This window comes from Rothia sp. P7181 (assembly GCF_048513015.1).
In the GTDB taxonomy this organism is placed as follows: domain Bacteria; phylum Actinomycetota; class Actinomycetes; order Actinomycetales; family Micrococcaceae; genus Rothia.
Genome location: NZ_JBLXXZ010000013.1, coordinates 1 through 57,671 on the forward strand (window position 1 = coordinate 1; position 57,671 = coordinate 57,671).

The following is a 57,671-nucleotide window of genomic DNA, read 5'->3' on the forward strand; positions in this document are numbered from 1 at the left end:
GGAAGATTTTACAGAGCGTCGTGGTGCGTTGAGAGCAGAGTTAGCACACTGTTCTAAACCCACCTCGTATTAGGCTCATGGCTGAAGCGATACGCCCAAGCTACGCCAAGGCTAGCCGTTATTAATCTTGGTGTTTATCGTTCATATAACGGTAAATGAACGCTGCCATAGCATCGCGCTGTGTTGGCTGGTAGGGGCGGAAAGTCCCGTCATCCCACCCTCTAGTGATGCCTTGTTCAGCGAACCACGCAATCTCACGGGCAAAAATTACCGAAGAATCAATGTCTTTGAACATCGATGGCACCGGCGCCGTATATTCAGGAGAGCCAGCAAAACGGTAGAAGAACACTGCAATAGCGTCACGTTGTGCCGGCGCATGGGGACGGAATGTTCCGTCTTCCCACCCTCTAGTGATGCCTTGTTCTGCTAACCATGAGATTTCTTTATAGAAAACATGGTCAGTCGGTACGTCTTTGAACGGTGAGACCGCTGGTGCCGTATATTCTGGTGAGCCTGCCATACGATAGAAAAATGCGGCTACAGCAGCACGGTCAAGCTGTGCTAATGGCCGATAGGTTTTATCAGGCCAACCACGAGAGATACCGCTTTCTCCCATCCAGTTGATTTCGGTATAGAACAGGTCTCCAGGGTTAACATCACGAAAATATGGTGTTGTCACCTCTGGTTCTTTGCTTGGCTCTGGTGTTGCAGGCTCTTCAACTACCGTTTGATGTACGGGGAGTTGATCTCCAACGAATTCAACCTGAGCGGTTTTTTGTGTTTCTGTGGAGGTGACTTCAAAAGTGGCTTTTGGTTGGAAGTAGCCTCGTTCTAGGTCTTCCTCGGTGATGCGGTGAGATGCAGTATGGCATTGGTAGGTTGCGTCAGCTTTCAGGTTGAGCCACCGGCAGTTTGGTGCGTTGGGTGGGAGGAATCCGTCCTCAAAGTTTCCGGCAATGGGGACGGAGTGAACAGTGCCTTCTGAGGTGTTATGCACAGTGAAGCGGTAGTTGATAACATCGCCGACTTCATAGCTGTCTTTGGTATCACCAGCAACAGTTCCAGAGATGTCTAGAGCCGGTTCTAGATTGATCGCACGAACGTAAACGGGTTCGCCACGGTACGTGCTTTCGCCTGTTTTAGAGCGGTCTGCTGTTGAGACAGCGTTAAAAGTTATTTCAGGGATAAAGTATCCGCGGTCAAGGTCTTCTTGAGTGACCGTGTGTCCCGCTGTTTTACAAACATAGGTTGCGTCAGCGCCGAGGTTGCGCCAACGGCAGTTTGGCGCGTTGGGTGGAAGGAAGCCGTGGTCGAGATTTCCTCCGGTGGGTACGGCATCAACAGTTTCTCCGCTGGTGTTCGTAACACGGAAGGTATAGGGTACGACATCTCCTACGTGATAGGGGTTTTCTGAGATGTCACGGTCAGCTGCTTGTCCTTCGCTCAAGACCACTTGGAAAGGTGTTTCACTGGTGCGGTTTACTTGTGCAGAGAAGGTATAACGTGATTGTTTTCCTTGCGCCTCAGTAAAGACAACATCGAGTGAACCGCTGCGTGCTTGAGCGGTTGCAGTGAGCGGAATATTGACGACGGTACTAGCGCCAGCGTCAAGGGTAGGAACGTTTACGTCTGTTGCGGTGAATCCGCGGTTGTCATGGACGGTAACGCTACCACTTACGGGGTGTTCTTCTTGGTTGGTAATTGTCACGGGAATAGTCGTAACGCTATTTTCATCGACGGCGATGTCTTCTGCGCTAAGTGGTGCGCAGACAACGTTGAGCCAGTCTTCGTCGAAAACACCAAAGCGCATGTCATTTTGATAGCTTGCTTCGTAGAGGACGCCAAATCCTCCGCTTGATAACGCGGTTCCAGTGGAATATGCTCCGAATCCGTCTTTAAATTGTCGGATGCCTGGCCATGTTTGTCCGTCATCACAGGAGACTCGTGCGGTGAGGTTTTCGCGGGAGTTTCCGTTGTTGTTATTGGAGTTGGTGAAGATGAGTTTTTGGGCGTCTTTGCTGCCTTCTGGAGCTTCGGGGAACATCCTAAAGATTGAGGCGTTATTTTTGGGGTCGGGTAGTTGTTTGTCGAGGGTGACTTCAGAGTAGCTGTGCCCGCCGTCTTCAGAGATGGCTACTTTTCGGTATCCGGAGAAGACGAAATCACGGGAGTTGAGCATGACTCGCCCGTCAGAGAGTTCGACGACTTTGTTTTCGTCCATTTCGATACCGACGTATTCGCCACGTTTCCATGTCTTTCCGTGGTCGTCGGAGTAGACGGAGTACGCTTGGGTTTTTTCTCCACCGGCAGCTTGTTTGACGGTTCCTGTGAACTGTTGGATGAGTCTGCCTTTGTAGGTTCCGTAGCGTAGTTGGATGCCTTCACCGCTGGTGGCGAAGATAGCTCGGGCGTCTCCGGGTTGGGGGTTGTTTTTGTCTGCGCCTTGTTTGACGATGGGTGTGATGTCTCGAGGTTCGCTCCAGGTGAGTCCTCCGTCAGTGGATTCAGTGACGACTGCGCCCATAACATCAGGGTCGCTCATATCGTTTCCGTAGGCACTACCCCAGAATCCTTGGTTGTGCGATTTGACGAAGAAGGCGAAGACGCTTCCGGTTTCTCGGTCTACGACGAAGGAGGGGTCTGAGTAACCGTATTTTTGGGTTCCGTCATTGCCGAGGTGTCCTTTGGCGATATAGCTGATGTCGCTCCATGTTTTTCCGCCGTCTGTTGATCGGCGCATCACAATAGAGTTGGGGTTTGGTGCGTCTGCTGCGTTGTAGGGGCGCCCGTCCCATGCGGCAAGGACGACATTATTTCCGAGGTCAGCTAGTGCTGGAATGCGGTAGGTTGCGGAATCTCCGATGAGTTTTTCACCGAGGTTTTGTTCTTGGTAGGTGCCCGGTCCAGAGGTTGCTGGTAGGACCGGTTGTGGTGTTGCGTAAGCGGGAATGATTCCTGTGCTTGTGGTCGCTGCGATGAGCGAGAGTGCGAAAAGGCTCTTAGTGTGTTGTTTCATCGTTGAAATGCTCCATCGACATAGATGTTTAAATATGTGCTACAGCGCACATCTAAGATAAGCACCACACTAACACCAAAAGCTCAATATCTGGAACTCACGTGCAAAAAGTTTTGTTTAAGTATCTTCTCGAGTAGCTCTTTGCCATGCCGTTAGACGCCCTCGAATGCCAGCAAAATGGGCAGCCATAAGCTCTGTTCCAGCCACTGCATCGCCTTTTTTCACAGCATTAAGGATGTCTCGGTGAGCAGCAACTAAAGACTCACCTTGCTTCTGACTAGCAGGAACAACGGCATCTAGTTCTACGGAAATCACGTTATAGACAATCCAGAACACTTCCAAAAGTTCTGAAAGTAAATCATTCTTCAATGGTTCATAAAGCGATGCGTGAAACTCCCTGTCCCAGCATGACCAATCTTTACCTTCTTTAACAGCCTGTTCCATCTGAGTTACGGCATACTCAATTTTTGCTATTTGTTCATCGCTCATCAACGGTATTGCAAGAGCGATTAACCCTGTCTCTAAGGCTTGACGAACATCTGTGAGTTCTCGTGCTTCTTTACCGCCACGATGCAAGGAGGTTAATCCGCGGAATGTTAGCCCGCGAGTCATGGCTTCTAGAACACGTCCTCCAACGAATGTTCCAAACCCGTGACGGACTTCAATAATCCCTAACCCTTCTAAGACTTTGAGTGCTTCTCGCAGGGAGTTACGCCCAACTTCTAACTCTTCAATCAGTTGTTGTTCAGTAGGAAGGGGGTCTCCCGGTACGAGTTTTTCACGCAGGATTATTTCGATAATCTCGTTTTGGAGTTGATATTGACGATTTTTTGCACGTGAAGCATGAGGGACACTATTAACTTCATAAATTTTTTTAACCGCCCCCACTTGCGGTTTTGTGTTTTTTACCACGGCTCCTCTTCTCAAATCCAGAATCTTATTTTAGACGAAACTAATATTTTTTATAGAAAGTAACATCCCCTTTGATGTTGCACATCTGGGAGATGGCTACTATTCTATAATACAGGTAGGACATCCTACGTCAGGGTGTTCTTTCAATAAAACAACCGTCCACAAAGGAGTGCGACTATGCCTCACCTTAAAGACATCACCGAGCACAGCTCGACTCGCCGCAGCTTCTTCAAGCTAGCAGGCTCAGTTTCAGCAGCCACCGCTTTTGCTGCATCTATCGCAGCATGCGGCTCAGGCTCTAAAGGCTCTTCTGACGCTAAAGCAGATGGAGCAAAAGCTGGCGAGATTAACAAAGATGGCACCATTACCGCTGGTATCGCATACGATATCTCCACCACCTTCGCACCATCACAGGCATCCGGTGCTGGCCCTCTCGCAGCGAACATACACATCTTTGAAGGTCTTTATGGTCTAGACCCTGCAAGCCGCAAGCGTTACAACGCTCTAGCAACTGCAGACCCTGAAAAGATTGACGACACCACCTACCGCGTCACCTTGCGCGAAGGTGCAAAATTCCACAACGGCGACCCTGTCAAGGCATCCGACGTTGTTTACACCTACGGTAAGTTCACTGACAAGAGCTCCCTCTTTGCACAGTTCCTCTACTTCATCGACTCTGTCAACGCTGTTGATGACTCCACCGTAGAGTTCAAGTTCAACCAGCCATTCTCGCTCTTCGCTGACCGCATCTCCTTGATGCAGATTATGCCTGAAAGCGCAGAAAAAGACTTTGAAGCATTCGGTGCACACCCCATCGGTTCCGGCCCTTACAAGTTCGTTTCCGCAACCAAGGGCGACCACATCGAATTCGCGCGCTTCGACGAGTACAACGGCCCTCGCCCAGCACTCGCAAAGGCTATGAACTGGTCCATCCTCTCAGACGCAGCAGCACGCGTTACCGCTATCCAGTCCAAGCGTGTTCAGGCGGTAGAGTCTGTACCTTACGACAACATCGCAGTCTTGGAGAACACCTCCGGTCTTAGCGTCGAATCCGTACAGTCCTTCGGCTTGCTCTTCATGATGTTCAACTGCGAAAAAGAGCCCTTCAACAAGGTTGAAGTACGTCAAGCACTGTTCTACGCACTCGACATGGACAAAGTCATCAAGACTGCACTGCTTGGCAACGCAGAACCTGCAACCTCCTTCTTGCAGAAGAGCCACCCAGATTACGTTGAAGCTTCTACTGTCTACACCCACGATGCAGACAAGGCAAAGAAGCTCCTCAAAGACGCTGGCGTTGAAGACCTCACCCTCACCGTGCGTTCAACCGACCACGACTGGGTTGTTTCCTGTGTTCAGCTCATCCAAGAATCACTCAAGGAAGCTGGCATCAAGGCGACTATCGAGCCTACACCATCGTCCTCACTGTACTCCGACTACGTAGACACCGGAAACTTCGATGTTCTCATCGCACCCGGCGACCCCTCCGTATTCGGTAACGACGTAGACTTGCTCCTCTCCTGGTGGTACCGTGGCGACACCTGGCCCACCAACCGTTTCCGCTGGTCAGGAACTGAACAGTACAAGCAGCTTCAGGAATACATGAACGCTGCAACTACCTCATCAGATCCCAAAGCAGAGTGGAAGAAAGCATTCGATTTGCTCTCTGACAACGTTCCGTTGTACCCACTATTCCACCGCAAACTACCTACTGCGTGGGATTCGGAAACACTCGTTGATTTCAAGCCGCTTCCAACAACCGGCATCTCCATGCTTGGTGTAGGAACGACTAAGTAATCTCCGCTATTCCACACAGCGGTTTGTGAAGGTTTTTCCCTTTTTCCTTCACATCATGATCGGCGGTGGCTTCCGGGCATTGGTACGGATTGCTTCATTTCCGTACCACGGGAGTCACCGTCGAACCTTTTTCACACGCATTCTCTATGCGGGAGTTTCTCTTGGCTAATTTTCTTCGACTACTTGGAAGAAGACTACTTGCACTACCCATCATGCTCTTGGGTGTGACAATCCTCGTCTTCGTTATCTTGCAATTCACCCCCGGTGACCCAGCAACTATCGCCCTCGGTGAAGGCGCTTCACAAGAAGCAAAAGAAGCATATCGCGTTGAACACGGTTTAGATAAACCTCTCATCGTGCAATACTTCGCCTTCCTCTGGCGTCTGCTCCACTTTGACCTCGGCATGACCACCGCACCGGCTCAGCCCGTCATCGACCAAATCACAGCAGCATTTCCTGTCACCATTCAGCTCACATTCTTCGGTGTTCTCATCGCAGCAGTCGTCTCCCTCGTGCTCGGCGTCATCGCCGCACTCTACCGCGACCGCTGGCCAGACCAGATCATCCGCGTACTCTCCATGGCATCTATCGCGACGCCTTCCTTCTGGCTCGGTATTTTGCTCATCCAATACTTCGCACTTGACCTAGGAATTTTCCCATCCGGAGGCACCCCACCAGAAGGCGGAGGATTTGGAACATGGCTATCCTATATGACACTGCCAGCAGTAGCTCTCGCAGTACCCGTATGCGCTTCCTTAATCCGCACCGTACGCACCTCAATGGTTGAAGAGCTCGATAAAGACTACGTTCGTACCGCTATCGGCAACGGTGTTCCTTACCGTGAAGTCGTTACAAAGAACGTTCTCAAAAACGCCCTCATTACTCCCGTAACCGTTCTTGGTTTGCGTATTGGCTACCTCCTCGGTGGTGCTGTCGTGATCGAAATGATTTTCTCTCTCAACGGCATGGGCAACCTCATCTTTACCGGTATCACAGGTAACGATGTCAACCTCGTACAAGGCGTAGTACTCACCATCGCGGTGACCTTCGTCCTCGTCAACATTGTGGTTGACCTCCTTTACCTACTCATCAACCCACGAATTAGGACGGTGTAACTGTGCGCAGAGGACTCGCCGAACGACTCTCCGCCCCTGGCGTTCGCTTCAAAGCGTTGCCACTTGGTTCTAAAATCGCCCTGGGGTTCTTAGTATTTATCATCTTCATCTCCTTCGCGGCTCCCTGGCTTGCCCCACATAATCCGCTAGCTTCAACGGGAATGCCCATTGACCCGCCAAGCGCCGAATACTGGTTTGGTACAGACCGTCAAGGCCGCGATATCTTCTCACGCCTGATGTACGGTGGACAATCTTCCTTGATGGTTGGTCTTGGTTCCGTTGCCGTCGCACTTGTTGCCGGTGGCATCCTCGGAGCTATCGCAGCAACCAGCGGCAAATGGGCTTCTGAAACCATTATGCGCATCATGGATATCTTCATGGCATTCCCCGGTATCGCACTTGCCGCAGTGCTCTTGGCATCACTAGGGAACTCCATCCCCACTATCATCATTGCTATCGCGGTGGTGTACACTCCACAGCTAGCTCGTGTGGTCCGCGCACAGGTACTTGCTGCTTGGGACGAAGACTACGTCCGCGCAGAACGCGTTATGGGTGCAGCTCGCCCCTACATTCTGACAAAACATATCGTCCGTAACACCATCGCACCAGTTCTCGTATTCGCAACGGTCATGGTCGCAGACGCTATCATCCTCGAAGCGTCCTTGTCCTTCCTCTCCGCCGGTGTGCGCCCACCGAACCCTTCATGGGGTAACGTCATCTCTGACGGTCGTGCGCTCATCCTCTCTGGCGGTTGGTGGGCAACAACCTTCGCCGGTATCATCATCCTCTTAACCGTTCTTGCGTTGAACGTCCTTTCCGAAGGCATGACAGACGCAATGGTCAACCCCAAGCTACGCCGCAAAGTCGTTATCGAAGATACCGACCCAGTAGCTGGCGCTAACGGCATCACTGCTGAAGAGGAACTTGCAGAAGCAAAACTTGCAGAAATTCGCAAGCACCGCGACCTTCAAGCACAACGCGAACTAGATAACGTTCTTGTCAAACTTCGTGAGGCAGAAAACCGTCGTACCGACCGTTTCGTTGTAGATAAGAACGCTCCTGCAATCCTTGAAGTCAAAGACCTCAGCATCTACTTCCCAGAACGTTTCGGCGACACCCCAGTCGTTGATAAAGTGTCCTTCACCGTGTACGAAGGACAGACCATGGGACTCGTTGGTGAATCTGGTTCTGGTAAGTCCATTACTTCTTTGGCAATTATCGGTCTGCTCGATAAGAAAGCAAAGATTACTGGTTCTGCTGTCTTTGAAGGACAAGAACTTGTTGGAGCCCCTGAATCTGTCTTTGAAAAACTACGCGGTTCTATCATCTCCATGGTGTATCAAGACGCTCTTAGCTCGTTGAACCCCTCCATGCTCATCAAAGATCAGATGGAACAGCTCACCAGCCGTGGCGGACGTAAGTCACCTGAAGAGCTTCTACGCTTGGTGAAGCTTGACCCCATCCGAACCCTCAACTCGTACCCGCACGAGCTTTCTGGTGGTCAGCGTCAGCGCGTACTCATCGCTATGGCACTATCTCGTTCACCCAAACTCGTTATTGCAGATGAGCCAACGACTGCTCTGGACGTTACTGTTCAAGCTGAGGTCATTGATTTGCTCAATGAGCTCCGTGAACAGCTAGGATTCGCGATGATTTTCGTGAGCCACGACCTCGCACTTGTTGCACAGGTAGCGCACCGTATCTCTGTCCTCTACGCAGGTCAGGTCGTAGAAGCTGGCGCAACCGTACAGCTTCTGAAGAACCCTATGCACGAGTACACTCGTGGACTTCTAGGATCGGTCCTCTCTATCGAATCCGGTTCTGAACGTCTCTACCAGATTCCTGGTACAGTCCCCTCCCCTGGCGACTTCGCTGTTGGTGACCGTTTTGCACCTCGTTCATTACGTGAAGATGCAGATCCTCATCAGAAGCTTGTCTTCGTTCCAGTCCCTGGAGAAGACGACCACTTCTGGGCTTCTCACCTACCAGAAGACGCACAAGCACAACAAGGAGCACAGTCATGAGCAACGAAAACAGCAACAACGCTGACGCTCACCCAGAACTGCTCAACACTGTTGGGCGTAAGGCAGTAGCCCGTCTAGGTGAGACCATCATCGAGCTCAAAGATGTCAAAGTTCACCACCGTTCCCGTACTGGTGGTATCTTCAAACCAAATATCGTCAAAGCTGTTGATGGTGTTTCTCTGAAAGTTCGCCGCGGCGAAACAATCGGTCTCGTCGGCGAGTCTGGATGCGGTAAGTCTACTTTGGCGTCAGTTATCGTGGGTCTTCAAAAACCAACGGACGGAGATGTTCTCTTCAAGGGCAAGAGTGCTCTCAAACGAAACGCTGCACTACGACATGATTTCGGTTCGGATATCTCGATTGTCTTCCAGGATCCAGCTACCGCGTTGAACCCTCGCATGACAATCCAAGATATTCTCCGAGACCCGCTGGATGTGCACGGCATCGGTGATAAAAGTGGACGAGACCGTCGAGTACGTGAACTTCTACATTTAGTCGGTCTACCGGTGTCAGCTTCTGAAGCTTTGCCCTCTCAAATTTCTGGTGGTCAGCGCCAGCGTGTAGCTATCGCTCGTGCGTTAGCTCTTGAACCCAAAGTGATTGTGGCAGATGAACCTACCAGCGCGTTGGACGTTTCTGTTCGCGCGCAGGTACTTAACCTTTTGAGCGACCTCAAGCGTGAACTTTATCTGGGAATGGTTTTCATCTCCCACGATATTCAGACCGTTCGATACGTCTCTGACCGTATCTGCGTTATGAATAAGGGACGCATCGTTGAAGAAGGTAGCGCGGAACAAGTCTTTGACCGTCCTTCGCAGGACTACACACGCACTCTTTTGGGTGCGGCACCGACCTTGCTTCACGTCTAAAAAGAACACGTTATTTTAGTCAATAATTTTTTCTAAGGATTATTTATCATGACCTTTTCAGGAGTCATTCCTCCTTTGCTCACCGCTCGCACTGCAGAAGGTGACATCGACACCGATTCCATCTCACGTCTTGTTGAGCACCTTATCTCCGGTGGTGTCAGCGGTATCTTCGCTCTCGGTTCTTCTTCTGAAGTTCCTTATATGACTAACGCTGAGCGTGAACTTGTCTTACGTACTTGCGTTGAAGCTATCGATGGACGAGTCCCCCTCATCATTGGTACCAATGAGCAGACCACTGCTCGCGTTATCGACGAAGCTCAGCGTCTTTTGGCTATCGGTGGCGACGCTATCGTTGTCACAAGCCAGTATTACGCTATTGATAATCTTCATGAAGAAGAGCGTCATTTCCGTGCGATTGCAGCAGCAGTAGACGTTCCTGTTTTTGCCTACGACGTTCCTGTACGTACTAAGCAGAAGCTACCTGTTGGTCTGCTTGCGAAGCTTGCTCGTGAAGGCGTGATTACTGGTGTGAAGGATTCTTCTAACGATGATATTTCCTTCCGCCTACTAGCTCTCGAGACTGCAGATCTTGAAGATTTCAGCCTCTTCACTGGACACGAAGTGGTCTGTGATGGTGCAATGCTCTCTGGTGCTGCAGGTATGGTACCTGGTTTGGGCAACGTTGATCCTGCTGGATATGTTCGCCTTTACGAGGCAGCTCGTGCCGGTGACTGGGCACAAGCTAAGGCGGAACAAGACCGTCTGGCTCAGCTTTTCAGGATTGTCAATGTCACAACCCCCAGTGTTTCTGGTGGTGCAGCTGGCCTTGGAGCGTTCAAAACTGCTCTTGAGTTAATGGGCGTTATCTCTTCACGTCGTATGAGCACCCCGATGGAGTCTCTCAACGATACTGAAGCTGAACGTATTCGTGGCATTCTCGTTGAAGCTGGGTTGCTTTAGGCTCTAGCTTTTAGATACAGAATATAAACCAACACACACATTGCAAGGTAAAGGAATCATCGTGGAAAACAGCACCGTCGTCGCAATTTCGGTTGATTTAGGTGGCACAAAAACCGCCCTCGGAATTGTTGATCAGCGCGGTGCTGTTTTGCATCGTGCGGAGATTCCTACCCTTGCTCAGCTTGGCGGTGTGGCTCTTGCCGAGCACACCGCTGAGGCTGTGTTGGAACACATTTCTTATGCTCGTTCTCATGGTTGGGATGTTGCCGGTGTCGGTATCGGCTCAGCTGGTGTTATTGATGAGAACGGCACTGTTGTTACCGCCGCCAACGTCATTAAAGACTGGACGGGCGTTCAGTTTGCGTCCATCGTTGAGTCAATGACCTCTTTACCGACACGTGCTGTCAATGATGTTCATGCCCATGCGTTAGGCGAAGCGTGGCTTGGTGCTGCGGCTCAAGCGCCCTCATCGCTCATGATGGCGTTCGGTACTGGTGTGGGTGGAAGCTACATTGAAAATGGCAAGCTCATGCGCGGTGCTCATTCTCTTGCCGGTCATACCGGACATTTTTCTTCTCCTCTAGCTGTTGGCTTGGATTGCCCGTGCGGTGGTCGTGGGCATGTTGAAGCTGTTGCAGCTGGGCCTGCGGTTCTTCGTAAATATCTTGCGCTAGGTGGTGCTCCGGCACCGGATACGAAAGAAGTTTCTGTGCGTGCTCAACAAGGGGATGAGCTAGCTCAAGAAGCTATTATTTTCGCTGGTCAAGCTGCTGGAATTGCGTTGGGCGACCTTGCTACTATTTTTGATCCTCATCTGATTGTTGTCTCTGGCGGTGTTGTGAATTTAGGTGACCGCTGGTGGACAGCTCTTCTTGATTCTTATGCTCAAGCTGCTTTAGGTCAGGCGAAGAGCACTCCTATCGTTTTGGCAGAGCTTGGTTCTGATGCTCCTCTCATTGGCGCAGCTTCACTTATTCATCGTTCTTCATTAGCGTAGTTATCGCCATATTTTTCGATAAGGAGTTTTCATGTTTACTGCTTCTGAACTGGTTGAGTCTCTTAAAGGTCAGCTCATTGTTTCTTGTCAGGCATATCCTGGGGAGCCCATGCGTCAGCCTCAAACGACAGCTCAAGTTGCCGCTTCTGCTGTTCTTGGAGGGGCGGCAGCTGTACGTGTTCAGGGTATCGCTGATATTCAGTTCACTCGTAATTCCGTTGAAGTTCCGGTGATTGGGCTGTGGAAAGACGGACATGAAGGTATTTTTATTACGCCGACGCTTAACCATGCGTTGAGTGTGGCTCATGCTGGGGCTCATATTGTTGCTCTCGATGGAACAACTCGTGAACGTCCTGATGGGTTATCTTTAGCAGAGACTATTCGTGGTGTTCATGAACGTTCTCATGCCTTAGTTATGGCTGATTGCGATAGCTTTGAAGCAGCTAAGGCAGCTGTTGAGGCTGGTGCTGATTTTATTGGTACTACTCTTGCGGGTTATACCGATGCTCGCGCAAAAACTGATGGCCCTGATTTTGAGCTGCTACGTTCGATTGCAGAAGCAGGTTTTGACGTCCCGCTAATTGCTGAGGGCCGTATTCATACTCCGGCGCAGGCGCGTGAAGCGCTTGATGCAGGTGCTCATGCGGTGGTGGTAGGTACAGCGATTACTCACCCAATTTCTATCACGGGGTGGTTTAAAAACGCTTTGAGCCATTAGTCTCTCTGTTGGTTCTTGGAATGAACCGTTGTGGAGATTGTAAAGGGGGGGCGTGCCCAGAACTTTTGTTCTGGGCACACCCCCCTTTTTTGGAGCGTTAGTTGTTTTGACGTTTATGCGTTAGGAGTGTTTACGTCTGCTTCTTCTTCACGACCGGGGGTTCGTAGATTCCATTTACGGATAACGAAACGGAAGGTGAAGTAGTAGATAACGGCGTAGCACAAACCGATAGGGATAATCCAGATGGAGTTTTGCGAAATACCGAAGTTGAGGAGGTAGTCGATGGCTCCTGCAGAGAATCCGAATCCGGCGTGGATACCTAATGCGTTGGTCAGCATCATGGCCGTTCCGGTAAAGACTGCGTGGATAACGTAGAGTGGCCAAGCAACGAACATGAAGGAGAATTCAAGAGGTTCGGTAATACCGGTGAGGAGTGCGGTGATACCGGTGGAGAGCATAACGCCTCCGATGAGTTTCTTCTGTGATGGTTTTGCTTCTTGCCAGATGGCTAGTGCTGCTGCTGGTAGTGCGAACATCATGATGGGGAAGAATCCTGTCATGAAGACACCAGCAGTGGGGTCACCAGCGAAGAATCGGTTAAGGTCGCCTTGTACACCGTTGTAATCGCCGATGAGGAACCAGACGATGGAGTTAAGGATGTGGTGGAGACCAACGGGAATGAGCATACGGTTCAGGAAGCCGTAAATACCAGAGCCGATAATCGCGTTTGCGTAAACGGCTTCACCGACGCTCTTAAGAACTGCGTCAAAAGCAGGGTATAGGAGGCTCATAAGCACACCAAGGACGATGGCTGCGAAGGAGGTGAGGATTGGGACAAGTCGACGTCCGCCAAAGAATCCGAGCCAGTCGGGGAGTTTGGTGCGGTGGAATTTTTGCCAGAGTAGTGCTGCGGTAATACCAATAACGATACCGCCAAGAACACCGTAGTTAATTTTTTCTTGTTCGGCGCCTTCAGCTGCTGCTCCAAGCATGATAGGAGACATTGCGGTGAAGACGTTGTTAAGGACGACGTATCCGACAGCTGCTGCTAGCGCTGTAGATCCGTCACCTTTTTTCGCAAACCCGAAGCTAATGCCAATAGCAAAGAGGAGAGGCAAATTTTCGAAGAGTGCTCCACCTGCAGCGCCGATGACGCTTGCTACATCTTGCATACCAGGAAGTGCACCGAGAAGGTCTTTTTGTCCGAGGCGTAGAAGAAGGGCAGCTGCTGGAAGCGCTGCGATGGGAAGCATAAGAGAACGCCCAAAACGCTGTAAGACTTTCATGGATTTTCCGTCTTTCAGACTTTTTCGTTCCGTTGTCGCCGGGGTCGACATGGGTCCTCCTTGATAGGGGGTAGGGAGTTATTGATGTGTGTATGACCTCTGGTACTGTTTATAACCAGTGATATAAGATACTATAGTTCATGATGAAGAACCTGCCAAGAGAATATCGAGGATAAAGTTCTTAGATCACCCATAACCACTCCAACCTCAGTTAGGAAAACATCATGTTTGATGCAGAGAAAATTCTAGAAGCACTCGGCGGAGCAGATAACGTCGAAGAAATTGAAGGTTGTATCACCCGCCTTCGCGTAGAAGTTGACGACGCCGAAGCCGTAAACCAAGACGCCCTCAAAGCAATGGGAGTTCACGGAGTCGTCGTTCTTGGATCAGCAGTTCAGGTTGTTGTAGGACCAGTAGCCGACACCTTGGCAGAAGACATTCAAGACCTTCTCTAAACCCCATATACATAAACCTCCAGAAGAAGGAGACTTACCATGACACAGCTCCTCGACGTCTATGCGCCATGCGCTGGCGAACTCAAAAGCCTCTCAGACGTACCAGATGAGGTATTTTCCCAAAAAATTGTTGGCGAAGGCATCGCCATCGAACCGACAATTGAAGACGACGAAACTTTCGAGGTTAAGGCCCCGTTTGACGGCGCGATTCTCAAACTCATGCCTCACGCATTTGTCATCGCAGCTTCAACAGGGGAAGCGTTACTCGTTCACGTCGGTATTGACACCGTAGAGTTTGCAGGTGAAGGTTTTGAACACTTTGTTCAAGAAAAAGACAGCGTTACACGCGGGCAAAAACTTATGAAGGTTGATGCCAGCGCCCTCAAAGAAGCAAAATCTTTGATGTGCCCAGTCGTCGCGCTTAAACCTACACAATGCACGCTGGTTCCAGTAGAAAACTCTACGCTCTCTACAGAAACCGTCGTTTTACAGTTGTCTTCCTAGAACTATTCTTCGAGAATACTCTTATGTTGAAACATGAACGCGTCCGTGCGCAGTTAGAAGAGCTCATACACTCCAACTATCGTTCTGGAGATTGCCTCCCCGGAGAGCGTTTTCTCGAGCAAAAGTTTGGGGTCTCTCGAATTACCGTTCGACGTGCTATCTCTGAACTTGTCCAAGCTGGGCTATTAGTAAGAGTTCACGGTAAAGGCACTTTTGTCTCGCACGGACGCGTTCAATCACATCTACACCTCGCATCTTTCCACGAGGACATACGCAACGCAGGGATGACACCTGGCACCAAAGTCATTGACGCGTATTGGGAAGAACCACCAGAGAATCTTCAAAAATTCTTCCCACAAACACAACGCTTGCTCCACCTTAAACGTCTTCGCTTAGGAAATGGGCTTCCTGTCTCTGTTGATCAAAGTTGGATTCCAGAAGATATTGCTCAACCCTTTGTTCATAGCGACCTTACGTCTTCTCTCTATGAGCTCTTCTCGAGTTCTGGTACCCCAGTAGTTGGAGCGCAACAAACGGTTGAAGCAGGCAAACCGTCAGAAGATTTAGCTCACCTTTTAGAGATATCACCTCGCGAACCGGTACTCATCTTTCACCGGTATTCCTATACGCTCATTGATGACATAAAGTTTCCGATAGAACATACTGTATCTACATATCGTGCAGACCGATACCGTCTATCCATGCATGTAGAGAGCTCTTCCTCGACCTGCTCTGCACGCTAAAGTTATCACCGATATATACTTCAGAACTTATCCAAACGACAGGGAAATCACAGCTACGACAGCCCCAAGAGTCCTCACGCGCCAGTATGATGTAAAAAGACTGAAATATTAAGAAGTGCAACGCGTCTTTTCGTAGTCACATTTCTACTGTTAACTTCATGTACCACTTCTACCGATTGAGAACTATGTCCAAAAAATTTATTACCTGTGCAGCTCTCACAGGACTTCTTGCCCTCAGCGCTTGCGGCGCTCAAAATAGCACGGCTTCCTCTGCGGCCTCTAGCTCGACTCCTAGCAGCACGCCCAGCGCGACCCCATCAGCTACGGCAACCCCAACACCATCAGCAACACCTTCGGTGACCCCCACACCTAGTGAAAAGCCAACACCAACCCCTACCGTAGTTGAAGAAAAGCCAGCCGAGCCTGAGACAACAGAACCTGCTCAAGAAGAAACACCTGAAGGGCCAACCCCTGAAGAGCTAGCTTACGAACAGGCTAAAAAAGATGCAGAAGCTGCAGGTTTCCAAGCGATTAACGCCATCATCGAAGATATGTATTCGCAAGGTCTTGCCGGCTCTGCAGCCGCAAAGAAAAACCTTGCAGATAAAGTCTCCACAGCGTTATCTAATGACATCAAGTCTCGCGCTAACGCCAAAACACCTTACCGTGAGCTACTAGAACACACTCCTGAAGAGAAACTTATCCCCATCCTTGAGGATGTTAAGAACACTGCCCCCTACGCATCTCGTGTAGACACCACCGGCATGAATACCGCTGACCAGCTTGCACTTTTCATGCTTTTGGCAGATGTGAGCAACGGCGTCAACGACAGCAACTACCGCTACTATGATTTCCAAGCTGCAGATAACACCGAAGTAGACTTCAACGGCGATAACAAAGTCACGCTCAGCAACATCACCAGCAAGGCTAACGACGTTAACGCACGCTTTGTCGATATGTCTAACCCCGAAGAGAACTATAATTTCTCGCTGATTAGAACGGATCAGGGCTGGCAGCTCGAAGGACCAGTCATGCTGGACTATTTCACCGAGCAAATTCACCGCTAAAATATATTTTTATATTACGAAAGCACTCATACCCGACGTTTTCCCTTCTCATTAGGGAGAATACTACTCGGGTGTGAGTGCTTTAGTATTTCTCATAACGTGGGGTCCAATTGTCCTATCAATAGGCTAAAATGATACTCGGCTCACATATTTATTTACGTACACTCAAGGAGTGCTCACCCCAATGGCCCGTATTGTCGTCGACGTTATGCTCAAACCAGAAATCCTTGACCCTCAAGGTAAAGCCATCGCCAACGAACTACCCCGTATCGGACTCACCCAATTCACAGATGTCCGACAAGGGAAACGCTTTGAACTATCCGTCTCCGGCGAAGTTACTGAAGAACTCCTCCAACAGGCTCAACAAGCTGCTCAGGAGCTACTTTCAAACCCCGTCATCGAAGATGTTGTCAACGTTTCGGTAGTGGAGGACTAAACAAACATGGTTGAGTCTCTTAGCGCACACGAAACACCCCTCATCGGAGATTTCACAACACCTGCACCAGAAGAACAACTCAAAGACGTTCGCGTAGGCGTTATCACATTTCCTGGAACACTTGACGACAGAGACGCTATGCGAGCAGTAACACTCGCCGGTGGAACACCCGTACCGCTGTGGCACGATGAAGCCAACCTACATCAGGTTGACGCAGTCATCGTTCCCGGCGGTTTTTCATATGGAGACTACCTGCGCGCTGGCGCCATCGCAGCGAAAGCCGCCGTCATGGAAAAAGTTATCGACGCCGCACAATCCACACAGGCACTACCCGTGCTAGGTATCTGCAACGGCTTCCAGATTCTCACCGAATCACACCTACTACCAGGGTCCATGATTAAAAATGATCATCGAAAGTTTATCTGCCGAGACCAAACACTACGAATCGAAAATAACACCACCCCATGGACACGGCATTATGAGGCCGGTCAAGAAATAGTGGTCCCACTCAAAAACCAAGATGGTCAATACGTTGCAGACCCTAAAACTCTTGAAGAACTAGAAAACCAAGGACGTATCGTCTTCCGCTATGTTGACGTAAACCCCAACGGTTCACGTAACAACATCGCTGGTATCTGCAACGAACGAGGTAACGTCGTTGGACTCATGCCACACCCCGAACACGCTGTAGAACCAGGTTTTGGGCCCTCCTCCTCCGGTGATGGAAGCCGCACCCTACGTGGTGGCGCTGACGGGCTAGGGGTCTTCTCCTCCGTTTTGAGCACACTCGTTACACACCCTTAGTTCAGTTTCTTACCCATCGCAGAGAAGTCTTCTTCGATGGTTTACCACAAGGATCTACCTACTCATGAGCGATAAGCAATTCAACCTAGACACCGTAGAAAATGCTGCGGCAACCCCCAATACACAACTGCCGTGGGCTGAACTTGGTCTCAAAGAAAACGAGTTCAACGACATCGTCGCACTCCTTGGACGACGCCCCACCGCAGCAGAATTAGCCATGTATTCTGTTATGTGGTCTGAACATTGTTCCTATAAATCTTCCAAGATTCACCTTAAACAATTCGGACAAAAAGTCACCGAAGAAATGACCCAAGACCTCATGGTTGGTATGGGAGAAAACGCCGGTGTGACAAACATCGGCAATGGTTGGGCAGTCACCTTCAAAATTGAGTCGCATAATCATCCTTCCTATGTCGAACCATATCAAGGTGCAGCAACCGGTATTGGCGGTATTGTCCGTGACATTATTTCAATGGGTGCCCGACCTGTAGCTGTTATGGATCCACTACGTTTTGGCGCTATTGACCACCCCGACACTCAACGAGTTCTACCAGGTGTTGTCTCAGGTATCGGCGGATACGGCAACTCTTTGGGGCTACCTAATATCGGTGGCGAAGTAGAATTCGACTCCTGTTACCAAGCAAACCCCCTAGTCAACGCTCTTGCTGTTGGCATTATGCGCCATGAAGATATCCGCCTCGCTAATGCTTCTGGTGTAGGCAATAAAGTGATTCTCTTCGGCGCACGCACCGGTGGTGACGGTATTGGTGGGGCATCGGTACTCGCCTCAGAATCTTTTGACGACACTAAACCCTCAAAACGACCAGCAGTTCAGGTAGGAGACCCTTTCGCCGAGAAAGTACTCATCGAATGTTGCCTAGAACTTTTCAAAGGCTCTGTCGTTGAAGGTATTCAAGACCTTGGCGCAGCCGGTATTTCTTGTGCAACAAGCGAACTCGCATCCAATGGTGAAGGTGGCATGCACGTAGACCTCACAAAAGTTCTATTACGTGATCCGACCCTCACCCCAGGAGAGATTCTCATGTCAGAATCTCAAGAACGCATGATGGCCGTTGTCACCCCAGAAAATCTAGAACGTTTTGAGCAGATTATGCACAAATGGGACGTTGAGTACTCAATTCTAGGTGAGGTAACCGACACTGGTCGCCTCATCATTGAATGGGACGGCGAAATCATTGTCGATGTAGACCCTAAAACTGTTGCCCATGATGGGCCTACCTATGAACGCCCCTATGCCCGCCCTGATTGGCAAGACGAAGTACAGTCCCAACACTTTACAGGCTCTGCGGAGGACGCTCAACGCCCCACCCAAGAGAACCTTGCCGAAGCCATTATTGACTTCATGGCAAGCCCTAATATGTGTTCAAAGAGTTGGATTACAAACCAATACGACCGGTATGTTCAGGGTAATACAGCGTTATCGCAACCTGATGATTCTGGTGTCATTCGTGTTGATGAGCAGACCGGTGCAGGTGTTGCCCTAGCAACAGATTCTTCTCCACGATTTAGCTATCTTGACCCTTATACAGGCTCACAAATCGCTCTAGCAGAAGCATATCGTAACGTATGCACTGTAGGCGCTCGCCCTGTTGCTGTTTCAGATTGCCTCAACTTCGGATCCCCAGAAGACCCCGATATTATGTGGCAGTTCGTAGAATCAGTCCGCGGACTGGCCGATGGTTGTCAAGAGCTAGGCGTCCCCGTGACCGGAGGAAACGTCTCCCTCTACAACCAGACTTCTGGGCAAGCTATCAAACCAACCCCCGTCGTTGCCATGATGGGCGTCATGGACGACGTAACCCGTCGTGTGCCTTCTGGGTGGCAACAAGAACATGATGGGCAAGCAATCTATCTTCTTGGCACCACCCGTGATGAATTAGATGGTTCTGAGTGGGCGCGGTATTGCGGACACCTTGGTGGCATGCCTCCTCAAGTTAATCTAGCTCAAGAAAAACTTTTAGGTGACATGCTGGTGAACATGTCTCGTGACGGCATGATTGACGCTGCCCACGATGTCTCCTCTGGTGGTATTGCTGCTGCTGTAGCTGAAGCCTGCCTACGTTTTAATGTTGGCGCTCGTATTGGTCTTAGTGAAGTTGCTGAACGGGATGGCGTCGATTTGTTTACGATGCTGTTCTCGGAATCTACCGGACGTGTTATTGTGTCTGTTCCGCGCTCCGAAGAAGTACGTTTCAAAGATATGTGCACGGCACGAAATTATCCCTTTGCACGTATCGGCGTCGTTGATGTGGCTTCTGAAAATCTTGATTTTCAGCAGGTTGTTGTTCCACTCAATCAGCTACGTGAACGTTGGGAAAATACCATGCCACAGTATTTTGGCGAGGTAGCTCAAGGCTAGATACTAGCTACCTAAAAAATATAGGATGAGGGGTGCTCACGTCTTTTGAGGTGAGCACCCCTCATCCTATGTCGGGCTCTTCGCTAAAACATTAGAACATCAGGTGTTCTAATCCTTTCCCATAAAAACGTAGCGGAGATTGTGCCAATAACTCGCGATCTTCAACATTCCACGCATGAGAGGTGGCATCGCCACTACGCATTTGCAAGAAATTAAACCTATCGGAAGAGTAAATCACTCCCCCATCTTGATGCACAGACGATAAGAACCCCGTATCTTCACCCCGATTTCCGGCAGGAAATGGGTGTTCAAGAAATACTTCGCGAGCGCCTGTAATGGTTGGCCCCATCACGAAGTTCGTGTATTTATGCTCGCGTTCTGGGTTGCGTAGCAACGTCGCGTTATGCGCCTGAAGATGCATATAGTGTGCCTGTTTACCGACGATGTCTGCACCAGAATAAGCAAGAGCAAAAAGCATATCTTGAAGATAGTGTTCACCGTAGAGGTCGTCATCATCGACTTTTGTGATAATTTTTCCATCTGCGCTGCGCACTAGTTGGTTTAAACATTCTCCCAGAGAGAGCGTTGAGTCTGCTCGTAGTATTTGCAGTTCTATTCCGTAGTCGCGTGCTTTAGCTTGAAGCTGTGGTGTTGGTACGTCGAACCCGTGAGTGAGTAGGTTAAGTTGTACTGGAACTGGCGAAAAGCTATCAACAGTTTTAAATACGTGGTCGATATGTCCGGGTCTGTTCGTTGAAACAATAACGGTTGTTTCAGGTAGTTGGTGTGGGTGTTGTTGAGGTGTTTTCCCAGCAGCTTGCAATACTTGCATCGCACGGTGGGTGTAGGTGTGTGCAGACCATATTTTTCGTTGTGCAAGGTGCACGGTACGGTCGTTGAGCTCTGGTGAGTTTACCAGTGCTTTGAGCATATATTCTGCTTGTTTTTGGGTAGTCGCGATAGGTACTTCTTCATCGGTAAAGAAGCGCGGTATAGCCTCTGAATGAGTCGTTAGTACGGGCGTTCCAGAAGCTGTAATTTCAAAGACTCGACGAGCGCACATACTTGGTGAGTCAGTAACAGAGTTGACGTTTAAAAAGACTTTGTACGCTTTGTACGCGGTTAGCATTTTTGCGTAGGGAAGAGAACCGACAACGTGCTGGTTCAAGGGTTCTGGAAATTGATAATTTGGGTCGTCTCCAAGGAATCGTGAGAAAATTTCTAGCCCATGTTCCATGCTCGGTGTAACAGTGTGTGCTGCGCCGAGGAGCATGTCCATTTGTTCACGACGTTCTGGGTATTTATGAGCAAAATACATTCCGGCGAAGGCAATATCTCGTTCGTGGAATCCGTGTGGAGGTCGGGCAGGGTTATGGATCGCTTTTTGTGCGGCAAAGGCGAGCGCAGAGATGTTACGGTGCCCTAGCCGTTTTTGATATTCAGGAATTTTCCGTTCATCTGAGGTGAATACATAATCAAATAATCGTGCGGTAGGAAGAAAATCTTCAAAGTGTGGGGGGTCTTCTTTATTCCAAAAGATGGTGGGAATATGATGCGCCTTGCAATAGTTGATGATGTCTTTTAACGCTGTTGAGGGAGCATTTTTTCCGGTCAGTTGGTATTGCCAGGCGCCGTTATTACCTGCCCATGCTGATTCGACAAAAAGTAAATCTATTCCCGTGTTAAGTTGTTCTTCCCATGTGCTGGGGTCTAGCGCAACGGTGTTAAATTCGTAGCCCCATGCTGCAGCTGAAAAATCATCGAGGATGACGGCTACACGATATTCGTTGAAGGTGGGAGTGCGTTCTATAGGACTGGAAAACTCTGGAAAGTCGAGTCTTAGGTGTTGATTCTTCCCTGAAAAGAGTGTTTTCAGCGGGGAGGAGCGAGTAATATGGGGTCGAGCGTCAGCACCTTTAACAACGTGTTGTCTGGTGGTGAAAGCTCGAAGCTGTTTGCGCCCGCCAGTGCGTAAATGCCAGGCAGCTCGTCTAACGTAATTAATCGCTTCAATAAGGTGGGAAGAGGACGACATTGGTTTTCTCTTAGTGACGGTTCTACACTTTATAACAATCTGCTACTAATGTAGCTTGTACTAGTTTTTCATAGAAGTTAGGGAACAAGACGCTGAACAGTACACCGATTCGCACTTTTATCTATGGTTCTTGCGTTTCGCGGGATACCTTTGAACTGGTGCCTGCTCAAGATTATAAGATTCTCAATTATGTTGCTCGTCAATCTGTTATTGCGATGAGTCGAGATGCTAGTGAGCTTTTCCCTTCTGGTGTGTCGTTCTCGTCTAAGTTTCAACAACGCATGGTTGAAGGCGATTGGCAAGGTAACGCTTGGCAAGAGATCACCAGCAATAAGGATAATATTGACCTGCTCATCTGGGATATTTTTGATGAGCGCCATGGCGCATATCGTTTTGATAATGGTGCAACGGTGACGCGTTCCAGTGACTTGTTAGGTTCAGAATTGACAGAGCATGTGTCGCAAGCTTTCCTCTTTGTTTTTGGTACAGACCGGCACTTTAATTTCTGGAAGTATTGTGTCGGTTACTTCGTCAAAAGCCTTAAGAATGCCCGCCTTTTCGACAAGACCGTTGTCATTAAAGTTCCTTGGGCTGAATATTTTGATTCTGGAGAGTCAACGCCATCAAGTATGGGAACTTCAGCTAAAGAAGCAAATAACCTATACGCCCGTTACTATGATTTCTTAGAGTCGTTAGGGTTCCATATGGTTGATTTGAGCGATTATCCTGTGCGCGCAGAGCCCCTCCACCAATGGGGTAAGGCACCATTTCATTACACTTTGGATGTTTATCAGGAAATCATCCGTCAGCTTCAAGAACTAGGGTTCTTGCCTCATCCTGAGAAGAGGAGCCAAGAGTGAACGCCCCTAAAACACGGCGCAGTTTTTCGTCTTGGTTATGGGGCTCTTTCCAAGATACTGACGAGCATGAGTACCAATCAGAACGTGGCTTTCCGGTACCTTATGTACCGTTAGGGCGTCTAGTTCATCGTTCCAACGAAGAAAACATTAAACGTGATTCTGATTCTTTAACTCAGATGATTTTTGGACAGAATCTTCGTCATGCTCCCGAGTGGTGGAAAGGTGCTACTGCTGTCGGTATTGTCAGTAGAGAATTACAAGAAACCTTTTCTGAAGAGTTAGTGAGCTTGTCTCCAGGGTGGTCTTATGGGGTGTTGAACGCTCTTTCTCCTAGTTTTTTTGTGATTGAAACTCGTGCCTTTGAAACAGGCCTATGGGCTTGTGCATTATCGCCTGGGAGTGAGCATCTTTTTGATGAAATATCTACGTTGACGAACCTCTCTCAGCGCAAACTTATTACCGTTATCCTCATTGATAATGCAGAGCTTGATGTTCGGCCAGCGCGCTCTTTTACATTAGCTAGTTCTTTGTCACGGTTACGTAGAGCAACCCCTGGTTCATTAGATTCTTTGGCCAATAACGATCCTTATGCGATACCTTTATCTGGGTTTTTATCTCGCCTTGACCAGTATCTTACGCAGGAGGTGTAGTGTGCTATGGATATTCTAATTGTCTTAGGAAACACTTCTGCACAGAAGACGATGACACAGATGTCTCGTGATCTTGCCGCAGCTTTAGAACGGCATCATATTTCTTATAAGATTCAGCGTTATGAAGGAAGCACTCAAGGTATTGGGCAGTGGATTCGACAGCATAGTATCCAGGAGCAAGCTCAGGCTGTTATTTGTGTTGGGTATACGTTGTGTTTTTACGCAGCACAAGATGCTTCTCTTGATGTGCCTCTAATGTGTGCGCTGCCTGATATACCTGGCACAGCAAATGCTCTTTTCGATGATGCTACTGATAAGTTAGAGACTATCGCCTCCGTTTCGGACCTTCTCTTCGTTGCAGACGAGACGTCACGCTCTCTTTTGGAATATGTTGTTCCAGGCGTTTCTGGTCGGGTACGTTTATGTTCAGATGTGCGCACTATTCGTTCGTTGCTCAAGGAAACTCGTACTTCTCAGAGCAACCACCGCATTTTAGTCAGTAGTCATGATTTTCGTTTTATTTCTGATGCGGTCTATATGCTTCAGCGTATTCCAGGTGTGGAAGTACGTCGGCAACAGTGGCAGTTGAGTTCGGAGACTCCTCCCGTTGATGATAGGAGCGCAGATTCTTTAGAATGGGCAGATACTATTCTGTGTGAGTGGGCAGGACGTAACGCGGTCTGGTATTCGCATCATAAACGTCAAGGACAACGACTCTTTGTTCGTCTCCATGGTTTTGAAAGTCGTTCTGAATGGATAGAGCAGTTAAATCTTTCTGCAGTAGATAAAGTATTTACAGTATCTGAGTTTTATCGTGAATCTCTTATTAATGAGTTAGGATGGTTGCCTTCTCAGGTTGCTGTTATTAATAACAGCATTAGCTACCATTCTTTTGACCGTGTTAAAGATCCTCATGCTGAGTTCCATCTTGGAATGTTAGGGTACACCCCATTGTTGAAACGCCCTCATCTTGCCGTCCGTATTTTACGTCAGCTTCTTGAATGGGATTCTCGTTTTATTCTGCATTTTCGAGGGGAGTCTCCGTGGAATAAGTCATGGATTTGGCAAAATAGCCCGCAAGAAGCCGATGGCTATCGTCAGCTATATCGTCTGATTGGGGATGATCCATTACTTAGAGAGCACATTGTTTTTGAGCCTTCTGGTGCTAACGTTGAATCGTGGTTTACGAAAATTGGTTGGATTTTGTCCCTCAGTGAACGTGAGACGTTCCATCTTGCCGCGGCTGAGGGCATGGCTTCGGGTGCGGTACCTCTCTTTTTACAGCGTACCGGTGTAACCGAAATTTTTGGTGCCCATTGGGTCTTTGAGAAGCCTGAAGATATTGCGTCTTTCATCTATCACACAGTTCAAGCTGGAACATGGCAAGAGCAAAGTGATAAAGCCTCATCATATGCTGCACGGTTCGACTATGTTCAGTCCAATCACCTATGGCGTAAGGTGCTTCTTGGTGAGTAATCCGCTCTTTGACGTCATCATTCCAGCTTCTCACGCCCATGAGACTCTTTCTCGTGCAGTAGATTCGGCATTAGCCAGTGACCTCGTCGGGCAGGTACTGATTGTGGTTGATGGCGGTGAACAAACTGCACAGGTTGCTTGTCGTCTTGGAGTAGAGCAAGATCGTGTCCAAGTGTTGTATACGGGAGAAGACTATAGCCCAGCCTGTCGTGGGGTAAGTGTTGCTCGCAATATTGGGTTAGAGCACGCTCGTTCTGAATGGGTGACTTTTCTTGACGCCGATGATGCATACGATAGTAACTATTTTGAAGCAATCAAAGATTTTCTCGATTATAGTAGTCATCCGCCATCTATCATTCATACTCGCCCGTTAAGGGTGCTTAACCAGCAGGTAGAGGATACACATCCCTTGCGGTATCGTTTTGCTTCTGGTGATTGTTTGGTTTCTTTAGAAGACGATCCTCACATGATTGGTCTTTCAGCAGTGTGCGCTGTTTTCCCTCTACAAGGTCTTAGGGATTATAGTATGCAGTTCAACCCTGAGCTTAGGTTTTCTGAAGACGCCGATTTTATTGTTCGGTATCTTCTACAAGCACAAGGGCTAGTAGGTTTTAGTTCCCACGCCCGATACCTCTATTCGGTCGGTTCTTCAGGTTCTCTCAGCACTCGTGCTTGGAGTATGCCTGAGAAGTATCATCTTCCGTTTATTCACGCCTATTACCAGTGGATTAAGCAATGCTCAGGTCAGTTACCTATTTGGCTTCAGAACGTCCTCATCTATGAGCTAAGTTGGTATATTCAAGCTGACAGAGAGGTTTTTCACCCTTCATTAGAGCTTACCTCGACAGTACGTCAGAGCTGTGCTAAGCATATTCGACAGGTCGCTCGTTATCTTTCTGCTCAAACCATAGAAAATTATGCTCTAACACCGCTAAGCCTAGACCGAAGAATGATGTTGTTAGCATGTTCTGAGTCCGTTCAAACTGGCAACATACTTAATGGTTATGTCATTCGTTATCAGCAACGCCCATGGCAGAAGAGTCGCAAATATACGTATTTTTTTGTGGGCAGTCTGAGACAGGAAGAATTTTTGACGTCCGATGGATTCCGACTCTTTTCCGAACACAGTACATGGGTTAGTCACACGCTATACGATACGGAGTTTGTACGAGAACGTATCCTTTGGTTTTCTGATTTGGTGTCTCAAGCGCTAGTTCATCATGAAGTCTATGAGGTATCTCCCTATAGGGGATTACCGCAGTTGCCTCGATTAGCTCAAAAGCAAGAGACAGCACCAGCTGTTATAGATGCTAAAACGGATTCTCAGAAGGTGTCGCTTCGTAGAACTCTTTATAAGTTGCGTCAGAAGTTTTGGCATCTGAGAAAATCTATTACTCATCAGGGTTCTGTTCTTGAAGATACCACCCAGATACCGTTGTGGCTTTATATGGATAGGGCGCATCGCGCTGGAGATAATGCAGAAGTTTTCTACCAATATGCTCAGCATCATGCACCGCAGGTTCAGCACGTCTTTGTGTTGAGTTCTTCTTCCCCTGATTGGGCGCGTTTGGAGGAACTAGGGTATCACCTTGTTGCGGTAGAAAGTGAAGAGTATGTTCGGTATGTGCGACAAGCACAATTCTTATTTCTAAGTGATATTAGCGATGGGCAAGTTGTATCTGCCATTCAAAAGTTAGGTCAGCACCAGTGTTTAGTGTTCTTGCAGCATGGTGTTATTCGACATCAGATTTGGCGTTGGCTTAATCCTCGTCGTATTGATTTGATGGTAACCAGCACGATTGAAGAAAATGAGCTTCTGCTGGCAGAAGGTTCTCATTACACCATTAGCGCTCCTGAAGTCATCGCTTCTGGGTTACCTCGTTTTGATAGGTTAAATCATCTTATTCAGCAGCAAACTCACCGGAATATTGTGCTAATTTCCCCTACATGGGATAGCAGTTTATGTGCTCATGGTAGTGGGCAAGATCTTCAAGATTGGGTTAATCACTGGACAGCAGATTGGTTGCCACAAAAATTTTATGACGAGCGCGGTGTGGAGCTTCATCCTGTATTTTTTGTGCATCCAAATATGGAGTCTGCCATCAATAAGTATCATATCGATTTTCCGGTAGAGACTTGTTATGGTCATCAATTTCATGAGTTTCTTGCTCGTTCTTGTGCTGTCATAACAGATCGCTCCTCCATTGCTGAAGACAGTTGGTTTGCGGGTGTTCCTGTTATTCGAGTACTAGAACCTACCGAAGCAGCGCTACCCCATCGTCGGTTGAAGAACGTTCCTCAAGAGCAGGGCCCTGTTGTTGATGGGCTAAGAGAAGTTCCAAGGTTATTGCTTTCAATACATCAGTTATATCGGGGACCACATAATAATTTGGAGAGACATTCATGCAAAGTTTTATTGAGAACTATTCTTAATAACTATGCTCAATTTTCAATTCCTTCATAAAATCAATTCTTCAGAACTGTAAGGAAGGTAGGATATTCCTTTTTTATCACTTAGACTGGTGTTTACGCATAAACATTTCCCCATATACGTTTCTACGAGGTATCCATGCCGGCAGGCGCCAATCTTCTTACCGTTATTGTCGAATCTCCCAATGGTTTAGATAAAGAATCTGAACTATATCGACGGCTTGTTTCAGCACACCTATTTTGGGAAGACAGATATTCGATAGAAATTGTTGAGGACCTCCTCAACACTACAACCATTAAGGCTCTCTGCTCAAGAATCAACAGCAAATACATAGTGTTCATGAAAGACACACACCGTATTTCTCTTGAATACATGCCAACCTTGTTAGAGACCCTCGACGAGAAAACCGAATACCTCGTCGAACCAAAAATTTACATGGGAGAAGTGCCGGCGCTCACCTCACGCACCAAAATAGACAACAACTATTTCTATAACCGAGATACCGACGTCTTTGGTATTGCCTACAACACAAAACGCCTTGCCGAATTATTAGAAATAGTCTCCGATTTAGACCGTTCCAGCCTATACATCACCTATCGCCTATACTGGTCCATTAATTCAGCACCACGCATCGATACCGGATATTCCGTATCTTCTGTGACAAAAGTAGCTATCGGAATCGTCCCCGAACAAACCATTGACAGAATGGTTCCACTAATTTCTACTACCTGCCAAGAACTACGTCTTTATATTCTGCGGCTACTCATTCTTTCTCTTCGTGGGCTTCGCGGATCCAAGAAGAGCACCTTATCTATCGGACATATCCGCGAACTCATACGCTTCTTTGGGCTTGAAGAACTCTCAAGTTTCGCAGAGGCGTTAAACCCCTTTGAACTAGGAATGTTCAACTGGTTTGCAGATCCGAATAACTCTCGCTACCTCTTCAAACAGCTCACTGAACGAGACGCTTATTTAGAGTTCCCTTCAGAGGAAGAACGAGATGAATCGTACTATCATTTGTACTCCATCGAGTTCCCAGAACAGACTGTAGAAATTGGGCGTTCTTACCTTTCCAAAGAGTTGCGTGTTGGACGTGAACGCCCCGGATCTTATGACTTCTACTCACGCCCTATTCGTCCTAACTCGACCATCATTTTCTATGACCGCCCCATGCAAGCGGACGATAACGCCGAACACCTCTACGATTATTTCACCAAGAATTATCCAGAATATAACAACGTATATTTTGCGCTGAATAAAAAGTCTCCGGATTGGGAGCGTCTCGAAGAAAAAGGATTCAAGCTTATCCCCTTCTTCAGTGATGAGTTCTATGAGAAATTCCTCATCTCAGATCTTGTCGTAGCTTCGCAGATTTATAACATTAGCTACCGCGGGAAAACCCTACAAAATTCACGGTTTGTGTACCTACAGCACGGTATTCAGCTCAACGACATGACCGACTGGATTTTGTCCAAGCACTTTGACATTTTTGTTGCTACCGGAAAGATTGAAGCAGATTATCTAAGCAAGCTTGCAGCAGTAGAAACACTCAATTCTGGCATTCCTCGTCTAGAGACATTAGCTCAGAACATGAAAGACCCCGAACATCTTTTATTCATGCCAACATGGCGTTTTAATTTGCAAACTGCCACTACCGAAAGTTTCATCGAGTCAGACTATTTCAAGTCAATTAACGGTATTATGACAAACCCGAAGTTACTTGAATATCTCGAAAAACACGATAAGAAACTCCTCGTTCAGTTGCACCCAAACACTGAACGACGTGCAGATTGCTTTGAATTCTCTGAACGTGTTGTGCTCTCAGATTTGAGCTATAGCGAGGCTATCGCATCAGCAGAGATGGTCTTTACCGATTATAGTTCCGTCGTTCTTGACGCCGCTTTTGTTGGTATTCCTATCGCATACTATCAGTGGGATCTTGATGATTTCTTTGAAGAGCAGCCTTATGAGTCACGTCTTGATTATGAGAAAGATGGCTTAGGTCCGGTCTTCAAACATTCCGAAGATATTTTGAACTATATTCTCAACGAAACATATCTTCAGCCTTCAGAAGAGTATGAACGTCGCCGTGCGGTGTTCTTTGAAGGAGTCTCAGTAGATCGTATTAGCTCAACAATTATTGAAAGGATGCTGGAACTTTAAGATGGCTCCTCAACAAGATCTTCAACAACCTCAAGAGCCTGAGTCTGAACTTCAGAACTCTCAAGAACCTGAGTTCGAAACTCAAGATTCCCCAAAAACTCAGCCTAAACCGCAGAAATCTCAAGAACTTGCAACTATATCTCAAGGTAGTTCTGCACAGGTTGAGAAGAAGACCGCCACGCAAAAAGTTAAAAATTGTGCGCAGAATGCTGTCACAAAGGTATCTTTAACGTTCAACAAAAAACGTGCTCGTAATGCCATCAAGAAAGTAGCCTTCTCACCGAAGAGCCGAGATTTTGCGCGAGTTGTCAATAAATATGCTCGACGCAATGAAAAAATTGCTGATTTGCTCCTTGAAAAGGGTGCACACGACCGTTTAGAACGGCTCGGTTCCGAACGTTTAGAAGCCGGAAAATACTTTGCAAAACTCACCATCAAAAATTGGGAAGAGTATCGAGACCAAAAGTTTAGACTCTACCAAAACGGTAAAGTCGTCTACGGTAATCAGATTGAGCCACCAGCTCGTGGCTTCCCCTTAGAGTACCGAAATATTATCGTTACCTCCCGCGATATTGCTAATTTCTCGCTCAGTATTGATGCCCCGTTCACTCTTGCTATTAGTGAAGGTGCTTTCACCACAGAACAGCAAGTCAAATACGATATACAATATGGGGTCGAGCAGCACGATAACGTTTTCTACTCTTTGCGTGGAAATACAACAAACCCTTCAAAAATTCTGATTACGTTCCCTGGGTTTGGTCCTTCTACAACCCGTGTTTCTTATGCGGTGAGCTACCTTAAAGCACTCAGCGATCAAGATCTCAGCGATACTCTGATGATTTGTTTCCAAGACCGCTACATGGTTTCAGGAACATACATGATGTGCGATAGCAGCCGAAGGGCACTGTACCCCAAGGTCAAAAAAATCCTTGATAATTTCAAAGATAAATACGGTATCGAGGATGACAAGATGCTGTTCTTCGGGGCGTCTAAAGGTGGCTCTATTGCTATCCACTACGCTCAAGAATACCCTCAGGCAACGCTTTTGCTTGCAGTTCCTCAGATGAACCTGCCTTACTATATGAACAAGCCGTTCTTCCGGTATAACCTTTATGGTACGTTCCGTGAAAATCTTGATCAGGCACCAGATATTGGCAAGTTACAGCAGCCAGAAGACCTACTTCGCTCCTATCTTGAGCAAAAACGCACTATCCACTATTTCTATACCACCTCGGATGAGCTGAGCAACCACTCCCTCATTGAACTTGTGCGAGGAGTGCCTAAACTCACCAAGTACCGTATCAACGGTAAACATGGAGAAGTTGCCCGTATCGCGCTACCATCCATTTTGAATATTATCCGTGAGTTCTTAGGCGCAAACACGGAACGTTCTATCGCATGTGAAGATGTCCGAACCTTCCATGACGAGCAGTTCCTTTACTCTCAGCTACGTATTGAGTCTGGCCTTCCAGAAAGCGCTAGCTCAGACACTGAAACAAACTGGTTTATTGAAGCTGATGACGAAGGAACAAAACTTCGTGTCTTACTCACAAGCCACTCCTACGACTTTGTAAAGTACACAAAGCCGGCTCAGCGTCTCTACGCAGCTTATGACCCTATCGAAAAATTCGATAAGATAGTAGGTCTCAATACCGACGGAACCCGCTATATAGGAACATTTCCTGAGCGGCTTACCCGTGCAGAAGACCAAATACAAGAGCCTGTCTTTAATGGTGCTCCTAAACTATCTATCGATACACAAGGAAACATCGAACAATACACGATTATCAACGGCGCTAACCTCGGTCGTTTCCAATATAGGGCACACATTATTAATCATGATGGTGTACTTGCAGAGGTTCACATTGTTGATGATATTAACCGTGCTTCTTATGTTCGTGAGTCTTCTTTCCAAGAGACCACTCCAACGAAATCTCTTACCGTTGTAGAGTCCTTAGATGACTTCACTTTCGTTCAGCTCTTTGCATTACGCACCGTCATCACTTCCGGTTGTGAACGTTTACGGATCGTCTTACATAGTGCTCACGCAGATGCTGAAATTGTTAAGAGCCTCGTAAAAACAGACTGGATTAAGGTTCAGGTTGTTGTTGTACGCCCAGTAGAGAACCTTGATATTGATCGTCGCCCATTCGCGAACTGGATTAAAAAACGTCGTCTCAATGTATTAGGTAGTGCACAACGTCAACGCACACTATTGACAGAGACACCTTATCAGAAGACGGTGCTTCCACGACGACGAGCAATAACGCCCGACAAGATTAGTGTTTCAGCAAGTAGCACATCACAAGCTACCGCAAAGAAAAAAGCCAAGAAAACTGTTTCAAAGGCTACCGTTCAAAGTAGTACTGTAGAAACTCTCCCTGAGAGCACTCCCGTAGACACAATGCCTTCTGGCGTGCTTCACAAAGTTTCATACGAACAGCCACCATCAGCTACACATCAGGAGACCAATACGACATCCTCCCCAGACGTCGAGTCCTCCCCCACACAAAAAGCTGAAACACCCCAAGAAAACCCCACCCCAAAAAATAAGAAAACGCGTGGTTCTGCGAGTCATAAGAAAAAGGGGAATCTACTCGCCCGCAAGCGCCGTCGATAGGAATGACGACACATGCACGTTCTAAAAGCTATATCTGAATACACAGATCAAGATGGAAACCGAATTATCTATTCCGGTGAAAAACCACTTGATAACAAAATATCTATCACTTTTCGAGGCAAGAATAATACTCTCGTCGTACACGAAAAGGCACGAATCCGTCTCGTAAACATCCAATTCGACCAAAATAACGGTCGATGCGAAATTGGTGCCAACGACGGTTCAGTAGCACCTTTCAGCGCAAATATTCGTATTGGAGAAGATTCTTCTGCCCTCATCGGTGATAACGTATCAACAACAACCCCCGTACAAATTTCTGCGGTAGAAGGCACAACAGTACGTATCGGTAACGACGTGATGATTGCTGGTAGCGTTAAAGTACGAGGTGATGATGGACATCCAATTTTTGATGTACGCACCAACCAAAGAATTAACACCGCAAAAGATATCACTATCAAAAACCACGTATGGCTGGGAATAGAATCCTACATTATGGGAGGTGCTGATATTAGCGACGGTTGCGTCGTTGGAGCACGTTCCATCGTAAATAAGGCTTTTCCTAATAACTGTATTATCGCGGGTTCTCCAGCAAAAATTATTCGACGTAACATCGCATGGGAACGTCCCCATCTGTCAATGGCATCTCCTGCTTACAAAGATTCTGGAGATACCGTAGAAAAAAGCGATTACTGGAATATCACCGTTGATCTTTAACCCGCAAGCTCACCTTGGGAGTTCTCATGTCTAACCATTCAGTCACCTTTGTCGGCTTGGGGTATATTGGTCTACCTACCGCGGTGATTATGGCGAACCATGGGTTAGACGTGCATGGTTTCGATATTAACGAACAAGCTGTTGATGCTATCAATAGTGGTGAGCTCACTATTGTTGAACCAGGTTTAAAGCAGAAACTCCGTCAGGCACTAGACTCTGGTTGTTTCCGTGCCAGTACAGAGCCTCGGCATAGCGATACTTTTGTGATTGCGGTACCGACGCCTTGTACTGAGACGAAGGAAGGCGATCTTTCGTATATTTTTAGTGCTGGTGAAAAGATTGCTCCGTTATTACGCGGTGGAGAACTCATCATTTTAGAGTCTACGTCCCCACCTCAAACAACGCAGAAATTGGCGCAATATATTCTGTCGTTACGCCCAGATTTATGCGCAGATGGGGCTCCTAATCCTCAGGGGTTGCCTGTCATATATTTTGCACACTGTCCTGAAAGAATTTTGCCGGGGCGTGCGCTAGAAGAATTAGTAACGAATGACCGTATTATCGGAGGACAGTCTCCTCGTGCTATTGAAAAGGCCTGCGAGCTTTACCGGACTTTTTGCACCGGAGAGCTCTTAGAGACTGACGATGTTACTGCGGAGTTAGCTAAGCTTACCGAAAACTCTTTCCGTGATGTCAATATTGCTTTTGCTAATGAGCTATCGCTGATTGCAGAGTCCTTAGGTGTTGATGTCTGGGAGCTTATTGATTTAGCTAACCATCATCCTCGCGTTAATATTTTGCAGCCTGGGCCAGGTGTTGGTGGTCATTGCATTGCGGTAGACCCATGGTTTATTGTCTCTTCTGACCCCAAAAATTCGCCACTGATTCGTACCGCTCGTGAGGTGAACGATAGAAAACCGCAATGGGTTATTGAACAGGTGAAGTCAGCTGTGGCACGTGTAGATTCTGCCCGTATCGCGGTGCTGGGGCTATCTTTTAAAGCTGATATTGATGATTTACGTGAATCTGCTGCTCTAAAAATTGCTCAGCAGTTAGCACAAGAGCTTCCCCATAGTTCTTTGACTGTGGTCGAACCCCATATTTCGGAGCTTCCATCTGTGTTAAGAGACTATCCTCAAGTACATTTGGCTTCTTTAGAGGATGCTTTAGCGGATGCGAATATTGTGCTGTTATTAGTGGATCATCAGGCTTTCTCTTTAGTACCTGCGTGTGCTCTTGCCGGTAAAGAAGTCATTGATACTAAGGGATTTTGGAGATAGCGATTACGAGGTGCTGGGCATTAGTTGATGGTGAATTCTTCACAGTCTGTGCGTAGCCCGAAGAACTTCTCTAGCGCGTGGATAATACGTTTGCTTGCAGCACCGTCGCCGTAGGGGTTTACCGCCACTGACATCTGCCGATAAGCTTCTGGGTCGTCTAGGAGTCGTGCAGTTTCAGAAATAATATTGTCGGTGCGTGTACCTACAAGTTTTACAGTGCCCGCAGTAATGGCTTCAGGACGTTCAGTGTTCTCACGAAGGACGAGTACAGGAATGCCGATGCTAGGAGCTTCTTCTTGTAGACCGCCGGAGTCTGTGAGTACGAGTGTTGAGGCGCGCAGTAAAGCCGTAAACTCTTGGTACGGTAAAGCGTCTAGAACAATAATATTCTTGATACCGGCAAATATCGGTAGCAGGCTCCCCCGAATTTTAGGGTTCATATGTGCGGGGAAAACGAAACGATGCTCGGGATATTTTTGAGCTAAGTAGGCGATGGCTTGCCCGATTCGTTCCATCGGTTCGCCAAGGTTTTCTCGACGGTGAGCAGTAATGAGCACAATAGGTGAGGTGTCTTTGAGAAGGTGTTGCACCTCGTGGGAGAAACCTTCAATTGACGGTTCCTTTTGAGAAAGCAAAGCATCTATAACCGAGTTACCCGTTACAAGAATATCGTTAGGTTTAAAGTTTTCGGCAAGAAGGTTATTTTTAGAGCCCTCAGTTGGTGCTAAGTGCAAGCTAGATATTTGGCTGATTAGTTTACGGTTTCCTTCTTCAGGAAAAGGTGATGTGATATTTCCTGAGCGAAGGCCAGCTTCTAGGTGGATGACTGGTATCTGGTGGTTGAACGCAGCTAAAGCAGAGTATAAGGCGGTGCCGGTGTCTCCTTGTACCAGTAGAATGTCTGGTTTTTCTTGGGCACAGAGTTTACCGATTTGATCAAGGATTTTGACAGCGGTGTCGTTAAGACCTTGGTTCTCTTGCATGATATCTAGGCTATAGTCTGGTTCAAGCCCTAGGACAGTGTTAACTTGTTCTAGCATTTGGCGATGTTGCCCAGTAGAAACTACGAGAACATTAAAATGTTCTGAGGTTTTGAGCTGGTGAATGACCGGAGCAACTTTGATTGCTTCGGGGCGGGTACCATAGACGACCATCACGGTATATTTGCCAGATACTTTTTTCATGGTTTTCTTCTCTTAGTCACTCAAGAATGTTCTTCTTATTCTGAGTTCTTGACGTATCCTTCTCGTCCTAGTTCTTTTGCATCGTATAGTAGTCGGGCTGCTTTACGTTCGTCGCCTTGGGCGATGTTATGGGCGAACCAACGATACTTTCTGGCTACTTCTCGAGCGTCACCGTCCATGACGAGTTCGCCAAAATCGAGCCAGATTGCGCGAGTACACATATTTTCGATGGTTTGAGCAGCATGGCTGACGAGGAATACGGTGCCGGCTTGGTCTAGGAGTTCTTTCATCGCTTGAGCTGAACGATCTGCAAAAGATGCGTCACCGGTTGAGAGGGCCTCGTCGATGAGAGTGATGCGCGGACGATTCGCTAACATGATGGCGAAGCGGAGACGAGCTGCCATACCTGAAGAGTAGGTTCGCATCGGACGGTTAATAGCTTCTCCGATACCTGCTAATTCCATGATTTGGGTTTTTGCATCAGGTAGTTCGGCAGGGGTAAGCCCCATCGCAAGACAGCCTAGCTCAATATTTTCTTCGCCAGAGAGGTCGTTGTTGAGCACACCGTGAACACCGATGAGCGAGGGCGGAGAAGATGCGTATACTTCGCCGCTGGTGGGTGTTTCTAGTCCGGCGATGAGGCGTAGGAGGGAGCTTTTTCCAGAGCCGTTACGCCCTACGATACCGATGAACTCTCCTTCATGGGCGACGAAGGAAAGTGGTTGCAGTGCGTGCACAATCTTTTTAGGGGCAGATTGAGTGATACGGCTTCTACCTGATGAGACAACGTAGTCTAGAGAGACATTGTTTACAAGTACGTTCGGTGTTTTTGTGCCGAAGACGAGTTCGCTGAGATCAGTTGTTGAGTTCACGACCGTACACCTCCTCTGCATGCCAGAATGTGAAGAAACCAATGAGCAGTAATCCGATGCTCCATGCGCCAAGAGATCCCCAGTGATATAACGTTCCGAGAGAATGATCCATGAGGATATGGCGGTATAGGTCTAAGAAAATATAGATGGGGTTTGATTGGATAATGTGCGTTATGACGGGGTGGTGAATGAATCGTTCGATGGGGAAGATTACTGCTGAACCATACAATAAGAAACGTGTCAGGACGTTAATTACTTGAGATATATCGGGTATAACGTAAGCGATACGAGCAATAATGAGCCCTAGACCAAGGTTGAAAAGAACGTTGAGTAAGAATGCGGGGATAAAGAGTAACCATGTCCATGAGGGGATGACGTGTGGTGGGATGAGCACGATACCGATAATCATGACGATGATAACGGGTATGCTCGAGAGCGCTTCACGAAGCGCTAAGGAGATAGGCACAGTCAGTCTAGGGAAAGAGAACGCCCTCATCATTGAGCGGTTTTGTGACATAACGGTGGAGCTAGTCACGAGTGCTCGTGAGAAGTATTGGAACATTAGCACCCCAATGATGATGTATGCGTTGTAGTTGTGCATACCGCGTGAGGTGTTGAGGATAAGACCAAAAAGAACCCAGAAGAAGATGACGTCAAAGACGGGTTTAATCACGAGCCACCAAGAGCCGAGACGGTGTTGGCGGTTCTGCATTCGGACTTTAGCGCGGGAGTCTTTCCACATGTAGGCGCGACGTTCCCAGGTTTGTCGTAGGTAGACGATGGGACTTTTACGGACACCTACTCGGTAGAGTTTTCCAGACTCGATATAACGTCGGTATTCTTCTACGGATGGATTTAACGGTGAACTCGGCGTGTATTGGGGTTTTTGTTTACTCATGTTGAGAACCCCCTACTATTTTGTGGTATACCTCTGTCATTCGTTCAGCGTTACTCTTCCATGTTCGTGTCCGTGCGAATTCTCTGCCTTGACGTGCTAATTCTGCTCTTAGGGGCGGATTATTCTTGAGGTCAATAATGGCTTCTGCCAAAGATTGGCAATTTTCTACTAAAAACAGTTTACCTGTCGGCGCTGTTACTGTGTTGTTGATAAGCTCTGCTAACGGTGGAATATCGCTACATAGTACTGGGCGTTTGAGCGCCATCGCCTCAATGGGTTTGAGTGGTGTGACAGAACGGCATACTCTTGTGTTTTTTCGAGGAACAACGAAGAGGTCTAACCCTTGATGCGCAATCATCGCTTTATCGGGTGTTATTTTACCGAGAAATACGGTGTGTTCTTGAAGGTTGAGTTCTTTCACGAGAGAACGCAGAGAGGGCTGCGCTGCTCCGCTTCCAGCAAGAAGCACTCGGATGTCTTCTCCTTGAGATCGTGCAATAGCTACTGCTCGAAGAAGAACGTCGAAGCCTTCATAGTCGACGAGGGAGCTTACCGAACCGACCCAGAAGCCTTCGGGGGGAAGCCCTAAGAGCTTGCGTGCTTGTGTTGAACTGAGATTTTGTTCAAAGAGTTCTTCTCGGACGGCGTTAGGGATAACGGTAATTTTTTCAGCGGGAATACCGCGTTCGATGATGAGGTTTTTCATCACGTTGCTGAGTGTCACGATATGGTGGGCTTCATGCATGAGTTGTGTTTCTCGTGCTTGGATGCTTGTGAAACGTTGACTCTGCTCGGCGTCTTTTTGCTGTTGTGGGGTTTTCTTTTGGGAGACCCACGTTTGTTCCATCATTCCTCGTACCTCATAGACCCACGGAATGTTTAGTTCTTGGGAGAGGGCTTTGGCAACGATAGCGTTGGGGTAGTTTGTGGTGGTGTGAATGAGGTTAATTTTTTCTTGTTGAACAATCTGACGGGCATAGTTTGCCCATTGGGTTAGTCGCTGGGCGTGGGTTTTTGCCAGTTTGAGGGGCAACGTACGCTGGTAGGTCACTTCCTCTACATGCACTGTTGGTGTTGCGTTCCATGTTCCAACCATGACGGGGTATCCGGTGCGGGTGAGCGCATGAATAGTCACTCCAGCATGGATGAGGGCGTTGAGTAGGCGTTGAGTGCGTAGAGTGTACCCAGATTGTGTTGCTGGCAGGGAGTTGGTAATGAGGTGTAGTGCGTTAATTTTTTGCCCGTTGGCTGAGGGCATTGTTCGTTGTGGCACGTGTTGTGTGCTGCCATTTAGTGGAAGCTGATAGTTGGACTCTAGCAGGTTTTTTTCTGATTCTAGGCGGTGAGCGTATGAGTGTGCTCCTGCAGTGTGTGCGAGGTTAATAGCTTCATCGATTGCTCCGTTATCCCATGCGCTGCGGGCACGAGTTTTTGCCGGTATTTTTGGGTCTTTCCAGTGAATGAGTCCGTAGTGGATGGCAGTTTCTGCGGCGATTCTTTGCTGAGTTTTTTGCCATCGTGAGGTGGTGTGTGTAGTGAGTAGTTCTTGTGCTTCGGCAGGAAAATCTTTTCCGAGGAGGTAGGCTCCTAGGGCGTGTGTTCCGGCTCCGGGTAGTTGTGTTAAGAGTTTGCCGATGCGTTCAGAAAGTTGTGCTGGCGCTAAACGAGCAATGTTAATCCCTAGTAGTAGGGGGTCATCGTTGAGGTGTCTGCCGATAACTTGGCAGGTCATCAAGGTATTGCGCGCGAAGTCTCGTAGGGGCGGTAAGGTCATTTTCTTATGCGAGTTCTGGTTCATGGGGGTGTTTTAGCCGGTACGGTGTTGTTGGCAAAAGTCTAAGGCTTTTTGATAGAGCTTTGCCATGGTGTTGTAGCTGTACCGTTCTTTGAGAAGTTTTACTCCAGATTCTCCGACGATAAGGTCTTCTGGGTGTGCGTTGAGGTCGGCGAGAGCGTCTGCTAAAGCTGAGGAGTTTTGTGGTGGTATCACGGTGGCAACGCCGCTTTGTTCGAGGAGTTTTGCGGCGCTACCGTCGACAAGGGCGATAATTCGTCGTCGAGTTGCTAGTAGTTCAAATATTTTTGAGGGTATTGTCCATGCGAATGGTTTTGTTTTACGAAGTGATACGAGGTGCACATCTGCCCATGCGTATGCTTCCCCTAGTTCTTCTCGAGGTATAGGGGGAATAAACTGAACCTTAAGGTTTTCTGTTGTGGCAAGTTGTTTCAGGGCGGGGATTTCGGCGCCTTCTCCGATGATACGTAAGATAAAACGTTGCTCTGGTCTTTTGTGTTCGAGTATTTTGAGCGCGTCAAGGACGACGCTCAGACCTTGGCTACGTCCCACGGTACCGAGGTATTGAATACGGAGTTCGTGACGGTGCCGTTCTGTTAGTTGGAGAGGTTGAGCCTGCTCAAATTCTTGAGGTTCGGCCCCGTTCGGAACAACGAATACTGGGTGTATTCCACGTTCTTTGAGCACGTCACTAAAGTGTTCGGTGGTGACGACAACAGCGTCTGCTTGACGTTGGCAGTATGTGATGGTGGCATGAATACTGCGTTTAATGAGGTGACGGTACCATGGAAGTTTTCTGGTCTGAGATGTGATGTCTCCGGTAATGATGTCTGGCCAAGCATCACGCATCTCTGCAATATGTTCAACACCCCATAGTTTGGACACAACAACCCCTGCAAAAAGACTCGGGATGCCAGGAACGGTCGAAATAACAACGTCAAAGGGCTGGTCTATGCTGTTTTCTGAGTTTCGCCATCTACGCAATACGTATTGCACTCGTTGCACGGCACAATAACCTACTGTTCCTGCGGCGGTAATTATTTGGTCTAGGGTTCGTGGTATTGAGTGGTATCCGTGCAGAAGATACGGCATACGAATCAGGGTTTCACCGTGTCTTCCGCTGGCACGGCGGAAGACCTTACTGCTGTTTTTGCGGAGGCTTTGAGTACTTGTTTTATCGGGATAATGCGGAGGTGGGCAACACACAGTGACGCTGTGACCGTCTTGCATCCAGCGTTGGATAAGGGCTGACCAGCGACGCTGAGGTGCGCCAAGTTCTGGCTCATAGTGGTGCGTGATAAGGAGTATGTTCATGTGTGTTGCGCTGTCTGCAGGCATAAGTTGGGGAGCCCGCATTTTTAGCTACTTTTTAGGTTACCCTATAAGACAAAAGAGAGGACAGACATGTCTTATCCATGTCTGTCCTATCGTAGAGGCTATCTAGCAAACATTTGCTGTCGCTTATAGATGGCTGTTTCAGCGAAGAAGGTATGAGATTTAGGCATCCATAGTGCAACGATAATGACGATTGAAGTAATAAATACTAAGACCTGAATGACGGTGTCGAAAGGTTCGGTGCTTGTTATGTCAGAAAATTCTGAGAGGAATGGTTGCATCAGACTTACGAAGAAGAGCCCAACCAGAGATACGAAAATACTCAGACCAGATAGTACCGTCATGACGATTCGCGCCCAGTTAGCGCCCTTAGTGATGAGAATAGCGAGCAGGATATAGAAACCTAGCATTGCGAGACTATACACGGTGCTGACGAGCTTGGCAGCAAATTCTAGGGTTTCATCACCAATTCCGGTATCTGCTGAGGTCAAGAAGAGAGTGTAGATATTGGAGATGAGAGAGAGCCCCACCAGAACGTAAATAGCGGATGCCGCAATTTTGATGGTTTGTGATGCTACTGGTTTTGTTCGTTCTTGCCCGCCGGTATACCCCATGTATTGAGAGTATGGGGTGGGTTGTTGCCCAGCATAGGGTTGGGAGGCTTGTGGTGTGTACTGAGGTGTTTGGTAGTTCCCCTCAGTGCGAGGGGTATAACCGTTATTTTCTGTCATCGTTGTCTTACCCTTCACAGAGTTTTATGGTGCCTATCTCATACTATCTCAGCTAGTATCAGTGTGCACTCATGAGTTTTCAGGTACCGGATTTCTACTGGTCAGAGACGAAGATTCCGCGTGAACGGTCTTTGTGTACTTCTTCTGCGGAGAAGACTTTTCCACTCATGCAGATGTAGACTCCGGGGCTCAGTAGATTCATTGCGCCCACTGCCATACCGAAGTTAAAGCCTGCATCAGAACTGCGCATAGAAGCTGGTTGCATGGCACCGCATAGGACAATCACTTTGTTTTCTCGTTGTGCGTATTGGTGGATGTATCGTGCGGTCTCTGGCATGGTGTCGGTGCCATGGGTAATGATGATATGGTCGTCCGTGACTTTTTCAAGGGCGTTCACGAGTACTGCACGATGTGAGTCTTCCATGTCGAGTGAGTCAAGACGGAGTACGGATTCAAGAGTGAATTCGATGTCGGTCAGTACCGGCGCTAATAGTTGTGGGACGGAAGGGTCCCCGATCTCTAGTTCGCCTTGGAGGGAATACACCTTGTCAATGGTTCCTCCAGTGGCAAGAACAGTAATCCTGTCGATTTTATTGATGGTCATAAGGTTTGTTCATCTCCTTGAGATATATCGTCGTTGATGGTCTCTGCCACACAGCGTTGTTGGGGCAGTGACTATGATTCTATAGCTAAAACTTGGTGCTATTCGTGTTCTATGAGGTGGCGGTTGAGTTCAATAACCGTAGTTTTTCAGAGAGTTCTGCGGTGGCTCGTTCAATACGGCTATTTGTGCGGTGCGAGTCTTCCGCTGAGGGGTTGAGCGAAGTGTTCGTTGTGTAGATTCCGGTAGGTACAAGGTCAGCTTGAAGGTATCTGAATAACGGTATGAGGCTGTACTCAACCATGAGTGAGTGTTTCCAGCTTCCTCCCACCGCAGCAACGATGGTTGGGGTTCGAGCAATGTCACCGAGTTCGGTCATATCCCAGAACATTTTGAAAAGACCAGAATAGCTGGCGTTAAAGACTGGTGTAATAGCGATAATAGCCGAGGCTGAGCGGACTCTTTCAAGCGCTTCTGCTAGGTCATCTGAGGGGAATCCATCTGAGATGAAGTCTGCCATGTCCATGGCATATTGGCCTAGGTATAGTTCATGAAACTCTCGTGAGCGAGCATGATGCTCGTGTTCTGTGGTGAGGCCTTGACGTATTTTTTCTGCGAGCATCGCTGAAGCAGAATGACGTGACCCGGAGCCGATAACGATAAGGATTTTTTCTGTACTACGCACAACCATAGACACTATCCTAAGTCTCTATTGTGTGTAATGGCTCAAAGAATACGCAATCGGGGGTGCGCACCGTATCAAAGATGCACACCCCCGTTTGTGTCACTGCAATGTTAGATAGTATCGCCAGTTTCTTCTAAGAGACGCTGACGAAGCTCTCGACGTTGAGCTTGAGCGTCAGGGTCTGGTAGAGGAACGGCAGCCAGCAGACGCTGAGTGTATGCTTCACGTGGGTGACGAAGAATCTGCTCACGAGAACCTTGCTCTACGATTTCGCCACGACGCATAACGCAAATACGGTCTGCAAGAGCGTCAATGACAGCAAGGTCGTGAGTGACGAATAGGCAGGCGAAGCCCATTTCTGCTTGAAGTTCTTGGAAGAGCTCCAGTACGCGTGCCTGAACTGAAACGTCAAGAGCAGAAGTCGGCTCATCTGCGATGAGCAGTTTGGGTTTCAAGGAGAGTGCACGCGCGATACCAACACGCTGTTTCTGACCTCCAGAAAGTTCGTGTGGGTAACGGTTACGGTATGAACGAGGCAACTCAACACGGTCGAGGAGCGCTTCAATACGTTTTTGTAATTCAGCGCCTTTAGCAACACCTGCCAGTTGCATGGGTTCACCGATGGATTCGCCAATGGGCAAACGTGGGTTCAAAGAAGATGAAGGATCTTGGAAGACCATACCAACTTCGCGACGGACCTTAGCAAGCTGAGCACGGGTTGGTTTGGTGATATCTTCACCGTTGACGGTAAGTTTTCCTTCTGCAACGTCCAAGAATCCAACGGTTGCACGACCAATCGTAGATTTGCCGGAGCCTGATTCACCAACAAGACCGACGACTTCTCCAGCATGAACGGTAAGATTTGCGTTAGAAACTGCACGGAACGGTCCAACGCGTCCTTGTTTTGGGTATTCCAAAGAGACATTCTCAAGGCTGAGGATGACTTCACCGGTAGGTTGAGGAGCGACTTTTTCGAGTACCTCTGTTGCTGGGCGAATCTGTTCGGCGGCGTCGTCGATAGCTTCATTGACGTCGATTTCGTTACCGCCAAGATGTAGCACAGCATCTAAAAGTGCCTGAGTGTATTCATGTTGAGGGTTATTGAACACCTCATGGATTTCGCCTGACTCAACGATGACACCACGACGCATCACAGCAACACGGTCAGCGAGGTCTGCAACAACACCCATATCGTGAGTAATCAAGATAATTGCTGAGTGAAGTTTTTTCTGCAGGTTGCGCATGAGCTGAAGAATTTCTGCTTGGACTGTTACGTCAAGAGCAGTTGTCGGCTCATCTGCAATCAGAAGTTTAGGGTCGGTCGAGAGTGATTGCGCAATCATGGCACGTTGACGCTGACCACCAGACATCTGGTGAGGATAAGAGTTAAATGCTTTGACGGGGTCTGGCATTTCTACCATTTCAAGCATTTTGAGTGCTTCAGCTTTTGCTTCAGCAGGAGAGATGTCCTTGTGAAGACGTAGAGTTTCGACGATTTGGTCGCCGACGGTCATGACAGGGTTCATCGCGGTCATCGGTTCTTGGAAGATGACGGCGATGTCGTTACCGCGAACGCTTAGTAGTTCACCGTTGCTCAGCCCAATGAGTTCACGACCATTGAGTTTAACGGAACCGGTGACTTTGGCATTTTTTGGGAGTAGCCCAATCATGCCCATTGAGGAAACAGATTTACCGGATCCGGATTCACCAACGATGGCGAGGACTTCTCCGGGGTGAACCTCATAGTTGAGGTTCATGGCAGCAGGAACCCATTGTTTATCGACACCGAAATCTACGGAGAGGTCTCGGACGACGAGGACAGGCTCACTGCCTTGACGTGTTGTAGCTGGCTGTGTAGTCATTGGTACTATCCCAACTGTAAAAAAATTTATGGTGTTCTAAAGCGGCAGATCAAAAAGATCAGAACGAAAGCTGAATAAGAATGAGAAGATAGCCTGTATGGCTTCACAATATTTGCACCAACCACCGGTAGTTATTCGTTCTAAGATGTCGTACGTTTATCTAGCTATTGCTATTTTTGGTGCGTTGAGCATCTTAGCTGCTTGGACAATGACTGGACGAACAGACCTTTTAGTTCGTTCTATCCTGCCTCTGTTCTTTGCTGTCTATGCTACCTGGTATGTGATGTACTACCCCAAAGTGGTTATCGATGTGGAAGATGTTGTGGTAGTTAATCCCTTTGTGACTCACCGCGTTAACTACTCTTGCCTTATCGATGTTTCTACACGCTATGCGTTGACTCTCGTCACCGCTGAAAAAAGTTACTCTTCCTTTGCCGTAAGTGGTTCTGGAATGGCTCATTCTTTCAAAGCTCATCGTTCGGAGTCACAAGGATTGCCCGCCATTACTCCCCAACAAGACGGGGCGATTCGTCCTAGTGACTTACCTTCGACTCTCTCTGGCGCTACTGCACGTATGATTCGTGGGTATTGGCAAGAGCTTGTCGAAGATGGTGCGCTCGAACAGGTAGAACCTGTAGCTTCTAGCGTTCGTGATACCCGCGGAATCATCATCATGTGTGTTCTTGGGGGTCTCACGCTTATTCAGCTGTTCACTCTGTAATTATCAATTCTCACGCCGTTGGTGGTTAGCTCAGGTGTTTTTATCTGAGCTAACCACGAGGCGTCTAGTTATCTCGTGTTTCTTTACGGATAACTTCTTGGTCGTGTTCACGGGTCTCGTCGTCTGAGAGAGGACCAGAACCTTGGAATCCGCCTGATTGCATTTGCAAGGATTCTCCAGCGATACCCAAACCGTTTTCGGCTGAGTGCGCTACACGCTCTTTAGCTTTGCGTGGGTTGAATTTCTTTTGACGCGGGTCAAAGGCATCGCGTAGGCCGTCGCCGATGAAGTTGATGCACAAAGAAATTGCGAGAATAAACAAGCCGGGGAACCAGAAGAGCCATGGGCGGGTTGCAAAAGCAGTTTGGTTCTCGGAGATAAGGCTACCTAGGGACCAGTCAGGTGCTTTAACGCCGAAGCCCAAGAAGCTCAAAGCGGTTTCGGTCAGAATTGCTGAGGACATCAGCAAGGAGATGTTTACGGTAATAACGCCGACGGTGTTAGGCAGGATGTGTTTGAAGATAATACGAGTATCAGAAGCACCTGCTAGACGTGCAGCATCCACGAACTCACGTTCTCGTAAGGACAGAAACTCTGCACGGACAAGACGGGCAAGAGAGCTCCAGAAGAAGAAGCCGACAACCACACCTAAGGCGATGATTGCGGTTCGTCCATTGAAGTGGGTTCCTGCAATTTTACCGAGCACTGCGCTGATGAGCAGAAGCGGAATGATAATGATGACGTCGGTAAAGCGCATGATAATGGCTTCAACCCAACCACGATAGTAACCGGCGAGTCCACCAAGCACTACACCGATAACACCAGCAAGGATGCTAATAATCATTACAACAAGGAAGGTGTTTTGGATGCCGCGCATCGTCATTGCGAAAAGGTCGCGGCCGGTAGCGTCCTGACCGAACCAATGTTCGGAGCTAGGAGCTGCACCATTGACGATAGGGTGCATGTCGGTGTATCCGGTATTCCACCATCCGGGGATTGGCCCGATTCCAAGTGAAGACCAAGAAAGGAGCAAGATGCCGATAATGATGATGAGTGAAACGACAGCGCCGGTGTTACCGAAGAAGCGTTTACGAACAATTTGTCCCTGAGTTTTTCCCAAGGTTTCGCGCTGGGTGATGTCGATGCTTGCCTCAACTTCGCGTAGTGCTGCAGTTTCGGTTGTCGGTTCTTTACCAGCATTAAAATCAACGTTTTTAGTTGTCATGCTTTCACCCTTACTCGCGGGTCGAGGATTGAGTAGACGAGGTCTGCAATGAGGTTGAAGACAAGCGCCATAATTGCGGTCACGATGAATACGCCCATGACGGGGTTAGGGTCGACTTGAGCAAGACCGTCAAGGAATAGTGTTCCCATACCTTTGAATGCGAAGATACGTTCGGTAATTGCTGCGCCACCGATAATAGAGCCGAAGTCCAAGGCGACGATGGTTGCTAGAGGAATGAGCGCATTCCGGAAAGCGTGCTTCATGACAACGCCACGTTCGGAGACACCTTTAGCACGTGCTGTGCGGATGTAGTCTTGGTTCATGATTTCGAGCATGGATGCACGAGAGTAGCGAGAGTAGCTTGCTAACGAGATGAGCGTTAGCGCAACGGTCGGAAGCAAGATGTGCGTCATGGTGTCAAGGTTAAGAATCCAGAAGTCACCGGTAAGGTTTGCGGTTGACGCATTTGCGGTGGGAATGGGGCGTCCACGGATACGGGAGTTACTGATGTAGTCCGGCCATGCTTGCATGAAGCGGTCTGTGAAGATTAACAGTGCCATGAGGAAGGCGGTTAGTCCGCCTACTCGCATATTTTGTCCGCGGTCGTATCCGCCAGCGACAAAGCCGAATCCGACACCGAGCAAGGTAAAGCACACGGCGATGATGAAGACCATCAAGAATGTTGCTTGGTTGAGAAGTGTCTGAAGCGGGAAGTAAACGATAAGTCCTAGTGCTACTGCTGCAATACCGCTGTAGAGGGCACGGCGGTTTCTAATGCCGGAGACAAGAATTGTCATAACGTATGCGCAGAGTAGTCCAAGTACTGCTAGGAATGGAATGCCTAGTCCGGGGTGCAAGAACCAGTCGGTTACGGAGACGAAGAAAATGATGCCGAAGGTCAGCACGGCACCGAAGACGCCGAGGCTGATACGTGTTTTGAGTTTTCCGTAGGAGGCTGAGTACCAGAAGAGTCCGGCAACGAGAGAGATGAGCAGGTTGCTCATCAAAGATACTTGCGGGTCGGCAAGGAAGTCGTTGAAGCCAATCGCGAGGATTTCTTTGAGTAGTACTGCAATCCAGAAAGATGGCAAGGAGAAGAACAGGAAGCTTGCAAAGGTAATGGTGTAGTCAAGTCCTGAGTACTGGCGTAATGCTGAAACGATACCTAGGCTGATACCGATAAGAATTGCTAGGACGGTGGCAGCAAGAACCAAAATTAGTGTTTGGTAGATAGCGTTTGAGAGTAACTGTGTAACGGGTGTACCCGAGAGGTTTGTTCCGAAGTCACATTGTCCGATAAGGCACTTGGAGACGCCAGTAATCCATAGAACGTAACGGACAGGAATTGGCTTATCGAGGTTCAGCGCTTCAGTACGCTGAGCGATAAGAAGGTCTTTGTTAGGGCTGTTACTGGTACGTAGCTCTGCCAAAGGATCGCCAGACAGAGCGGTGAGTGTAAAGACTAGAAAGGAAGCGGCAAGTAGGATAAAGACCGCTGTTATTAGTCTCCTCACGGTATAGGTCAACATGATGATTCCTGAAGGGGTGAGTCAATGTGGGGAGAGTTTAAACGCACGGCGTGGATGCCCAAAAAGATGAGCATCCACGCCGCCGTTGGCGTATAGCACTCAGTGCTGAGCGCTATACAAGGAACGCTGCACCTGGGATAGTTGTGCTTTTATTACTTGATATCCCAGTCAACGATGTTCCAGGTTGCAGGGTACTGACCTGGTTTAGGATCGATACCTGAAATGGACTTGTTGTAAGCAACAAGGCTTGGGCTCTGGAAGAGAGGTAGGCCGTAGCCATCTTTGAAGAGCTCGCCGTCAGCTTGGATGAGAACCTTCTGGATCTCTGCGTTATCGACGGTGCTCATCACTTTCTTAGCGTCTTCGTCAACGGTTGCGTTGGAGTAACCGGTGAAGTTAGATCCGCCGTCGGTTGCGAAGATCTGTCCGAGGGATTCGTGGCCTACGCCAGGGGAAACCCAACCGAAGATAGAAGCATCGTAGTAGCCTTCTGGGCCCTTAGAAAGTTCGCTAGCCCACTGCTCAGAGCCAAGAGATTCAACCTTGAAGCCTGCCTTACCAGCTGCTTCTTTAATCATCTGGAAGGTGTTTTCGCGGTTGCTGTTCTTGTTGTTGTAAAGAATCTTCACGGTAGGTGTTGCACCGTTGAGAAGTTCTTTAGCCTTAGCAATGTTTGCTTCAGGGTCGGTAGTGGGGTATTCGCTGGAGTTGTTCTGCTTAACAGCTTCTTCGTATGCTTTGCCCTGAGATACAACGAATAGTTCGGAGTTAAGAACTACTGCGTCTGGCTGCATAGGCTTGATGAGCTTGTCAACAACGTCCTGACGAGGGATGGTGAGCAAGAATGCTTTACGAACGTTCTCGTCTTTGAAGACATCAGAGTGGAAGTTCAAGTCGAGGTGATCGTAGGAGAGGTCTGGAGCAACGTGAGTTTCTGCGTTGTCCAAAGCCTTAGCCTGAGAGACAGTATCAATAGATGCCTGCGGAGTGATAACGTCCACGTCACCGTTCTTCAATGCCTGAATCTGAGCTGCAGCATCGGGAAGAATCTTGAGGGTAATTTCGGAGATAGCAGGCTTCTTAGGACCTTGGTAGTTTTCGTTTGCTACGAGGGTAACAGACTGGTTTTCGACAACAGCGTCAAGCTTGTATGGGCCGTTGCATACAATGAGGTCTTCGCTTGGCATGGTGGTGGTGTTGAAGCCGGTGTTCCATGCGTCTGCGATTTTACGTAGGTCTGCGTTCTCTTCACCGGGCTTAGCGTTCTTGATAACCTCTACGAGCTTATCTTCGTCCATGCCTGCGAGTTTAGCTACGACGTGAGCGGGGGTAGCGACTATGTCGTATGCAACCTCCCAGTCAGCAAATTTCTGTGGGTAGGTGAAGGTAATGGTCTTTCCGTTGTCAGAGAGAACGGGAACACCAGCATTGCCTAGACCAGCGGTGTCGCCAGCATAGGAGAAGTAGGTGAGGTCTTTTTCGGAGTCATCGAAGTGTCCGGAAAGAACAGCCCATGCCAAGAGGAGGTCGCCTTCACCGATTTCGTTACCGTCAGACCACTTCATGTCGTCTTTAACGGTGTACTTAACTTCCATGCCGTCGCCTTTATCGGATTCCTCATAGGTTCCGAACCAGTCGTTATGTACAACCTCAAGCTTATTGTTGATGGAGTAGAAACCGGAGGTGGTCATGTTAGCAATCATGCCGTTGGTGTCGACGTTACCGTCAGCAGAATTGCTATTGAGGGAGCTGAAGGTGTTCACGATTGCCATTGAGACAGATTTTGAACCCTTATCCCCGGAAGATGAGCTTGCGTTGTTTCCGGTGCTTGCACAAGAGGATAGTGCAAGAGCGGATACGGCTGCAAAGCCGATGATGGAGGATCTACGTGAAATGCGCATTCCTTCTCCTTTTTCAATATGAGATGTTGTGTGCGACTACCAGAGCTCATCGTAGATGAACGACAGGCAACCTAAGTGACTGGAAACACATGTAAGTTTCATTGTAAACAAAACTTAACCAGTTGTACATGAAGATACCCTAAAACGAATCTTTATTCATATGATGAGAAAAAGCTAAATAAAGGTAAAATTTTTATTACCAAACACAAGCAACCCTCTTTAACCCTAAATAATCAAACCAATAAATATCACTTGACTAGGTTTTATATGGGTTACATCAACAATTAGTTATTTTCTTCGTAAAAGATTTATGTTCTTTTTAAGTGCCGTTTAACACCCTCTCCAAGCCCAAAAAATAATATGGAATTAACATACAAACAGGCGTGGTGTACACATAGTGGACACTTAAAACACAGAAGCCGGCGAGGAAACACCCCACCGGCTTCATACAGCAAACCTTACATCTTATTACGATAATCAGCAGTTTCGCCACTAGCCTCAGCACGCACAGCACAAAGATTATGCGCAATCAGCTCCTCAGGATTCACCGGACGTCCACCCGCCGAATGAGGAGTAATCACCAAATTCTTCGTACCCCATAGAGGAGAATCCGAAGGCAAAGGCTCTTGCTTCACCACATCAACCGCAGCACCAGCAATAGCACCGCTCTCCAACGCCGCAATCAACGCATCCTCATCAACAGTGACACCGCGACCAACATTCACCACAAATGCACGAGAAGGCAACAACGCCAAACGCTGTTCGTTCAACGCATTCTCCGTCTCAGCAGCAGCCGGAAGAATCATCACCAAAATATCAGTCTGAGGCAAGTACTGTTCAATATCATCAACAGCAATCACGGGGAAACCAGCTCGTTCACCAGCAGAACGCGCCACACCCTGCACCTGAGCACCAAAGGCCTGAAATAAGCGGGCTGTGCTCTGACCGATGGATCCAAAACCCCAAATCAAAACACGAGCACCCAAAAGAGTTGTGACTTTATCCGCAGGATGAAGCTCCTGAGGACCACCTAACTCCCCCGCCCAACGAGAATTATCTTGCTCCTCAGAAAGCAACGGCAAGAAACGCACAAAATTTAATGTCAAAGCCAGCGCATGCTCAGCAACGGTCAAAGAATGCAAGCCAATACCAGAACAGATAACCGCTTCATCACGGAAACCAGCTGCACGAGCCTGGTCAGGCCCAGCAAGAAGAGCCTGAACCAACTTCACCTGAGATAAATTCTTCGCTGCATCTTGCAACTGTTCATTAGTATTACCCCAGCTAATCATGACATCGGCATCATAGTGCTCTGCAGGTAAAAGCTCAGTAGGGTCATAAGAAACTAGCGTATCTTCTGCCTGAAGACCAAGCTTCTGAGCGTCCAAAGGAATAATAGTAGGAGCAAGGATTTTCATATCAAATCTTCCATATCACGAGAACATTAAACATGCCCTAAGGCACTCTTCTTAGATTATGTCCTAGAGCACACAGAATAAAAATATCAACACCCAAATTACGACAAATACATCCACCCAACACACATACCCCCGAAGAAATATAAGAAAATATACTCTTCTCATCTGAAAAACTTTCTATAAAATAAATCTCGTGGACCCTCTTAACATCTTTGGATTAGCCCATCTACCTACGTGGTTAGCGTTAACACTCTTCATCCTCGATATCACCTTGCGTATTATCGCAATCTGTTGGCTACCCTATAACCGCAAACCCGTGGTTGCTCTCGGCTGGCTCATGGCAATATTCCTCGTCCCATATATCGGGTTTGTTGCCTTCTTGCTCTTTGGATCTTCCCGACTACCACGACACCGAAGAATCCGACAACGCACCATCAACGACATGATGAAAGAGATACTCGCATCCAAAAATGCTGATGAAGAATCCCGTTCCATCCTCGGATCCCATGGAGAACTCCCTGAACCAGCACGAGTAGCAGCGAACCTCAACTACAAGCTCGGAGCGCTCCCCCTCGTCGGTGGCAACACTTTCACACTCATCAAAGATAACCACCAAGCTATCCGACAGATGACAGAAGAAATCAATCGGGCAGAACGATACGTACACTTCGAGTTTTATATTGCCGCCTACGACAACACCACCAAACCGCTATGGGATGCGCTTCTTGCAGCACACCAGCGCGGAGTACTGGTCAAAATCATGATCGACCATTGGGGCTCTCGAAAATACCCTAATTGGAAAAAACTCTGCAAACTCCTTGATGACTCCGGAATCAACTGGCAGCTCATGTTGCCCTTGAAACCATTCCAAGGTAAATGGCAACGACCAGACCTACGTAACCACCGCAAAATCGTCATTGTTGACGGTCGCATCGCATTCTCCGGCTCACAAAACGCTATCGACCGTTCCTACAATCTACCTGCCAACCTCAAAAAAGGACTCGTCTGGCAAGACCTTACGTTCTCATGCACAGGCCCCGTTGTTGAAGAACTTAACGCCGTCTTCATCTCAGACTGGTACTCCGAAACACGAGAACTACCACTGAACGAAATCGAAACAGCTATTCCCCGTGTGCACAGCGGAATGTTGGCACAAATTGTTCCATCGGGCCCCGGATTCGAAACGGAAAACAACCTACGCCTCATCAACTACCTCATTTACAATGCAGAACGACGCATCGTCGTCTGCTCCCCCTACTTCGTCCCAGAAGAAACACTCTTACAAGCACTCACCAACGCAGCACTATCAAAAATTGATGTCACCCTCATCGTCTGCGAAAAAGGAGACCAGTTCCTACCCAACATGGCTCAACGCTCCTACTACGAGAAACTTCTCCACGCCGGAGTCACCATCAAACAATACCCCGGGCCAACCGTATTGCACTCAAAATACATGTTTGTAGACGACCACCTCACGTTCATCGGCTCATCCAACATGGATCCGCGCTCATTTGCACTCAACCTCGAAGTATCCACCTTCATCGTTGATACAGGAATGGTTAAAGAGTTAGAAAGTATCTCTGAAGAATACATCTCTCAATGCAAAACCCTCCGATACGACGAATGGGTTGCCCGCCCCAACCGTATCAAGGTCGTAGAAAATATCTGTAGGCTCTGGTCATCGCTCCTTTAAAAGATGAGGGTTCTCTCTGATATACCCCCTACACCAAAGAGAACCCTCACACGGCGAATCATGAGCAGAAGAAAAACTCTTATAAACGCTCTGCCTGATTCTGAGCCAAGCTCAAAAACTGACGGGCAGGAGTGTCAGCAGCATTAGGACCACCAGCAAAAGCGCCACGATATGCTGCCGCAGGATGACGCTCATTCACACGTGTATGCCCCACACCAAAAAGATTCTCACGCAATGTATGCCCCTCATACTCCGTACGATACCGGCCCCGCTTTTGAAGCTCAGGAACAGCAAACTCCACAAAATCCTCAAAAGAACCAGGCGAAACATGATACGCAAGGTTAATACCGTCTAAATCACCCTCATCAATCCAGCGTTCCAGCTCATCAGCAACAGTCTGAGCAGAACCAATAATCACATCGCCCATACCACCAATAGCGCAATGACGAGCAATATCAGCACGAGTCCACTTCTTCGTCTGAGACTGCAAAGTAAAAGGCGTCAAAAAGGATTGAATGGACTCCGTCTTGACATACTCAAGAATCTCGTCCTCATCAAATAGTGAAAGATCAACACCAGACCAGCCACCAACAATTCCTTGAGAAGACTCTATATCCACATATTTCACATAATCCTGATACTTCTGCTGTGCCTTCTCGTCAGTCTCATCAACTACCACCGAAAGCATGGCAAGAATCTTCACGTCATCACGGCGGCGTCCGGAACGCTCAGCCTCATCACGGATACGAGAGGTCACATGCCTGGTCAAATCTGGACGTAAAGCAGAAATGAAAATCGCTTCGGCATGTTTTCCAGAAAAAGCCTGACCGCGAGAAGACGCACCAGCCTGAAAAATTACGGGAGTACGCTGAACAGACGGCTCGGTCAAAGAAATTCCAGGAACTTGAAAATACTTGCCTTGATGCAAAATAGGATGAATTTTCTCAGGATCTGCAAAAATTCCGCGCTGACGGTCACGTAGCACCGCTCCGTCTTCCCAAGAGCCTTCCCACAACTTATAACAGACGTCGAGAAATTCGTCAGCAATTTCGTATCGTTCATCATGCTCAATCTGACCGGCAAGCCCCTGATTCTCTGCCGCAGATTGAAGATAAGAAGTCACCACGTTAAAACCAACACGACCACCCGTTAAATGATCTAACGTTGCATAAGAACGAGCCAAAGTATAAGGCTGGTTATAGGTCACGGCAGCTGTCACTCCAAAACCAAGATGTTCCGTGACCGCTGCCATCGCCGAAATCTGTAAGAACGGATCACCTACCGGCACCTGTGCACCATCACGAAGTACGGGTGCAACAGAATCCTTATATACGTCGTATACGCCCACCACATCAGCGATAAAGACCGCGTCAAAAAGCCCTTTTTCGCATACTTGAGCTAAATCTGTCCAATATTTAATGGTGTTATATTCATCGGCTCGCGAGCGCGGATGACGCCATAATCCGAAGCTTTGGTGGCTTGTTGTGGTCATATCAAACGCGTTGACAACGATACGTTTTTTAGAAGAAGACGGTGTCGTAGTGGGTTGTTCTGTCGTGGCGGTATGAGTTGCCATAAGTTTTTTCCTTTGCGTTCTTAGAGGAGAGAGCACTCCTCTATGAGGCGTGGCATATTGAGAACCATATTTTTCGGTGTTGATATGCCCGACGCATAGGCGCCGTATTTGCCGTTGTGATTATTTTGAGCCGGATCTTCATCTGGGGCACCCCGCTACGGGAAGAGGGTTGCCGTCCAACAAGCCAGAGCTTGACGTTGGAACTCGTGATCGCTGGGTTTAGCTTATAAAAAGTTCTTCTTGGCACCCAAGAGCTTCAGTGTTTATTGCGGTGGGTGACGTTCGCTAAGGAATATGACTCTATGCAACGTGATGTGTTCATCTGCTGGCAATGGAAAGTAACGTCTAGATGAATGTGTACGGAAGGTATTACGGTAGAACTCGTCTAAACCATCCAGAGCGACTGAGAGACCTGGCTCTAAGACGTCGCAGCAACCTCGCTTATGCGGTGGTGCTAATGCCAGAAACGATGGGAGTATCGATGTCGTATTATTCGTCTTTTTCTTATTCAGACCCTCGAAATCAGGTGCAGAATCCGACAGATGTTTCGGATCAAGAACGTATTGATTTTTGGGCAAGGCAGGCGCGAGAACGTCTTAGTTGGGGGAAGCTATGGGATGAGGATAAAACGCATGAGTTTATTCCTCCTCGTTTAGTAGACGTTCGTGAAGATGGTGTTCAAGAATTTTCTGTTCCAACGATTAAGTGGTTTGAGGGTGGTCAGCTCAACGTTGCCTATAACTGTGTGGACAGGCATGTAGAGCAAGGTTTTGGCGATAAGGTTGCGCTTTTCTTTGAGGGTGAACCTGGTGATCGTGAAGCTATCACTTATGCTCAGTTGCAACGCCGTGTGGCTCAGGCGGCACATGGTTTAGAGCGTTTGGGTGTGGTTAAGGGTGATCGTGTTGTTGTTTATTTGCCGGTGATTCCTGAAACTATTATTTTTGCTCTTGCCTGTGCGCGTATTGGGGCGATTCATTCTCTTGTTTTTGGCGGTTTTTCGGCGGAGGCTTTGAAGTTTCGGGTAGAGGATACTGGTGCCAAGGTATTAATTACAACTGATGGTCAGAATCGTCGGGGTAAGGTTGTTCCGGTCAAGTCGATAGCGGATGAGGCGTGTTCGTCTGAGAATAATATTGAGCATGTGGTGGTGGTGAACCGTACCTCAGCTACCGAGCAGGAAAGACAGAGTGTTCCGTGGTGTTTGGGGCGAGATGTTTGGTTTCACGATTTGATTGAGGGTGTTCCAGATACGCATGATTATTCATTGCATGATGCTGAAGATCCGTTATTTATTATTTATACGTCGGGGACAACGGGCCGACCTAAGGGTCTTGTTCATACTATGGGCGGGTATTTGACGCAGACGGCGTATTCTCATGCGTTACTTTATGATTTGTTGCCTGATGTTGTTGATGCTGATGGTGTGCTTCGTCCTGATGAGTTGTCCTCTTGTAATGATGTGCAGAAAGTTGCTGATACTGTTCATTGGTGTACAGCTGATTTGGCGTGGGTGACAGCTCATACTTATGAGATATATGGGCCGTTAGTCAATGGCGTGAGTCAAGTAATTTTTGAAGGTACACCTGATACTCCTACTTTTGAACGGCATTTTGAAGTGATTGAACGCTATGGTGTCACAAACTATTACACGGCACCAACGTTGATTCGTTCGTTGATGGGGGCTTTCCCGCATGGCCCAGAGTCGGGAAAGTATGATTTTTCGTCGGTTCGTCTTTTGGGTTCTGTGGGTGAGTCGATTAATCCACAAGCTTGGTATTGGTTACGTGAACATATTGGTTCTGGTCGTGCTTCCTTTATTGATACGTGGTGGCAGTCTGAGACGGGTTCAACGATTTGTTCTCCTCGCCCGCATGATCCTCAGTTTGCGCCTGAGGGAACTTTTGAGCAGGGCACTCCAGGTATAGCTGTCAAACCAGGTTGTGCTACTCGTGCTATTCCGGGGGTTTCTGTGCGTGTTGTTGATGAGCACGGTGAGCCGGTTCAGACGGGGGCTCAAGGGTTCATTGTGGTTGATAAAGTGGGCCCTTCGATGGCTCGTACTGTGTGGAAAAATCCTCAGCGTTATCTTGATTCTTATTGGAGACATTATGGGGAGCGTGGCTGGTTTTTAGCTGGAGATGGCGCAAAGCAAGATGAGGACGGGGATATTTATATTCTGGGCAGGATTGATGATGTTATTAATATTTCGGGTCATCGTCTTTCGACAATTGAAATTGAGTCAGCTTTAGTGCGTCATGAGGCTGTGGTTGAGGCTGGTGTTTGTCCTATTGAGGATGAGTTGACGGGGCATCAAGCAGTAGCTTTTGTGACGCTTAGTGATGAGGGTAAGGCGTTGTCTTCTTCTGAGCTACGTGAGGTGTTAGAGTTGCATATTCGTTCTGAGATTGGACCTATTGCAAAGCCTAAAGATGTGGTGGCGGTTGCTGAGATTCCTAAGACTCGTTCAGGGAAGATTACTCGTCGTTTGTTGTCTCAGTTGTATGAGGGGAAACCTCTAGGAGATACGTCATCTTTGCAAAATGATGAGGTGTTGCGGGATATCGCTCAGGTTTTGGCGTGCTCATAAGACTGGGTAAAAAATTCGTGGTTATTTTAGGGTACGTATTCACTCAATAACATCACACTATTGTTTCCTTATTATTTGTATGGTTAGAATCTTGCATAGTAGGACATCTACGAAAGGTACTATCATGGAAAATATCCTTACTATCCGCTTTGAAGATGATGCTATTGCGTATAAGGCGCTATCTGAGCTTCGTTCTAATGCCCCAACGTACCGCGTTTTAGTGGGTGGAGTTGTTGTTGTAGAGAACGGAAAAGTTACAGCCAAAGACGGTTTTAACTATGATTCTTCTGTTCAAAGCAACTGGGCTTTCGGCGGAATTATTGGTGCCGCTATCGGTATGTGGGGTGGCCCAATTGGGCTTCTCCTTTACGGTGGTGCTGGAGCATTAGCAGGCTCCATGATTGATTCCACTGGTGCGGTTAAGGAAGCAAGACTATTTGATAAAGTCACTCGTTCTCTAGCAGTGGATGGAACAGTACTTGTTCTTCTGGCTCAAGAATCAGATGATCTTCTTGATAAATATCTGCAAGGTCTTGGCGCGGTAGATGTTCAGCGAGATAGCGTTGCTGAAGTTCAGGCCTCTATTTTGCAGGCGGAGAAGGCTCGTAAAGAGCTTGAGAAACAAGCTCAGAAAGAACTTCACGAGCAGAAGCGTGAAGAGTTCCGCCAGAAAGCTCACGAGAAGCATGAAGAGGTTAAAGAGAAATTCCATCATTTCTTCTCTCATACTTCTCATGACAAAG

Annotated in this window: 44 protein-coding genes and 2 riboswitches (1 of these 46 running past the window's edge); of the genes, 26 read left to right on the top strand and 18 right to left on the bottom strand. The window is 48.0% G+C overall.

Annotated elements, in window-relative coordinates:
* Positions 1–121 precede the first annotated feature (121 nt).
* Both ACN08Z_RS06980 and ACN08Z_RS06985 read right to left on the bottom strand, forming a co-directional pair.
* Entirely contained in the window at positions 122–3,016 is a 2,895-nt protein-coding gene (locus ACN08Z_RS06980; RefSeq protein WP_419103833.1) for an exo-alpha-sialidase, read from the bottom strand.
* A 117-nt stretch (positions 3,017–3,133) separates the two neighbouring features.
* Positions 3,134–3,928 (bottom strand): FadR/GntR family transcriptional regulator, encoded by a 795-nt coding sequence (locus ACN08Z_RS06985; protein WP_419103834.1) that lies wholly within the window; start codon positions 3,926–3,928, stop codon positions 3,134–3,136.
* A 177-nt stretch (positions 3,929–4,105) separates the two neighbouring features.
* Between ACN08Z_RS06985 and ACN08Z_RS06990 the strand changes: the two genes are divergently transcribed.
* From ACN08Z_RS06990 to ACN08Z_RS07020, 7 genes are all read left to right on the top strand, one after another.
* Positions 4,106–5,725, top strand: a complete 1,620-nt coding sequence (locus ACN08Z_RS06990) for an ABC transporter substrate-binding protein (protein ID WP_419103835.1) — start codon at positions 4,106–4,108, stop codon at positions 5,723–5,725.
* Positions 5,726–5,886: 161 nt separating this feature from the next.
* Positions 5,887–6,840: an ABC transporter permease gene (locus ACN08Z_RS06995; RefSeq protein WP_419102342.1), complete on the top strand. Its 954-nt coding sequence runs from the start codon at positions 5,887–5,889 to the stop codon at positions 6,838–6,840.
* 2 nt (positions 6,841–6,842) lie between these two features.
* Positions 6,843–8,864 carry a dipeptide/oligopeptide/nickel ABC transporter permease/ATP-binding protein gene (locus tag ACN08Z_RS07000; RefSeq protein ID WP_419103836.1) on the top strand — a complete coding sequence of 674 codons (2,022 nt, stop codon included), beginning with the start codon at positions 6,843–6,845 and terminating at the stop codon, positions 8,862–8,864.
* On the top strand, positions 8,861–9,733 hold the full coding sequence (locus ACN08Z_RS07005) for an ABC transporter ATP-binding protein (RefSeq protein ID WP_419102340.1): 873 nt from the start codon (positions 8,861–8,863) through the stop codon (positions 9,731–9,733). The genes ACN08Z_RS07000 and ACN08Z_RS07005 overlap by 4 nt, the downstream gene beginning before the upstream one ends.
* A gap of 48 nt (positions 9,734–9,781) precedes the next feature.
* A complete protein-coding gene (locus ACN08Z_RS07010; protein ID WP_419103837.1) occupies positions 9,782–10,693 on the top strand; it encodes a dihydrodipicolinate synthase family protein in 912 nt (303 codons plus the stop codon).
* Between the two features lie 61 nt (positions 10,694–10,754).
* Positions 10,755–11,690, top strand: coding sequence for an ROK family protein (locus ACN08Z_RS07015; RefSeq protein WP_419103838.1), 936 nt, complete (start codon positions 10,755–10,757; stop codon positions 11,688–11,690).
* A 31-nt stretch (positions 11,691–11,721) separates the two neighbouring features.
* On the top strand, positions 11,722–12,408 hold the full coding sequence (locus ACN08Z_RS07020; RefSeq protein ID WP_419103839.1) for an N-acetylmannosamine-6-phosphate 2-epimerase: 687 nt from the start codon (positions 11,722–11,724) through the stop codon (positions 12,406–12,408).
* A 113-nt stretch (positions 12,409–12,521) separates the two neighbouring features.
* Here ACN08Z_RS07020 and ACN08Z_RS07025 read toward each other — a convergent pair whose 3' ends face one another.
* Positions 12,522–13,745 carry a PTS transporter subunit EIIC gene (locus ACN08Z_RS07025; RefSeq protein ID WP_419103840.1) on the bottom strand — a complete coding sequence of 408 codons (1,224 nt, stop codon included), beginning with the start codon at positions 13,743–13,745 and terminating at the stop codon, positions 12,522–12,524.
* Between the two features lie 173 nt (positions 13,746–13,918).
* Here ACN08Z_RS07025 and ACN08Z_RS07030 point away from each other — a divergent pair, with 173 nt between their 5' ends.
* The 7 genes from ACN08Z_RS07030 (at position 13,919) to purL (ending at position 20,083) form a co-directional block, all read left to right on the top strand.
* The gene (locus ACN08Z_RS07030; protein ID WP_419102335.1) at positions 13,919–14,149 is read left to right on the top strand and encodes a glucose PTS transporter subunit EIIB; all 231 of its coding nucleotides are present in this window, start codon (positions 13,919–13,921) and stop codon (positions 14,147–14,149) included.
* 39 nt (positions 14,150–14,188) lie between these two features.
* On the top strand, positions 14,189–14,653 hold the full coding sequence (locus ACN08Z_RS07035; protein ID WP_419103841.1) for a PTS sugar transporter subunit IIA: 465 nt from the start codon (positions 14,189–14,191) through the stop codon (positions 14,651–14,653).
* Positions 14,654–14,676: 23 nt separating this feature from the next.
* Positions 14,677–15,396 (top strand): GntR family transcriptional regulator, encoded by a 720-nt coding sequence (locus ACN08Z_RS07040; RefSeq protein WP_419103842.1) that lies wholly within the window; start codon positions 14,677–14,679, stop codon positions 15,394–15,396.
* A 185-nt stretch (positions 15,397–15,581) separates the two neighbouring features.
* Positions 15,582–16,463, top strand: coding sequence for a hypothetical protein (locus ACN08Z_RS07045; RefSeq protein ID WP_419103843.1), 882 nt, complete (start codon positions 15,582–15,584; stop codon positions 16,461–16,463).
* A 184-nt stretch (positions 16,464–16,647) separates the two neighbouring features.
* Complete coding sequence (gene purS, locus ACN08Z_RS07050; protein WP_419102331.1) at positions 16,648–16,899, top strand: phosphoribosylformylglycinamidine synthase subunit PurS; 252 nt, start codon at positions 16,648–16,650, stop codon at positions 16,897–16,899.
* A gap of 6 nt (positions 16,900–16,905) precedes the next feature.
* Positions 16,906–17,703 (top strand): phosphoribosylformylglycinamidine synthase subunit PurQ, encoded by a 798-nt coding sequence (gene purQ / locus ACN08Z_RS07055; protein ID WP_419102330.1) that lies wholly within the window; start codon positions 16,906–16,908, stop codon positions 17,701–17,703.
* 64 nt (positions 17,704–17,767) lie between these two features.
* Positions 17,768–20,083: a phosphoribosylformylglycinamidine synthase subunit PurL gene (purL, locus tag ACN08Z_RS07060; protein WP_419103844.1), complete on the top strand. Its 2,316-nt coding sequence runs from the start codon at positions 17,768–17,770 to the stop codon at positions 20,081–20,083.
* Positions 20,084–20,174: 91 nt separating this feature from the next.
* Here purL and ACN08Z_RS07065 read toward each other — a convergent pair whose 3' ends face one another.
* Positions 20,175–22,118, bottom strand: coding sequence for a glycosyltransferase family protein (locus ACN08Z_RS07065; protein ID WP_419103845.1), 1,944 nt, complete (start codon positions 22,116–22,118; stop codon positions 20,175–20,177).
* 119 nt (positions 22,119–22,237) lie between these two features.
* Between ACN08Z_RS07065 and ACN08Z_RS07070 the strand changes: the two genes are divergently transcribed.
* From ACN08Z_RS07070 to wecC, 8 genes are all read left to right on the top strand, one after another.
* Positions 22,238–22,978, top strand: a complete 741-nt coding sequence (locus tag ACN08Z_RS07070; RefSeq protein WP_419103867.1) for a DUF6270 domain-containing protein — start codon at positions 22,238–22,240, stop codon at positions 22,976–22,978.
* On the top strand, positions 22,975–23,628 hold the full coding sequence (locus ACN08Z_RS07075) for a hypothetical protein (protein ID WP_419103846.1): 654 nt from the start codon (positions 22,975–22,977) through the stop codon (positions 23,626–23,628). Before ACN08Z_RS07070 ends, ACN08Z_RS07075 begins: the two co-directional genes overlap by 4 nt.
* Positions 23,629–23,634: 6 nt before the next feature.
* Complete coding sequence (locus tag ACN08Z_RS07080; RefSeq protein WP_419103847.1) at positions 23,635–25,104, top strand: hypothetical protein; 1,470 nt, start codon at positions 23,635–23,637, stop codon at positions 25,102–25,104.
* Positions 25,097–27,568 carry a bifunctional glycosyltransferase/CDP-glycerol:glycerophosphate glycerophosphotransferase gene (locus tag ACN08Z_RS07085; RefSeq protein WP_419103848.1) on the top strand — a complete coding sequence of 824 codons (2,472 nt, stop codon included), beginning with the start codon at positions 25,097–25,099 and terminating at the stop codon, positions 27,566–27,568. Before ACN08Z_RS07080 ends, ACN08Z_RS07085 begins: the two co-directional genes overlap by 8 nt.
* Before the next feature lie 105 nt (positions 27,569–27,673).
* Positions 27,674–29,698 (top strand): CDP-glycerol glycerophosphotransferase family protein, encoded by a 2,025-nt coding sequence (locus tag ACN08Z_RS07090; RefSeq protein ID WP_419103849.1) that lies wholly within the window; start codon positions 27,674–27,676, stop codon positions 29,696–29,698.
* Position 29,699: 1 nt separating this feature from the next.
* On the top strand, positions 29,700–32,318 hold the full coding sequence (locus ACN08Z_RS07095; RefSeq protein ID WP_419103850.1) for a hypothetical protein: 2,619 nt from the start codon (positions 29,700–29,702) through the stop codon (positions 32,316–32,318).
* A 12-nt stretch (positions 32,319–32,330) separates the two neighbouring features.
* The gene (locus tag ACN08Z_RS07100; RefSeq protein ID WP_419103851.1) at positions 32,331–33,032 is read left to right on the top strand and encodes an acyltransferase; all 702 of its coding nucleotides are present in this window, start codon (positions 32,331–32,333) and stop codon (positions 33,030–33,032) included.
* Positions 33,033–33,058: 26 nt separating this feature from the next.
* Positions 33,059–34,312 carry a UDP-N-acetyl-D-mannosamine dehydrogenase gene (gene wecC, locus ACN08Z_RS07105; protein ID WP_419103852.1) on the top strand — a complete coding sequence of 418 codons (1,254 nt, stop codon included), beginning with the start codon at positions 33,059–33,061 and terminating at the stop codon, positions 34,310–34,312.
* A 20-nt stretch (positions 34,313–34,332) separates the two neighbouring features.
* On the opposite strand, the gene wecB is transcribed toward wecC, so the two are convergent.
* From wecB to ACN08Z_RS07150, 9 genes are all read right to left on the bottom strand, one after another.
* Positions 34,333–35,496 (bottom strand): non-hydrolyzing UDP-N-acetylglucosamine 2-epimerase, encoded by a 1,164-nt coding sequence (wecB, locus tag ACN08Z_RS07110; protein WP_419103853.1) that lies wholly within the window; start codon positions 35,494–35,496, stop codon positions 34,333–34,335.
* Between the two features lie 35 nt (positions 35,497–35,531).
* Positions 35,532–36,368 (bottom strand): ABC transporter ATP-binding protein, encoded by an 837-nt coding sequence (locus ACN08Z_RS07115; protein WP_419102319.1) that lies wholly within the window; start codon positions 36,366–36,368, stop codon positions 35,532–35,534.
* On the bottom strand, positions 36,352–37,266 hold the full coding sequence (locus tag ACN08Z_RS07120; protein WP_419102318.1) for an ABC transporter permease: 915 nt from the start codon (positions 37,264–37,266) through the stop codon (positions 36,352–36,354). Before ACN08Z_RS07120 ends, ACN08Z_RS07115 begins: the two co-directional genes overlap by 17 nt.
* On the bottom strand, positions 37,259–39,064 hold the full coding sequence (locus ACN08Z_RS07125; RefSeq protein WP_419103854.1) for a glycosyltransferase family 4 protein: 1,806 nt from the start codon (positions 39,062–39,064) through the stop codon (positions 37,259–37,261). The genes ACN08Z_RS07120 and ACN08Z_RS07125 overlap by 8 nt, the downstream gene beginning before the upstream one ends.
* Positions 39,065–39,073: 9 nt before the next feature.
* The gene (locus tag ACN08Z_RS07130; protein ID WP_419103855.1) at positions 39,074–40,375 is read right to left on the bottom strand and encodes a glycosyltransferase family 4 protein; all 1,302 of its coding nucleotides are present in this window, start codon (positions 40,373–40,375) and stop codon (positions 39,074–39,076) included.
* 122 nt (positions 40,376–40,497) lie between these two features.
* Positions 40,498–41,127, bottom strand: a complete 630-nt coding sequence (locus ACN08Z_RS07135; protein WP_419103856.1) for a hypothetical protein — start codon at positions 41,125–41,127, stop codon at positions 40,498–40,500.
* A 94-nt stretch (positions 41,128–41,221) separates the two neighbouring features.
* Positions 41,222–41,731 carry an asparaginase domain-containing protein gene (locus tag ACN08Z_RS07140; RefSeq protein WP_419103857.1) on the bottom strand — a complete coding sequence of 170 codons (510 nt, stop codon included), beginning with the start codon at positions 41,729–41,731 and terminating at the stop codon, positions 41,222–41,224.
* A gap of 109 nt (positions 41,732–41,840) precedes the next feature.
* Entirely contained in the window at positions 41,841–42,413 is a 573-nt protein-coding gene (locus tag ACN08Z_RS07145) for an NAD(P)H-dependent oxidoreductase (protein ID WP_419103858.1), read from the bottom strand.
* 110 nt (positions 42,414–42,523) lie between these two features.
* Positions 42,524–44,275 carry an ABC transporter ATP-binding protein gene (locus tag ACN08Z_RS07150; RefSeq protein WP_419102312.1) on the bottom strand — a complete coding sequence of 584 codons (1,752 nt, stop codon included), beginning with the start codon at positions 44,273–44,275 and terminating at the stop codon, positions 42,524–42,526.
* A 97-nt stretch (positions 44,276–44,372) separates the two neighbouring features.
* On the opposite strand from ACN08Z_RS07150, the gene ACN08Z_RS07155 reads away from it, so the two are divergent.
* Complete coding sequence (locus ACN08Z_RS07155) at positions 44,373–44,996, top strand: hypothetical protein (RefSeq protein ID WP_419103859.1); 624 nt, start codon at positions 44,373–44,375, stop codon at positions 44,994–44,996.
* Between the two features lie 64 nt (positions 44,997–45,060).
* Here ACN08Z_RS07155 and ACN08Z_RS07160 read toward each other — a convergent pair whose 3' ends face one another.
* The 4 genes from ACN08Z_RS07160 to ACN08Z_RS07175 form a co-directional block, all read right to left on the bottom strand.
* Complete coding sequence (locus ACN08Z_RS07160; RefSeq protein WP_419102310.1) at positions 45,061–46,221, bottom strand: ABC transporter permease; 1,161 nt, start codon at positions 46,219–46,221, stop codon at positions 45,061–45,063.
* Positions 46,218–47,750 carry an ABC transporter permease gene (locus ACN08Z_RS07165; RefSeq protein ID WP_419103860.1) on the bottom strand — a complete coding sequence of 511 codons (1,533 nt, stop codon included), beginning with the start codon at positions 47,748–47,750 and terminating at the stop codon, positions 46,218–46,220. Before ACN08Z_RS07165 ends, ACN08Z_RS07160 begins: the two co-directional genes overlap by 4 nt.
* 152 nt (positions 47,751–47,902) lie before the next feature.
* On the bottom strand, positions 47,903–49,651 hold the full coding sequence (locus tag ACN08Z_RS07170; protein WP_419103861.1) for an ABC transporter family substrate-binding protein: 1,749 nt from the start codon (positions 49,649–49,651) through the stop codon (positions 47,903–47,905).
* Positions 49,652–50,109: 458 nt separating this feature from the next.
* Complete coding sequence (locus ACN08Z_RS07175; RefSeq protein WP_419103862.1) at positions 50,110–51,069, bottom strand: phosphoglycerate dehydrogenase; 960 nt, start codon at positions 51,067–51,069, stop codon at positions 50,110–50,112.
* A gap of 193 nt (positions 51,070–51,262) precedes the next feature.
* Here ACN08Z_RS07175 and cls point away from each other — a divergent pair, with 193 nt between their 5' ends.
* The gene (gene cls / locus ACN08Z_RS07180; protein ID WP_419103863.1) at positions 51,263–52,762 is read left to right on the top strand and encodes a cardiolipin synthase; all 1,500 of its coding nucleotides are present in this window, start codon (positions 51,263–51,265) and stop codon (positions 52,760–52,762) included.
* Between the two features lie 79 nt (positions 52,763–52,841).
* On the opposite strand, the gene ACN08Z_RS07185 is transcribed toward cls, so the two are convergent.
* Positions 52,842–54,338, bottom strand: a complete 1,497-nt coding sequence (locus ACN08Z_RS07185) for an LLM class flavin-dependent oxidoreductase (protein ID WP_419103864.1) — start codon at positions 54,336–54,338, stop codon at positions 52,842–52,844.
* A 99-nt stretch (positions 54,339–54,437) separates the two neighbouring features.
* Positions 54,438–54,550, bottom strand: a riboswitch (SAM riboswitch).
* A gap of 175 nt (positions 54,551–54,725) precedes the next feature.
* Positions 54,726–54,814, top strand: a riboswitch (SAM riboswitch).
* A gap of 5 nt (positions 54,815–54,819) precedes the next feature.
* On the opposite strand from ACN08Z_RS07185, the gene ACN08Z_RS07190 reads away from it, so the two are divergent.
* Positions 54,820–56,928, top strand: a complete 2,109-nt coding sequence (locus ACN08Z_RS07190; RefSeq protein WP_419103868.1) for an AMP-binding protein — start codon at positions 54,820–54,822, stop codon at positions 56,926–56,928.
* Positions 56,929–57,052: 124 nt separating this feature from the next.
* A protein-coding gene (locus ACN08Z_RS07195) for a hypothetical protein (RefSeq protein WP_419103865.1) crosses the window boundary here: on the top strand, positions 57,053–57,671 show its 5' portion. Its footprint extends 23 nt past the window's final position; 619 of the gene's 642 nt are visible here — the first part of the coding sequence; its start codon is at positions 57,053–57,055; its stop codon lies beyond the right edge, outside the window.

Coding starts and splice junctions, on each gene's coding strand:
- wecB (WP_419103853.1), bottom strand. CDS start 35,496: ATGAAAAAAGTATCTGGCAAATATACCGTGATGGTCGTCTATGGTACC.
- ACN08Z_RS07035 (WP_419103841.1), top strand. CDS start 14,189: ATGACACAGCTCCTCGACGTCTATGCGCCATGCGCTGGCGAACTCAAA.
- ACN08Z_RS07140 (WP_419103857.1), bottom strand. CDS start 41,731: ATGACCATCAATAAAATCGACAGGATTACTGTTCTTGCCACTGGAGGA.
- ACN08Z_RS07025 (WP_419103840.1), bottom strand. CDS start 13,745: ATGTCGACCCCGGCGACAACGGAACGAAAAAGTCTGAAAGACGGAAAA.
- ACN08Z_RS07130 (WP_419103855.1), bottom strand. CDS start 40,375: ATGAACATACTCCTTATCACGCACCACTATGAGCCAGAACTTGGCGCA.
- ACN08Z_RS07100 (WP_419103851.1), top strand. CDS start 32,331: ATGCACGTTCTAAAAGCTATATCTGAATACACAGATCAAGATGGAAAC.
- ACN08Z_RS07150 (WP_419102312.1), bottom strand. CDS start 44,275: ATGACTACACAGCCAGCTACAACACGTCAAGGCAGTGAGCCTGTCCTC.
- purS (WP_419102331.1), top strand. CDS start 16,648: ATGGCCCGTATTGTCGTCGACGTTATGCTCAAACCAGAAATCCTTGAC.
- ACN08Z_RS07125 (WP_419103854.1), bottom strand. CDS start 39,064: ATGAACCAGAACTCGCATAAGAAAATGACCTTACCGCCCCTACGAGAC.
- ACN08Z_RS07175 (WP_419103862.1), bottom strand. CDS start 51,069: ATGAAAATCCTTGCTCCTACTATTATTCCTTTGGACGCTCAGAAGCTT.
- ACN08Z_RS07190 (WP_419103868.1), top strand. CDS start 54,820: ATGTCGTATTATTCGTCTTTTTCTTATTCAGACCCTCGAAATCAGGTG.
- ACN08Z_RS07095 (WP_419103850.1), top strand. CDS start 29,700: ATGGCTCCTCAACAAGATCTTCAACAACCTCAAGAGCCTGAGTCTGAA.
- wecC (WP_419103852.1), top strand. CDS start 33,059: ATGTCTAACCATTCAGTCACCTTTGTCGGCTTGGGGTATATTGGTCTA.
- ACN08Z_RS07005 (WP_419102340.1), top strand. CDS start 8,861: ATGAGCAACGAAAACAGCAACAACGCTGACGCTCACCCAGAACTGCTC.
- ACN08Z_RS07065 (WP_419103845.1), bottom strand. CDS start 22,118: ATGTCGTCCTCTTCCCACCTTATTGAAGCGATTAATTACGTTAGACGA.
- ACN08Z_RS07135 (WP_419103856.1), bottom strand. CDS start 41,127: ATGACAGAAAATAACGGTTATACCCCTCGCACTGAGGGGAACTACCAA.
- ACN08Z_RS07185 (WP_419103864.1), bottom strand. CDS start 54,338: ATGGCAACTCATACCGCCACGACAGAACAACCCACTACGACACCGTCT.
- ACN08Z_RS07170 (WP_419103861.1), bottom strand. CDS start 49,651: ATGCGCATTTCACGTAGATCCTCCATCATCGGCTTTGCAGCCGTATCC.
- ACN08Z_RS07090 (WP_419103849.1), top strand. CDS start 27,674: ATGCCGGCAGGCGCCAATCTTCTTACCGTTATTGTCGAATCTCCCAAT.
- ACN08Z_RS07020 (WP_419103839.1), top strand. CDS start 11,722: ATGTTTACTGCTTCTGAACTGGTTGAGTCTCTTAAAGGTCAGCTCATT.
- ACN08Z_RS06980 (WP_419103833.1), bottom strand. CDS start 3,016: ATGAAACAACACACTAAGAGCCTTTTCGCACTCTCGCTCATCGCAGCG.
- purQ (WP_419102330.1), top strand. CDS start 16,906: ATGGTTGAGTCTCTTAGCGCACACGAAACACCCCTCATCGGAGATTTC.
- ACN08Z_RS07155 (WP_419103859.1), top strand. CDS start 44,373: ATGGCTTCACAATATTTGCACCAACCACCGGTAGTTATTCGTTCTAAG.
- ACN08Z_RS07045 (WP_419103843.1), top strand. CDS start 15,582: ATGTCCAAAAAATTTATTACCTGTGCAGCTCTCACAGGACTTCTTGCC.
- ACN08Z_RS07010 (WP_419103837.1), top strand. CDS start 9,782: ATGACCTTTTCAGGAGTCATTCCTCCTTTGCTCACCGCTCGCACTGCA.
- ACN08Z_RS06990 (WP_419103835.1), top strand. CDS start 4,106: ATGCCTCACCTTAAAGACATCACCGAGCACAGCTCGACTCGCCGCAGC.
- ACN08Z_RS07080 (WP_419103847.1), top strand. CDS start 23,635: ATGGATATTCTAATTGTCTTAGGAAACACTTCTGCACAGAAGACGATG.
- ACN08Z_RS07030 (WP_419102335.1), top strand. CDS start 13,919: ATGTTTGATGCAGAGAAAATTCTAGAAGCACTCGGCGGAGCAGATAAC.
- purL (WP_419103844.1), top strand. CDS start 17,768: ATGAGCGATAAGCAATTCAACCTAGACACCGTAGAAAATGCTGCGGCA.
- ACN08Z_RS07160 (WP_419102310.1), bottom strand. CDS start 46,221: ATGACAACTAAAAACGTTGATTTTAATGCTGGTAAAGAACCGACAACC.
- ACN08Z_RS07040 (WP_419103842.1), top strand. CDS start 14,677: ATGTTGAAACATGAACGCGTCCGTGCGCAGTTAGAAGAGCTCATACAC.
- ACN08Z_RS07165 (WP_419103860.1), bottom strand. CDS start 47,750: ATGTTGACCTATACCGTGAGGAGACTAATAACAGCGGTCTTTATCCTA.
- ACN08Z_RS07120 (WP_419102318.1), bottom strand. CDS start 37,266: ATGAGTAAACAAAAACCCCAATACACGCCGAGTTCACCGTTAAATCCA.